Annotated in this window: 50 protein-coding genes, 1 tRNA gene and 2 pseudogenes (1 of these 53 running past the window's edge); 37 read left to right on the top strand and 16 right to left on the bottom strand. The window is 63.6% G+C overall.

From position 1 onward, the window contains the following. The 6 genes from PQR02_RS24525 to PQR02_RS24500 form a co-directional block, all read left to right on the top strand. Positions 1-587, top strand: partial view of a site-2 protease family protein gene (locus PQR02_RS24525; RefSeq protein ID WP_408237116.1) — the 3' portion only. Its footprint begins 76 nt before the window's first position; 587 of the gene's 663 nt are visible here — the last part of the coding sequence; its start codon lies beyond the left edge, outside the window; its stop codon occupies positions 585-587. Positions 588-593: 6 nt separating this feature from the next. Further along, positions 594-1,796, top strand: coding sequence for a tryptophan--tRNA ligase (locus tag PQR02_RS24520; RefSeq protein ID WP_408237113.1), 1,203 nt, complete (start codon positions 594-596; stop codon positions 1,794-1,796). 9 nt (positions 1,797-1,805) lie between these two features. Then, complete coding sequence (locus tag PQR02_RS24515) at positions 1,806-2,402, top strand: class I SAM-dependent methyltransferase (RefSeq protein ID WP_408237110.1); 597 nt, start codon at positions 1,806-1,808, stop codon at positions 2,400-2,402. Positions 2,403-2,445: 43 nt separating this feature from the next. Continuing rightward, positions 2,446-3,381 (top strand): 4-hydroxy-tetrahydrodipicolinate synthase, encoded by a 936-nt coding sequence (gene dapA / locus PQR02_RS24510; RefSeq protein ID WP_408237107.1) that lies wholly within the window; start codon positions 2,446-2,448, stop codon positions 3,379-3,381. A gap of 127 nt (positions 3,382-3,508) precedes the next feature. Next, complete coding sequence (bamC, locus tag PQR02_RS24505) at positions 3,509-4,648, top strand: NlpB/DapX family lipoprotein (RefSeq protein ID WP_408237104.1); 1,140 nt, start codon at positions 3,509-3,511, stop codon at positions 4,646-4,648. Between the two features lie 7 nt (positions 4,649-4,655). Beyond that, positions 4,656-5,429 (top strand): MBL fold metallo-hydrolase, encoded by a 774-nt coding sequence (locus PQR02_RS24500; RefSeq protein ID WP_408237101.1) that lies wholly within the window; start codon positions 4,656-4,658, stop codon positions 5,427-5,429. Between the two features lie 138 nt (positions 5,430-5,567). Here the strand turns inward: PQR02_RS24500 and PQR02_RS24495 are convergent, their stop codons facing one another. Continuing rightward, positions 5,568-6,266 (bottom strand): Bax inhibitor-1/YccA family protein, encoded by a 699-nt coding sequence (locus tag PQR02_RS24495; protein ID WP_149668197.1) that lies wholly within the window; start codon positions 6,264-6,266, stop codon positions 5,568-5,570. A 287-nt stretch (positions 6,267-6,553) separates the two neighbouring features. Here PQR02_RS24495 and ndk point away from each other — a divergent pair, with 287 nt between their 5' ends. The 17 genes from ndk (at position 6,554) to PQR02_RS24410 (ending at position 25,946) form a co-directional block, all read left to right on the top strand. Then, complete coding sequence (gene ndk / locus PQR02_RS24490) at positions 6,554-6,979, top strand: nucleoside-diphosphate kinase (protein WP_184048915.1); 426 nt, start codon at positions 6,554-6,556, stop codon at positions 6,977-6,979. A gap of 170 nt (positions 6,980-7,149) precedes the next feature. After that, entirely contained in the window at positions 7,150-8,301 is a 1,152-nt protein-coding gene (gene rlmN / locus PQR02_RS24485) for a dual-specificity RNA methyltransferase RlmN (protein ID WP_408237096.1), read from the top strand. A 215-nt stretch (positions 8,302-8,516) separates the two neighbouring features. Continuing rightward, positions 8,517-9,620 carry a helix-turn-helix domain-containing protein gene (locus tag PQR02_RS24480; protein WP_408237093.1) on the top strand — a complete coding sequence of 368 codons (1,104 nt, stop codon included), beginning with the start codon at positions 8,517-8,519 and terminating at the stop codon, positions 9,618-9,620. Positions 9,621-9,704: 84 nt separating this feature from the next. Then, entirely contained in the window at positions 9,705-11,021 is a 1,317-nt protein-coding gene (gene ispG, locus PQR02_RS24475; protein ID WP_408237090.1) for a flavodoxin-dependent (E)-4-hydroxy-3-methylbut-2-enyl-diphosphate synthase, read from the top strand. Positions 11,022-11,041: 20 nt separating this feature from the next. Continuing rightward, positions 11,042-12,382 carry a histidine--tRNA ligase gene (gene hisS / locus PQR02_RS24470; RefSeq protein WP_408237087.1) on the top strand — a complete coding sequence of 447 codons (1,341 nt, stop codon included), beginning with the start codon at positions 11,042-11,044 and terminating at the stop codon, positions 12,380-12,382. 66 nt (positions 12,383-12,448) lie between these two features. Then, the gene (locus PQR02_RS24465; protein ID WP_408237084.1) at positions 12,449-13,078 is read left to right on the top strand and encodes a YfgM family protein; all 630 of its coding nucleotides are present in this window, start codon (positions 12,449-12,451) and stop codon (positions 13,076-13,078) included. A gap of 75 nt (positions 13,079-13,153) precedes the next feature. Next, positions 13,154-14,299: an outer membrane protein assembly factor BamB gene (gene bamB / locus PQR02_RS24460; protein ID WP_408237081.1), complete on the top strand. Its 1,146-nt coding sequence runs from the start codon at positions 13,154-13,156 to the stop codon at positions 14,297-14,299. A gap of 434 nt (positions 14,300-14,733) precedes the next feature. Then, on the top strand, positions 14,734-16,071 hold the full coding sequence (gene der / locus PQR02_RS24455) for a ribosome biogenesis GTPase Der (RefSeq protein ID WP_408237078.1): 1,338 nt from the start codon (positions 14,734-14,736) through the stop codon (positions 16,069-16,071). Positions 16,072-16,213: 142 nt separating this feature from the next. Next, positions 16,214-16,450 (top strand): RNA chaperone Hfq, encoded by a 237-nt coding sequence (gene hfq, locus PQR02_RS24450; protein WP_006051315.1) that lies wholly within the window; start codon positions 16,214-16,216, stop codon positions 16,448-16,450. A 73-nt stretch (positions 16,451-16,523) separates the two neighbouring features. Further along, complete coding sequence (gene hflX / locus PQR02_RS24445) at positions 16,524-17,696, top strand: GTPase HflX (protein WP_408237075.1); 1,173 nt, start codon at positions 16,524-16,526, stop codon at positions 17,694-17,696. Positions 17,697-17,745: 49 nt separating this feature from the next. Continuing rightward, positions 17,746-19,125, top strand: a complete 1,380-nt coding sequence (hflK, locus tag PQR02_RS24440; RefSeq protein WP_408237072.1) for an FtsH protease activity modulator HflK — start codon at positions 17,746-17,748, stop codon at positions 19,123-19,125. Positions 19,126-19,137: 12 nt separating this feature from the next. Beyond that, positions 19,138-20,040, top strand: a complete 903-nt coding sequence (gene hflC, locus PQR02_RS24435) for a protease modulator HflC (protein ID WP_408237069.1) — start codon at positions 19,138-19,140, stop codon at positions 20,038-20,040. A 44-nt stretch (positions 20,041-20,084) separates the two neighbouring features. Continuing rightward, complete coding sequence (locus tag PQR02_RS24430; protein ID WP_408237066.1) at positions 20,085-20,276, top strand: DUF2065 domain-containing protein; 192 nt, start codon at positions 20,085-20,087, stop codon at positions 20,274-20,276. 180 nt (positions 20,277-20,456) lie between these two features. Then, the gene (locus PQR02_RS24425) at positions 20,457-21,608 is read left to right on the top strand and encodes an ATP phosphoribosyltransferase regulatory subunit (protein ID WP_408237063.1); all 1,152 of its coding nucleotides are present in this window, start codon (positions 20,457-20,459) and stop codon (positions 21,606-21,608) included. A gap of 203 nt (positions 21,609-21,811) precedes the next feature. Continuing rightward, positions 21,812-23,158, top strand: coding sequence for an adenylosuccinate synthase (locus PQR02_RS24420; protein ID WP_408237060.1), 1,347 nt, complete (start codon positions 21,812-21,814; stop codon positions 23,156-23,158). 3 nt (positions 23,159-23,161) lie between these two features. Further along, a complete protein-coding gene (locus PQR02_RS24415; RefSeq protein WP_149668212.1) occupies positions 23,162-23,752 on the top strand; it encodes a phosphoribosyltransferase in 591 nt (196 codons plus the stop codon). A 307-nt stretch (positions 23,753-24,059) separates the two neighbouring features. Beyond that, positions 24,060-25,946, top strand: a complete 1,887-nt coding sequence (locus tag PQR02_RS24410) for a potassium transporter Kup (RefSeq protein ID WP_408237055.1) — start codon at positions 24,060-24,062, stop codon at positions 25,944-25,946. Between the two features lie 192 nt (positions 25,947-26,138). Here PQR02_RS24410 and PQR02_RS24405 read toward each other — a convergent pair whose 3' ends face one another. Both PQR02_RS24405 and PQR02_RS24400 read right to left on the bottom strand, forming a co-directional pair. Beyond that, the gene (locus PQR02_RS24405) at positions 26,139-28,487 is read right to left on the bottom strand and encodes a Tex family protein (RefSeq protein ID WP_408237052.1); all 2,349 of its coding nucleotides are present in this window, start codon (positions 28,485-28,487) and stop codon (positions 26,139-26,141) included. 125 nt (positions 28,488-28,612) lie between these two features. Next, entirely contained in the window at positions 28,613-28,888 is a 276-nt protein-coding gene (locus PQR02_RS24400; protein ID WP_408237049.1) for a hypothetical protein, read from the bottom strand. On the opposite strand from PQR02_RS24400, the gene PQR02_RS24395 reads away from it, so the two are divergent. The 3 genes from PQR02_RS24395 (at position 28,887) to yoaA (ending at position 32,527) form a co-directional block, all read left to right on the top strand. Continuing rightward, positions 28,887-29,843, top strand: a complete 957-nt coding sequence (locus tag PQR02_RS24395; protein ID WP_408237046.1) for a hypothetical protein — start codon at positions 28,887-28,889, stop codon at positions 29,841-29,843. The genes PQR02_RS24400 and PQR02_RS24395 overlap by 2 nt on opposite strands. A gap of 131 nt (positions 29,844-29,974) precedes the next feature. Continuing rightward, complete coding sequence (locus tag PQR02_RS24390) at positions 29,975-30,193, top strand: DUF465 domain-containing protein (RefSeq protein ID WP_408237043.1); 219 nt, start codon at positions 29,975-29,977, stop codon at positions 30,191-30,193. 63 nt (positions 30,194-30,256) lie between these two features. Further along, positions 30,257-32,527: a DNA repair helicase YoaA gene (gene yoaA, locus PQR02_RS24385; RefSeq protein WP_408237040.1), complete on the top strand. Its 2,271-nt coding sequence runs from the start codon at positions 30,257-30,259 to the stop codon at positions 32,525-32,527. A 153-nt stretch (positions 32,528-32,680) separates the two neighbouring features. Here the strand turns inward: yoaA and PQR02_RS24380 are convergent, their stop codons facing one another. Beyond that, complete coding sequence (locus tag PQR02_RS24380) at positions 32,681-32,962, bottom strand: hypothetical protein (protein WP_408237037.1); 282 nt, start codon at positions 32,960-32,962, stop codon at positions 32,681-32,683. Between the two features lie 232 nt (positions 32,963-33,194). Further along, positions 33,195-34,445: a JmjC domain-containing protein gene (locus tag PQR02_RS24375; RefSeq protein ID WP_408237034.1), complete on the bottom strand. Its 1,251-nt coding sequence runs from the start codon at positions 34,443-34,445 to the stop codon at positions 33,195-33,197. Between the two features lie 32 nt (positions 34,446-34,477). On the opposite strand from PQR02_RS24375, the gene PQR02_RS24370 reads away from it, so the two are divergent. Then, positions 34,478-35,017, top strand: a complete 540-nt coding sequence (locus PQR02_RS24370) for an FKBP-type peptidyl-prolyl cis-trans isomerase (RefSeq protein WP_149668217.1) — start codon at positions 34,478-34,480, stop codon at positions 35,015-35,017. Here PQR02_RS24370 and PQR02_RS24365 read toward each other — a convergent pair. The 4 genes from PQR02_RS24365 to PQR02_RS24350 all read right to left on the bottom strand — a co-directional run bounded on the left by PQR02_RS24365 (position 34,997) and on the right by PQR02_RS24350 (position 41,551). Then, complete coding sequence (locus PQR02_RS24365; RefSeq protein WP_408237029.1) at positions 34,997-36,343, bottom strand: hypothetical protein; 1,347 nt, start codon at positions 36,341-36,343, stop codon at positions 34,997-34,999. The genes PQR02_RS24370 and PQR02_RS24365 overlap by 21 nt on opposite strands. Then, positions 36,330-39,014, bottom strand: a complete 2,685-nt coding sequence (mutS, locus tag PQR02_RS24360) for a DNA mismatch repair protein MutS (RefSeq protein WP_408237026.1) — start codon at positions 39,012-39,014, stop codon at positions 36,330-36,332. Before mutS ends, PQR02_RS24365 begins: the two co-directional genes overlap by 14 nt. A gap of 160 nt (positions 39,015-39,174) precedes the next feature. Further along, on the bottom strand, positions 39,175-40,473 hold the full coding sequence (gene lplT, locus PQR02_RS24355) for a lysophospholipid transporter LplT (RefSeq protein ID WP_408237023.1): 1,299 nt from the start codon (positions 40,471-40,473) through the stop codon (positions 39,175-39,177). Between the two features lie 274 nt (positions 40,474-40,747). Then, entirely contained in the window at positions 40,748-41,551 is an 804-nt protein-coding gene (locus tag PQR02_RS24350; protein ID WP_408237020.1) for an inositol monophosphatase family protein, read from the bottom strand. A 494-nt stretch (positions 41,552-42,045) separates the two neighbouring features. Here PQR02_RS24350 and PQR02_RS24345 point away from each other — a divergent pair, with 494 nt between their 5' ends. Continuing rightward, positions 42,046-42,891, top strand: a complete 846-nt coding sequence (locus PQR02_RS24345; RefSeq protein ID WP_408237017.1) for an RNA methyltransferase — start codon at positions 42,046-42,048, stop codon at positions 42,889-42,891. Between the two features lie 181 nt (positions 42,892-43,072). After that, complete coding sequence (gene cysE, locus PQR02_RS24340) at positions 43,073-43,924, top strand: serine O-acetyltransferase (protein ID WP_408237014.1); 852 nt, start codon at positions 43,073-43,075, stop codon at positions 43,922-43,924. A gap of 25 nt (positions 43,925-43,949) precedes the next feature. On the opposite strand, the gene PQR02_RS24335 is transcribed toward cysE, so the two are convergent. From PQR02_RS24335 to PQR02_RS24310, 6 genes are all read right to left on the bottom strand, one after another. Next, complete coding sequence (locus PQR02_RS24335; RefSeq protein WP_082094473.1) at positions 43,950-44,192, bottom strand: DUF6429 family protein; 243 nt, start codon at positions 44,190-44,192, stop codon at positions 43,950-43,952. Continuing rightward, positions 44,192-45,283 (bottom strand): IS630 family transposase, encoded by a 1,092-nt coding sequence (locus PQR02_RS24330; protein ID WP_408237010.1) that lies wholly within the window; start codon positions 45,281-45,283, stop codon positions 44,192-44,194. Before PQR02_RS24330 ends, PQR02_RS24335 begins: the two co-directional genes overlap by 1 nt. Positions 45,284-45,661: 378 nt before the next feature. Continuing rightward, complete coding sequence (locus PQR02_RS24325) at positions 45,662-46,459, bottom strand: UDP-2,3-diacylglucosamine diphosphatase (protein WP_408237007.1); 798 nt, start codon at positions 46,457-46,459, stop codon at positions 45,662-45,664. A gap of 36 nt (positions 46,460-46,495) precedes the next feature. Further along, positions 46,496-46,990, bottom strand: a complete 495-nt coding sequence (locus PQR02_RS24320) for a peptidylprolyl isomerase (protein WP_175152749.1) — start codon at positions 46,988-46,990, stop codon at positions 46,496-46,498. Between the two features lie 153 nt (positions 46,991-47,143). After that, positions 47,144-47,725, bottom strand: coding sequence for a peptidylprolyl isomerase (locus PQR02_RS24315; RefSeq protein WP_408237002.1), 582 nt, complete (start codon positions 47,723-47,725; stop codon positions 47,144-47,146). 75 nt (positions 47,726-47,800) lie between these two features. Further along, positions 47,801-48,601, bottom strand: coding sequence for a tetratricopeptide repeat protein (locus PQR02_RS24310; RefSeq protein ID WP_408236999.1), 801 nt, complete (start codon positions 48,599-48,601; stop codon positions 47,801-47,803). Between the two features lie 229 nt (positions 48,602-48,830). On the opposite strand from PQR02_RS24310, the gene cysS reads away from it, so the two are divergent. The 8 genes and pseudogenes from cysS to PQR02_RS24270 form a co-directional block, all read left to right on the top strand. Next, a complete protein-coding gene (gene cysS / locus PQR02_RS24305) occupies positions 48,831-50,225 on the top strand; it encodes a cysteine--tRNA ligase (RefSeq protein WP_408236996.1) in 1,395 nt (464 codons plus the stop codon). A gap of 47 nt (positions 50,226-50,272) precedes the next feature. Beyond that, positions 50,273-51,325 (top strand): DNA-3-methyladenine glycosylase family protein, encoded by a 1,053-nt coding sequence (locus PQR02_RS24300; protein WP_408236993.1) that lies wholly within the window; start codon positions 50,273-50,275, stop codon positions 51,323-51,325. Positions 51,326-51,450: 125 nt separating this feature from the next. Continuing rightward, positions 51,451-52,422, top strand: coding sequence for an acetyl-CoA carboxylase carboxyltransferase subunit alpha (locus tag PQR02_RS24295; RefSeq protein WP_408236990.1), 972 nt, complete (start codon positions 51,451-51,453; stop codon positions 52,420-52,422). A 48-nt stretch (positions 52,423-52,470) separates the two neighbouring features. After that, positions 52,471-53,949 carry a tRNA lysidine(34) synthetase TilS gene (gene tilS / locus PQR02_RS24290; protein WP_408236987.1) on the top strand — a complete coding sequence of 493 codons (1,479 nt, stop codon included), beginning with the start codon at positions 52,471-52,473 and terminating at the stop codon, positions 53,947-53,949. Between the two features lie 356 nt (positions 53,950-54,305). Beyond that, a complete protein-coding gene (locus PQR02_RS24285; RefSeq protein WP_408236984.1) occupies positions 54,306-55,556 on the top strand; it encodes an aspartate kinase in 1,251 nt (416 codons plus the stop codon). Between the two features lie 179 nt (positions 55,557-55,735). Further along, positions 55,736-55,829: transfer RNA gene (locus PQR02_RS24280), tRNA-Ser, on the top strand. A 147-nt stretch (positions 55,830-55,976) separates the two neighbouring features. After that, complete coding sequence (locus tag PQR02_RS24275; protein ID WP_408236981.1) at positions 55,977-56,234, top strand: Arm DNA-binding domain-containing protein; 258 nt, start codon at positions 55,977-55,979, stop codon at positions 56,232-56,234. A gap of 154 nt (positions 56,235-56,388) precedes the next feature. Beyond that, positions 56,389-56,466, top strand: a pseudogene (locus PQR02_RS24270) (hypothetical protein); the annotation flags it as partial. 150 nt (positions 56,467-56,616) lie between these two features. Here the strand turns inward: PQR02_RS24270 and PQR02_RS24265 are convergent. Further along, a pseudogene (locus tag PQR02_RS24265) lies at positions 56,617-57,436 on the bottom strand (hypothetical protein); the annotation flags it as partial. Positions 57,437-57,671: the final 235 nt, after the last annotated feature.

Below are 57,671 nucleotides of genomic sequence, written 5' to 3'. Positions count from 1 at the left end.
CGCACGGCTACGTCGCGCGCTGGCTCGGCGATAACACCGCCTACGTGCTCGGGCGCGTTTCGATCAATCCGATGCGCCACATCGATCCGCTCGGCACGATCGCGATTCCGTTGCTGTTGTACTTCGCGACGAGCGGCGCGTTCATGTTCGGGTACGCGAAGCCGGTGCCGGTGGCTTTCGGCAACCTGCGCAATCCGCGCTGGGGCAGCCTGTGGGTCGCGGCCGCGGGCCCTGCGTGCAATTTCATTCAGGCGCTGATCTGGGGCCTGTTCGGCATCGGTTTGGCGGTGCTGAACGTCGACGAACCGTTCTTCACGCGCATGGCTGGCGCGGGCGTCGGCGTGAATCTCGTGCTCGGCGTGCTGAACCTGTTTCCGCTGCCGCCGCTCGACGGCGGCCGCGTATTGATGGCGCTGCTGCCGCCGCGCCAGTCGATCGGGCTGGCGCGGCTCGAGCCGTATGGTTTTTTCATCGTCATGGCGCTGGTCATGACCGGCACGCTGACGCGCTACTGGCTGAACCCGCTCGTTACGCTCGGCTACAGTGCGATTACCGCAATCCTGACTCCACTTGTTTCGCTTTTCTAAACAACCATGTTCCCAGACCGTATCTTCTCCGGCATGCGGCCCACCGGGTCGCTGCACCTCGGCCACTATCACGGCGTGCTGAAAAACTGGGTGCGGCTGCAGTCCGAATACCCGTGTTTCTTCTGCGTGGTCGACTGGCATGCGCTGACGACGCACTACGAAACGCCCGAAGTGATCGAAAAGAACGTGTGGGACGTGCTGACCGACTGGCTCGCGTCCGGCATCGATCCGGCGCAGGCTACGCTGTTCATCCAGAGCAAGGTGCCCGAGCATGCGGAGCTGGCGCTGCTGCTCGGCATGAGCACGCCGCTCGGCTGGCTCGAACGCGTGCCGACCTACAAGGAGCAGCAGGAGAAGCTGAAGGACAAGGACCTGTCCACCTACGGCTTCCTCGGCTACCCGGTGCTGATGGCGGCCGACATCCTGCTGTATCGCGGCTCGCTCGTGCCGGTCGGCGAGGACCAGGTGCCGCACGTCGAAATGACGCGTGAGATCGCGCGCCGCTTCAACTACCTGTACGGCCGTGAGCCGGGCTTCGAACAGAAGGCCAACGAAGCCGCGAAGAAGCTCGGCGGCAAGCGTTCCAAGCTTTATCACGAGTTGCGCAACGCCTATCAGCAGGAAGGCGACGACGAAGCGCTCGAGCAGGCGCGCGCGATGTTGCAGGAGTCGCAGAGCCTGTCGATGAGCGATCGCGAGCGCCTGTTCGGCTACCTCGAAGGTTCACGCAAGATCATCCTGGTCGAGCCCCAGGCGATGCTGACCGAAGCGTCGCGGATGCCGGGTCTGGATGGCCAGAAGATGTCGAAGTCGTACGGCAACACGATCGGCCTGCGTGAAGATGCGGAAACCATCACGAAGAAAGTCCGCACCATGCCGACCGATCCGGCCCGTGTGCGCCGCACCGACCCGGGCGATCCGGACAAGTGCCCGGTCTGGCAACTGCACCAGGTCTATACGGACGAAGCGACGCACGAGTGGGTGCAGAAGGGTTGCCGCAGCGCGGGCATTGGTTGCCTCGACTGCAAGCAGCCGGTGATCGAAGGCATTCTGCGCGAGCAGCAGCCGATGCTCGAGCGCGCGCAGAAGTACATGGACGATCCGTCGCTGCTGCGCGCGATCGTCGCCGACGGCTGCGACAAGGCCCGCAAGTTCGCCACGGAAACGATGCGCGACGTCCGCGAGGCCATGGGCCTGTCGTACAGCTGAGCCGCAGCGATGAGCACGTCCGCCGCCGTCCACGGCTTGGGTGAACCGTCGCGCTGGGTGCGCGATTGGGAGCATCTGGTCGCCGCGGGCGGCGCGGTGCTCGACGTCGCGTCGGGAGCGGGGCGGCATGCGCGATTCTTCGCGGCGCTGGGGCACCCGGTGACCGCGATCGACCGCGATGCGGCCGCGCTCGCCACGCTGCGCGACGAGCCGCTCGTCACCCCGCTCGCGGCCGACCTCGAGGGCGGCGCGTGGCCGCTGTCCGCCGAGGCGAAATTCGCCGCCGTCGTGGTGACGAACTATTTGCACCGGCCGCTCTTTCCGCGTCTTTTGCGCTCGCTCGCACCGGGCGGCGTACTGGTTTACGAGACCTTCGCGCAAGGAAATGAAAGCGTCGGCAAGCCCTCGAATCCGGCGTTTCTGCTCGCACCCGGCGAGCTTCTCGACAGGGTGCGCGGCCAGCTCAGGGTGGTCGCGTTTCAGGACGGTTTTCTCGCGCAGCCGCGCCCGGCCTACGTCCAGCGCATCTGCGCGATTCTCGAGGCAAAGCGCCCAGACGACCTCAAGCAAGCGGCACCCCCGCCTTGTTACGAGTTGGCTGGCTAATCCGCTACAATCGCGGTTTACCTGATCAAATTCATGGCGTTTCATGACTAACGGCAACCAGAGCGGCAAGCAGAGCGGCAACCCCGGCACCAGCAGCGTTCAGATCCGCGGCAGCATTCCTGCCATCATCACCCCCATGCTGGAAGACGGCAGCCTCGATCTGCCGGCGTTTCGCAAACTGATCGACTGGCACATCGCGGAAGGCACGGACGGGCTCGTCGTGGTGGGCACGAGCGGCGAGTCGGCCACGCTGTCGGTCGAAGAGCACGTGCTGATGGTCAAGACCGCGGTCGAGCACACGGCGGGCCGGATTCCGGTGATCGCGGGCTCGGGCGGCAACTCCACCACTGAAGCGATCGAACTCACGCAGCAGGCGAAAGACGTCGGCGCGGACGCGACGCTGCAGGTCGTGCCGTACTACAACAAGCCGACTCAGGAAGGCATCTACCGCCATTTCGCGAAGATCGCCGAAACCGTCGATCTGCCGGTGATCCTGTACAACGTGCCGGGCCGCACCGTCGCCGACATGAGCAACGAGACCATCCTGCGCTGCGCGCAGGTGCCGGGCATCGTCGGCGTGAAGGAAGCCACCGGCAACATCGATCGCGCCGCACATCTGATCAAATCCGCGCCCGCGCACTTCGGCATCTACAGCGGCGACGATCCCACCGCGATCGCGCTGATGCTGCTCGGCGGCCACGGCAATATCTCGGTCACCGCCAACGTCGCGCCGCGCGCAATGAGCGAGCTGTGCAAGGCCGCGCTCGCGGCTGACGCGAAAACCGCGCGTGAAATTCATCTGAAACTCCTGTCGCTGCATAAGAACCTGTTCGTCGAATCGAATCCGATTCCGGCCAAATGGGCATTGCAGCAACTGGGTCGTGTGCAGGGCGGAATCCGCCTGCCGCTCACGCCACTCGACGCGCAGTACCACGAAGTGGTGCGCGGCGCACTGCGCGAGGCGGGCCTGCTGGGCTAAGCGAAGCGACCGCGGCACCCAGCGCCAACGAAAGACTGCCACCGGCATTCCCTTAACCGACGTCGATCCAGCCCACGTTCCCGGCACACAGAACCAGGCACCGCGTTCCAGCATCACGAAGGACCTCATGAAACGTTCCGCACTTTCCCTCCACGCAACCCGCATGGCGGCGCTGGCGCTTGCCCTGACGACGCTCGCCGGCTGTGACACGCTGAACGACTGGTTCGCTTCCGACCGCGTCAACTACAAGGTCGCGGCGAGCGCGCCGCCGCTGGCCGTCCCGAATGACCTGAGCACCTCGCCGACGGACCAGCGCTACGTCGCGCCGCCGGCCAATCTGGCGCTCGGCGGCGCGCCCACGCGCGCGGTCACGGCTGCCGGCAATGCGACCGAAGGCCAGCCGAATGCGCAAGACCCGCTCGGCATGCATATCGAGCGCGACGGCGATCGCCGCTGGCTGGTGGTCGACGGCCGTTCGCCGGAACAGCTGTGGCCGCAATTGCAGGAGTTCTGGCAGGAAAACGGTTTTGTCCTGAGAACGGACGCGCCGGCCACCGGCATCATGACGACCGACTGGGCTGAAAACCGCGCGAATATTCCGGACGACTGGTTCCGCCGCACGGTCGGCAAGGTGATCGACTTCGCGTACTCGTCGGGTACGCGCGACAGCTTCCGCACGCTGGTGTCGCGCGGAGCGTCCGACACCACCGACATTTCGATCACGCACAGCGCGATGGAAGAAATGATGACGGGCCAGGACAAGACATCGTCGCGCTGGGAAGAGCGCCCGCGCGATCCGGCGCTTGAAGCGCTGTTCCTGAGCAAGCTGATGGAGAAGTTCGGTCTGACCGAAGCGCAATCGAAGCAGCTGCTGACCGACGCGCGCCCGGCCACCGCGCCGACCACGATCGACCAGAGCGCGGGCGCCTCGACGCTCGATCTGCAGGAATCGTTCGATCGCGCGTGGCTGCGTGTGGGCCTCGCGCTCGACCGTACCAACTTCACGGTCGACAACCGTGATCGCGCGAAGGGCATCTACTACGTGCGCTACGCGGACTCGATGCAGGAGCTCAAGCGCGAAGGGCTGTTCGGCAAGCTGTTCTACGGCGGCAATTCGTCGAAGAAGCCGGGTCAGGAATTTCTCGTCAATGTGCGCTCGAAGGGCGACACGGTGACGCAGGTGGCGGTGCTCGACGCGAACGGGCAGATCGACACATCGTCTGACGCGCAGCGCATCGTGACGCTGCTGCACGCGCAACTGAATTAAACGGGCCGTGCGCTTCGCGAGTCTCGGCAGCGGCAGTGAAGGCAACGCGCTGCTAGTGGAAGCGCACAGCGGCGCGACTACCACGCGGGTGCTGCTCGACTGCGGCTTTTCGGGGCGGGAAGTCGAGCGGCGTCTGACACGGATCGGCGTGAGCGCCGAAGGTCTCGACGCTATTCTGATTACGCATGAGCATAGCGATCACATCGGTAGCGCGCTGACGCTGGCGCGCAAGTGGTCGATTCCGCTGTACATGAGCTGGGGCACCGCCCGCGCGGTGGGCGCCGACGAAGCCGATGTCGACCTGCAAGTGCTGTGGAGCGACGAAGCGGTAGCGATCGGCGACCTCAGCGTCCTCCCTTATACCGTTCCTCACGACGCGCGGGAGCCGCTGCAATACGTGTTCTCGAACGGCGCGAGCCGGCTCGGCGTACTGACCGATGTCGGCACGTCCACGCCGCATATCAGCGCGGTGCTGGGCGGCTGCGACGCGCTGGTGCTCGAATGCAATCACGACCTGCGGATGCTGGCGGGCAGCCGTTATCCGCACTCGTTGAAAGCGCGGATCGGCGGCGATCATGGGCATTTGAACAACGACGCGGCGGCGGAGATTCTCGCATCGCTCGACCGCTCGCGGCTGCGTCATCTGGTTGCAGCCCATCTGAGCCAGCAGAACAATCTGCCGGAACTGGCGCAGGCCGCGATGGCCGGCGTGCTGGGCGCGGCGCCTACCGAAGTGGTGGTCGCTTCGCAGGATGACGGGTTTGCGTGGTTGAGCGTGTGATGCCTGTTTGAGCGCGATTGCGGTATCCGACGGCAGCCGCCCGGCGACACCCATGAGAAAAGCCCATAACGATTGCTCGTTATGGGCTTTTCACTTTTGAGGGCGGGCGTTCGTAGAACGCGTCGCCCCGAGTCCGGCTTAGTTGCGGTTGCCGCCGAAGATGCCGAGCAACGCGAGCAGGTTGACGAACACGTTGTACAGATCCAGGTAGATCGCCAGCGTGGCCGTGATGTAGTTTGTCTCGCCCCCGTTCACGACACGCTGCACGTCGAACAGCATGTAGGCCGAGAAGATCACGATCGCCATCACCGAAACAGTCAGCATCAGCGCCGACAGTTGCAGGAACACGTTCGCGACCGAAGCCAGCAGCAGCACGATCACGCCCATAAACAGCCACTTGCCGAGACCGGAAAAGTCGCGCTTGCTGACCGTGGCGATGGTTGCCATTGCCGTGAAGATCACACCAGTGCCACCGAAGGCGAGCATGATCAGCGACGGGCCGTTCGAAAAACCGAGCACGAAGCTCAGGATGCGTGACAGCATCAGGCCCATGAAGAACGTGAAGCCGAGCAGCACGAACACGCCAACTGAGCTGTCTTTGGTTTTCTGAATCGCGAACATGAAACCGAAGGCGATCGCGAAGAAGGCCAGCATGCTCATCGCCGGGCTGGTGGCGGCGAACAGCGAGAACCCCGTGGCGAGCCCTACCCACGCGCCGAGCACGGTCGGAATCATGGACAGCGCCAGCAGCCAGTAGGTGTTCCGTAGCACGCGGTTGCGCGTTTCGGCCGTGCTGACGGCGCCGTTGCGGCCAAAGCTATACGGATGTTCGTTCATGGTCTCTCCTTACCTCGGAAGCGTGTTTGGTGATGGTGGTACCGCGGGTCGTGTAGCGCCGGCCGCCGTAGTTGCCGCCAGGCGCAAAGTGTTCACCCCTAAGATTAGCGCGGAAGCACGGAGTTTCAATACCTCGAAAACGGGCGTACGTCCTACGCTACCAGTATTTCGCAACTTCTGCCGGCATCCTTTCAATACTGTAAGGGTTCAATCGCAATCATACACGGGAACATGCTACAATAGCGGATTCATTTGAATCTGTAACCTCTTAATTTTTTGGAGTTTTTATGGCGATCGAACGCACCCTGTCCATTATCAAGCCGGACGCAGTGGCCAAGAACGTGATCGGCCAGATCTACACCCGTTTCGAAAACGCTGGTCTGAAGATCGTGGCATCGCGCATGGTTCACCTGTCGCGCGCTGACGCAGAGAAGTTCTACGCTGTGCACGCCGCACGTCCGTTCTTTAAGGACTTGGTGGAATTCATGATCTCCGGCCCGGTCGTAGTCCAGGCACTGGAAGGCGAAAACGCAATCCTGAAGCACCGCGATCTGATGGGCGCGACGGATCCGAAGAAGGCGGAAAAGGGCACGATCCGCGCCGACTTCGCCGACAGCATCGACGCTAACGCCGTGCACGGTTCGGACGCGGCAGAAACCGCGGCGATTGAAATTGCGTTCTTCTTCCCGCAAGTCAACGTCTACTCGCGCTAATCGCCCCCAGGCGGATTCGCCGCGCGCGATTCGGGCCGCCGATCTGATTTATCGCACGAATCGCCCGGCAAAGTAGTAAGGTAAAAGCAGCAGGAATGGGCGCGAACGGCATTGCGTTCATGCAGCTTGTTGCATGAACGTAATCTCGCACTGAAATGGCAGGATTCGATATGACGAGCAGTTCCACCGTCAACCTTCTCGACCTTGACGCCCACGGGCTTGTCGCCTATTGCGACAGCCTGGGCGAGAAGCCGTTTCGCGCCAAGCAATTGCAGCGTTGGATTCATCAGTGCAACGCTGCCGACTTCGACGGCATGACCGATCTCGCGAAGTCCTTGCGCGAAAAGCTCAAGGGGCGCGCCGCGATCACGATGCCCGGCATCGTCAGCGACCATATTTCCAGCGACGGCACACGCAAGTGGCTGATCGACGTCGGCAACGGCAATGCGGTTGAAACCGTATACATCCCCGAAGAAACGCGCGGCACGCTGTGCGTGTCGTCGCAGGCGGGGTGTGCGGTCAACTGCCGTTTCTGTTCGACCGGCAAACAGGGCTTCTCCCGCAATCTCACCACCGGCGAAATCATCGGCCAGTTGCGCATGGCCGAGTTCGCGCTGCGCGCGTCGCGTGGCGTGGCCGGCGGCCGTGCCACAGGGGGCGACGGCAAGGGCGAGCGGGTCGTCACGAACGTCGTGATGATGGGTATGGGCGAGCCGCTGCTCAATTACGACGCGGTGGTGCCGGCCATGCGCCTGATGCTCGACGACAACGCGTACGGCCTGTCGCGCCGGCGCGTCACGTTGTCCACCTCGGGTGTCGTGCCGATGATGGACCGGCTCGGCGCCGATCTGCCGGTGGCGCTCGCGGTCTCGTTGCATGCGCCCAGCGATCCGTTGCGCGACATGCTGGTGCCGCTGAACAAAAAGTATCCGTTGCGCGAACTGATGGCGGCTTGCCAACGCTATCTGAAAGTCGCGCCGCGCGATTTCATCACGTTCGAATATTGCATGCTCGACGGCGTGAACGACAGCGAAGCGCAAGCGCGCGAACTGCTCGCGCTCACGCGCGACGTGCCGTGCAAGTTCAATCTGATTCCGTTCAATCCGTTCCCCGAATCGGGCCTTGTGCGCTCGAAGCCGGAACAGATCAAGCGGTTTGCACAAGTGTTGATGGACGCGGGCGTCGTCACCACGGTGCGCAAAACACGCGGCGATGACATCGACGCTGCCTGCGGTCAGCTGGCCGGTGCGGTGCAGGACCGCACGCGGCTTGCTGAGCGCACCGGGAAGGCGGCCAAGGTTATCGAAGTTCGCGCCGTGTAATCGAGCGGCATGGCAGGCGTCGGCGTTCGCCAGGAATTCGGCGAGCGCGCGAAAGTCGTTCATGACGCGGTCGATTGAAAAGAAAGTTTGCAGAAGCGATCGGAAGCGGCACATGAGGCCGCGCATTTTGTTATAAACGGTCTGCGATTCAGGCGCGAGGCTTTTGCCCGTCCGGGTTGCACAAGTGAAAAAGAATCGACGCGAAAGGATTTGGGATGAGTGAGCCGCAGCACCCGCAGCCGCACGACACAGACACAAACGAAAGCCATCCGGCACCGGTCGCTCGGGCGGTGGTGCAACCTGTTGTGCAGCAGGGCCTGGATTCGTTGGCGGCGGTTGGCGCGCGCTTGACCCAATTGCGTGAATCGAAGGGTTGGTCGATCGAAGACGTATCGGCCCGTCTGAAAGTATCCGTCGTCAAGTTGCGCGCGCTCGAAGCGGGCGATATCAGCCATCTGCCGGACACGACTTTCGCGCTCGGCGTGGTGCGCAGCTACGCGAAGATGCTCGACGCCGATCCCGCGCCGTTCACGCAGGCGTTGCGCCGCGAGAAGGGTGTGCCGGCGCCGGATCTGTCGATGCCGGCGTCGTCTGGGAAGGACTTGCCGCGCGGTCGCGTGTCGTTGACGCTCGGTGGCAGCGGGCAGAAAAGCCGCTCGTGGCTGTGGGGCATTGCGGCGGTTGTCGTCGCGGTGATCGCACTCGCCATGTGGCATACCAACGGTGGCGATTCGAGCGCGTGGCTCGCGCGTCTGAAGGCAAGCGCGAACGGGGCCGCAGGTGGTGCAAACGGTGCATCGGGTGCGGTCGCGCAGGGTCCTTCGGCCGCTGCAACTGCGCAAGAGGACGCGTCGGCGCCGGAAGCGCCGGCCGTAGCGGAAAACGCAGCGTCGGCTACGCCGATGCCCGCACCGCTGGCTACGGGTACAGCGCCGTCGTCGGCACCTGCGGTCACGGCAATGGCGGCTGCGCCGAAGGCCGGCTCGCAGGTTCAGGCCGCTGCGCCACTCGCGAGCGCGCCGGCCGCTGTGGCGGCGGCAACCTCGGCGGCAGCGGCAGCGCCCGTCGCGGGTGAGGCGATCGTCGCACTGCGCGTGACGCAAGACAGCTGGTTCAGCGTGCGCGCCAAAGATGGCAAGGAGGTATTCTCCGGCCTCGTGCACGCAGGCGACACCAAGGAAGTGACAGGTGAAGCGCCGTTCAAAATTACGGTAGGCAACAAGGCCGGTCTCGAGTCGCTGACGCTCGACGGCCAGCCGGTCGATCCGGCGAAATATTCGGCAGCCAAGGGCAATGTGGCGCGCTTCGCGTTGCCTTGATAGATACGGTATGCGCCGCGGCCAACCGGTCCGCGGCGCTTTTTCAATTCAGGCGCGACGTTTTTTGCGGCGCGTGCGGCGTAAATGGGTTTTTCGATGCAATCCGAAGCTCAATCCCAATGCAGTAGCAAGATCGTTTCCACTGAGCCGGTGTTCGGCGGGCAGGCTGCGCGGCGCAGGTCGCACGCGGTCGATGTCCGTTGGGGCGGCCAGCTCGTCACCATCGGAGGCGATGCGCCCGTGCGCGTGCAGTCGATGACCAACACGGACACGGCGGACGCAATAGGCACCGCGATCCAGATCAAGGACCTGGCGCAAGCCGGTTCGGAATTGGTGCGCATCACGGTCAACACTCCTGAAGCGGCCGCGGCCGTGCCGGCCGTGCGCGAGCAGCTCGACCGCATGGGCGTGTCGGTGCCGCTGGTCGGCGATTTCCACTACAACGGCCATTTGCTGCTGCGCGATTATCCCGCGTGCGCCGAGTCGCTGTCCAAGTACCGGATCAATCCGGGCAACGTCGGTCACGGCGCGAAACGCGACACGCAGTTCGCGCAGATGATCGAAGCCGCGGTGAAGTACGACAAGCCGGTGCGTATCGGCGTCAACTGGGGCAGTCTCGATCAGGACCTGCTCGCGAAGATGATGGACGAGAACGCCGCGCGCTCCGCTCCGTGGGAAGCGCAAAGCGTGATGTACGAAGCGCTGATCCAGTCGGCGATCGGGTCGGCGGAACGGGCGGTCGAACTCGGCCTCGCGCGCAACAAGATCATTCTGTCGTGCAAGGTCAGCGGCGTGCAGGATCTGATCGCCGTGTACCGCGAACTCGCGCGCCGTTGCGAATTCGCGCTGCATCTCGGTTTGACCGAGGCGGGCATGGGCTCGAAAGGGATCGTCGCGTCGACCGCGGCGTTGTCGGTACTGCTGCAGGAGGGCATCGGCGACACGATCCGCATCTCGCTCACGCCGGAGCCGGGCGCGTCGCGCACCGGCGAGGTGATCGTCGGCCAGGAGATCCTGCAGACCATGGGGCTGCGCTCGTTTACGCCGATGGTGATCGCGTGCCCGGGTTGCGGCCGCACCACCAGCACGCTGTTCCAGGAGCTGGCGTCGCAAATCCAGACCTATCTGCGCACGCAGATGCCGGTGTGGCGCGACCAGTATCCCGGCGTCGAGAAGATGCACGTCGCGGTGATGGGCTGCATCGTCAACGGCCCGGGCGAGTCGAAGCAGGCCAACATCGGCATCAGCTTGCCGGGCTCGGGCGAGAACCCCGCTGCGCCGGTGTTCATCGACGGCGAGAAGGTCAAGACGCTGCGCGGCGAGAACATTGCGCAAGAATTCCAGCAAATCGTGAGTGACTACGTCGAGCGCCGCTATGGCCGCGCTGAAGCACTCAACTAAACATCGGCTATCGAAGACAGATGACTGAACAGAAGAAAAAGCTCGAAAAGCTCTCCGGCGTGAAGGGCATGAACGACGTCCTCCCGCAGGAAGCCGGGCTCTGGGAATTTTTCGAATCCACCGTCAAGTCGATGCTGCGTTCGTACGGATACCAGAATATCCGTACGCCGATCATCGAGCACACGCAGCTGTTCAAACGCGGCATCGGTGAAGTGACCGACATCGTCGAAAAAGAGATGTACAGCTTCACCGACGCGCTGAACGGTGAAAACCTCACCATGCGCCCCGAAAACACGGCGGCGGTGGTGCGTGCGGCGATCGAGCACAACATGCTGTACGACGGTCCGAAGCGCCTGTGGTACATCGGGCCGATGTTCCGCCACGAGCGTCCGCAGCGCGGCCGTTATCGCCAGTTCCATCAGGTCGGCGTGGAAGCGCTGGGCTTCACGGGCCCGGACGCCGACGCTGAAATCATCATGATGTGCCAGCGGCTCTGGGACGATCTCGGCCTGACCGGCATCAAGCTCGAGATCAATTCGCTGGGCCTCGCTGAAGAGCGCGCGGCGCATCGCGTCGAACTGATCGCGTACCTGGAAAAGCACATGGACGTGCTCGACGAAGACGCGAAGCGCCGTCTGTACACGAACCCACTGCGCGTGCTGGATACGAAGAATCCGGCGCTGCAGCAGGTCGCGCAGAACGCACCGAAGCTGATCGATTTTCTCGGCGAGGCATCGCGCGCGCACTTCGAAGGTTTGCAGCGCATTCTGAAAGCGAACAACATACCGTTCACGATCAACCCGCGTCTCGTGCGCGGTCTCGATTACTACAACCTGACCGTGTTCGAGTGGGTGACCGACAAGCTCGGTGCCCAGGGCACCGTCGCGGCGGGCGGCCGTTACGATCCGCTGATCGAGCAGCTCGGCGGCAAGGCGACGGCAGCATGCGGCTGGGCAATGGGCGTCGAGCGGATTCTCGAATTGCTGAAGGAAGAGGGGCTCGTCCCTGAAGCCGAAGGCTGCGACGTGTACGTGGTCCATCAGGGCGATGCGGCGCGCGAGCAGGCCTTCATCATCGCGGAGCGTCTGCGCGATACGGGGCTCGACGTGATCCTGCATTGCAGCGCCGACGGTCAGACGGCCAGCTTCAAATCGCAGATGAAGCGTGCCGACGCGAGCGGCGCAGCATTCGCGGTGGTGCTCGGCGAAGACGAGATCGCCAACGGCACGGTCGGCGTGAAGCCGCTGCGCGATACAAATGCTAACGGCGGTAAAAGCGAGCAACATAACGTGCCCGCTGAAGACTTGACCGAATTTCTAATCAATGCGATGGTTGCAACCGCCGAAGACGGCGACGACTGATCGCGACGTCGTCGAGCCGGTTGGCTCGACACGCACACGTATCAAGAAAGAGGAAATCGCCGGGCAATGAGTTACCACGACGAACAAGAATCGATTGAAAGTCTGAAGACATGGTGGACGCAGTGGGGTAATGCAACCACGTGGATCGTGCTGGTGGCATTGGTTGCAGCAGCTGGCTGGAACGGCTGGAATTTCTGGCAGCGGCGCCAGGCGGCGGAGGCCGCTGTGCTGTACGACCAGGTGCAGCAAGCCGTGGCATCGGGCGACAAGGCCAGGATCACGCGCGCCGCCACCGACATGGAAGACAAGTTCAGCCGCACCCCGTACGCGCAGATGAGCGCGCTGGGCGCCGCCAAGGCGCTCTATGCCGCGGGCGACGAAGCTGCCGCGAAGGCCCAGTTGCAATGGACCATCGATCACGCGAAGGACGACGAGTTCAAGCAGATCGCCAGACTGCGCATGGCTTCGCTGCTGCTCGACGACAAGGCATACGACCAGGGTCTGGCGTTGCTCGCCGAGCCGCAATCCGACGCGTTCAAGGGCATCGTGGCGGACCGCCGCGGCGACCTGCTCGCCGCGCAGGGCAAGCGCGACGATGCACGCACGGCTTACAAGCTCGCGCTCGACTCGCTGTCGAAAAATGACAGCTCGGCGCGCCAGTTGATTCAGTTCAAGCTGGACGCGCTGGGTGGCTGATCGCCGCCTGCCTAGCGCCGCATGCAACGACCAACCGGTTTCCTTTAATTAATTTCCTGAATGCTTCGTCCACCGATGAATCTGCTGAAACGTTACGCCGTGCCCGTTATCTGTGCGATGACCGTCCTTACCATGGCGGCTTGCTCATCCACGAAAGACGAGCGCCGTGTGCCGACGCCGCTCACCGAGTTCAAACCCGTGCTCGACGTGCAGCAGGTCTGGACGGCGAGCGTAGGCAAGGCGGGCCGCTACCTGTTCTCGCCGGTCGCTGTGGGCAATGCGGTGTTCGCGGCTGGCGCGAACGGCTCGGTTGCGAAGATCGACGCGCAAACCGGTAAGGACATCTGGCGCGTCAAGCTGAGCGACGACCTGTCGGCGGGAGTCGGCAGCGACGGCACGCTCACGGCGGTCGGCGGCCTGAAGGGCGATGTCTATGTGCTCGGCGCGGACGGCAAGCAGGTGTGGACCGCCAAGGCGCCGGGCGAAATCATTTCGCCGCCGCTGGTCGGCAACGGCCTCGTGGTGGTGCGCACCGTCGACGGGCAGATCGTCGCATTCAACGCGCAAACCGGCGAGCAGAAGTGGAATTACCGCAACCGCGCGGTGCCGCTCAATCTGCGCGTGTCGTCGGGCATGACGTTCGCCGGTGACGCTGCGGTGCTGGCCGGTTTCCCGGGTGGCTCGTTCGCCGCGATCAACCTGCAAACGGGCGACGCCTACTGGCAGACGCCGGTGTCGTATCCGAAGGGTGTGACGGAAGTGGAGCGCATCAACGACGTGACCGGTCCGCCCACGCTGGTCGGCTCGCAAACCTGCGCGGTGACGTTCCAGGGTCAGATTGGCTGTTTCGACGCGAACTCGGGCCGTGCGCTGTGGCAAACCGCGTTCTCGAGCACGAGCGGTCTCGCGCAGGATGACCGCGCCGTGGTGGCGGCGGATGACTGGTCGGTCGTGTCGGCGTTCGATGTGAACACCGGTTCGCGGCTGTGGAAAAACGACCAGCTGAAGAGCCGCGACCTCGGCGTGCCGTTCCTGCTCGGCCGGGCGGCCGTGCTCGGCGACTATCAGGGTTTCGTGCACTTCCTGTCGGCTTCCGACGGCTCGCTGGTCGCTCGCGTGAAGACCGACGGCAGCGCGATTGTCGCGGCGCCCGTGCTGGCCGGCGAAACGCTGGTGGTGCAAACGCGCGACGGCGACCTTTACGCCTATCGCCCGCGCTGATCGCGCACGCTGAGCTTCGTCAAGCGCGCAGGCCGGCATCGCCGGCCGCGCGCGTTTTTGTTGAACTTGTTTTGAATGTTTGTCGTATCGCAGCACAGTAGAAGCATTGCGCCGGACTGGCTGGTCCGGCAGTCGGATCAGAAACGGCCCACGTGGCCATCGGTGGCTGCTTGCGGCGCCACCTTCGGCGGCATCGCAGACCATCGCCCTCGAACGGGCGTGCGAGCCGCCGAGCAAGAAAGACTGAATCTGGCGGCCCGTTGGCGCCGCCCATCCAGCCAAATCCCCGTCCGCCCGGATGCGCATATCGACAGCACAGCCGGGGCCGGCCGAATTCGTGATAATTTTCGTCAAACGCTGCCGTGTAGCGGCCGCATGGCGTCGCTACGCGGGCGGTCGATTTCGATCCCGCGTTTCACCGTGAACAACATCTGATGAAACCCGTTATTGCCCTCGTCGGGCGCCCCAATGTGGGGAAATCCACGCTGTTCAACCGTCTCACGCGCTCGCGCGACGCGCTGGTTGCCGACCTGCCCGGTCTCACGCGCGACCGCCACTACGGCGAAGGCCGCACCGGCGAGCGGCCGTATCTGGTCGTCGATACCGGCGGTTTCGAGCCGGTCGCGAAAGACGGCATCCTGCACGAGATGGCGCGTCAAACTCGCCAGGCGGTCGAGGAGTCGGACATCGTCGTGTTCATCGTCGACGGCCGCAATGGTCTCGCGCCGCAGGACAAGTCGATCGCCGACTATCTGCGCAAGGTCGGCCGGCCGATCTTCCTCGTCGTCAACAAGGCGGAGGGCATGAAGTACAGCACCGTCGCCGCCGATTTCTACGAGCTGGGTCTCGGCGACCCGCGCGCGATTTCGGCCGCGCACGGTGACGGCGTCACCGAAATGATCAACGAGGCGCTCGAAGTCGCGTATGCCGGCCAGCCGGAAGAAAGCGACGACGAGAAAGCAGCGCGCGGCGTGAAGATTGCGATCGTAGGCCGCCCGAACGTCGGCAAGTCGACGTTGATCAACGCCCTGGTCGGCGAAGAGCGCGTGATCGCGTTCGATATGCCGGGCACCACGCGCGATTCGATCTACGTCGACTTCGAGCGTCAGGGCAAGCCGTACACGCTGATCGACACGGCCGGTTTGCGCCGCCGCGGCAAAGTATTCGAAGCGATCGAGAAATTCTCGGTGGTGAAGACGCTGCAATCCATCTCGGATGCGAACGTCGTGATCCTGCTGCTCGACGCGCGCCAGGATATTTCCGAACAGGACGCGCATATCGCCGGCTTTGTCGTGGAGCAGGGGCGCGCGCTGGTGGTGGGCGTGAACAAATGGGATGGTCTCGATCCGCATGTGCGCGAGCGCACCAAAGCCGACCTCGAGCGCAAACTAAAATTTCTCGACTTCGCCAAATTCCATTTCATTTCCGCTGCGGAAAAAACCGGAATTGGTCCGCTGATGCGGTCGGTCGACGACGCCTACGCCGCTGCAATGGCGAAGCTGCCGACGCCGAAGCTCACGCGCGCGCTGATCGATGCAGTTGAATTCCAGCAGCCGCGCCGGCGGGGTCCGGTGCGTCCGAAGTTGCGTTACGCGCACCAGGGTGGGCAGAATCCGCCAATTATCGTGATTCACGGCAACGCACTCGATGCGATCACCGAAACGTATAAACGCTACCTCGAAAACCGCTTCCGGGAAACTTTCAAGCTGACGGGGACTCCATTGCGAATAGAGTTCAGATCGTCGACGAACCCTTACGCGGACAAAGGCTGAAACCCGCGTGTGTGCTGGGTTTGGGCGTAGGGCCCGGGCCCTCGCGCAAAAACGAAAATCGGCTATAGTGTAGCGGTTGACGGCGGATCTCTTTTTCTTCATCGTCAATTCAGTCAACCTGCAAAAAAATACGGAGTTTGCTATGAGCAACAAAGGGCAATTGTTACAAGACCCGTTTTTGAACGCACTGCGTAAAGAGCATGTGCCGGTGTCGATCTACCTGGTCAACGGCATCAAGCTTCAAGGGAACATCGAATCGTTCGACCAGTACGTCGTGTTGCTCAGGAATACGGTCACCCAGATGGTCTACAAGCACGCAATCTCGACTGTCGTGCCAGCCCGTCCGGTGAATTTCCACCCGGATTCCGAACAGTCCTAACCCCCGTCGCGGCCGGCGTAGCGTCGCCCGTTGGCGATTCCCTCCCGGCCGCCTCATTTTGATACCCTCCAATTTGATCAATGCAGCGCTTGTCGGCATCGACTTCGGTAAGATCGATTTCGAAGCCAGTCTCGAAGAACTCAGCCTGCTCGCGCAAAGCGCGGGCGCGAATCCCTTAGTCACCCTCACCGGGCGCCGGTCCAGCCCCGACGCGAAGATGTTCGTCGGCAGCGGCAAGGCCGAAGAATTGCGTCTTGCGTGTGAGGCGAACGACATCGAGCTCGTCATTTTCAATCACGCTCTGGCGCCCGCGCAGCAGCGCAATCTGGAGCAAGCGCTTAATCGGCGCGTGGTCGACCGCACCAGCCTCATTCTCGACATCTTCGCGCAACGCGCCCGCAGCCATGAAGGCAAGCTGCAGGTGGAGCTCGCGCAATTGCAGTATCTGTCGACCCGGCTGATTCGCGCGTGGACCCACCTCGAACGCCAGAAAGGCGGTATCGGCTTGCGCGGTCCCGGCGAAACGCAGCTCGAAACCGACCGCCGTTTGATCGGCGAGCGCATCAAGGCGCTCAAGACGCGGCTCGAAAAATTGCGCCGCCAGCATGGCACGCAGCGCCGCGCTCGCAGCCGCAACCAGACGATGTCGGTGTCGCTGGTCGGCTATACGAATGCGGGCAAGTCCACGCTGTTCAATGCGCTCACCAAAGCCCAGGCGTATGCCGCCGATCAACTGTTCGCGACGCTCGACACCACCTCGCGGCGCGTCTATCTCGGTGACGAAGCGGGGCAGGTGGTGGTGTCCGACACGGTCGGCTTCATCCGCGAGTTGCCTCACCAGCTGGTGGCCGCGTTTCGCGCCACGCTCGAGGAAACCATTCACGCCGACCTGTTGTTGCATGTGGTCGATGCTTCGAGCGCGGTGCGCCTCGATCAGATCGATCAGGTGAACGAGGTATTGCGGGCGATCGGCGCAGACACGATCCGCCAGGTGCTGGTGTTCAACAAGATCGACGCGGTGCCGGAGCTGGCGGCCCGTGGGGACGCGGTCGAGCGGGACGAATATGGTAATATTTCGCGCGTCTTTTTGAGCGCGCGCACCGGTCAAGGGCTGGATACGTTGCGCGCTGCCATCGCTGAAATCGCTACTGCCGAACCTCTTGCCGACACGTTCATCGAGCAGTCGGAAGAAGGCCGGCCCGCAGCACCGCGCGACGACCGCAAGGTTCCAGAACTCGGGCACTGACCCGTTCCAATTGCACTGACCCGCTGTCTACTCTGGTGAACGAACACAGGTGAACGAATACAACGAGCGGAGTATCTGGCTGCGCATGCGCGCCTTGCTTTCACTGAACGATCCGCGCTGGGGCCGGGGCGACGGCAATGGCGACCGGCAACGGCCGAATGACCCGAAGCGTCCGTCCAAAGACGGTGAAGGTCCGCCTGATCTCGACGAGATGTGGAGAGACTTCAACCGCCGCCTGAGCCGGATCTTCGGACGCAAGGGCGGCGGTGCGGGCGGCGGGCGTCCGGACAACGGACGTGGCGCGCGCATCGGCGTGGGTATCGTGATCGGCGTGCTGATCGCGATCTATCTCGGCAGCGGCGTGTTCGTCGTGCAGGATGGCCAGGCCGCCGTTGTGATGCAGTTCGGCAAGTATCGCTACACCGCCGGTCAGGGTGTGCACTGGCGGTTGCCGTATCCGTTCGAAGCACATGAGTTCGTCAATGTCGGCCAGATCCGCCAGGTGGAGATCGGCCGTAACAACGTGGTGCGTCTGGCGAACGTGAAGGACGCGTCGATGCTCACGCACGACGGCGACATCGTCGACGTGCGCTTCGCGGTGCAGTACCAGGTGCGCAAGCCCACCGACTATCTGTTCCGCAGCATCGATCCCGACCAGAGTGTGATGCATGCCGCGCAGGCGGCGGTGCGTGGCATTGTCGGCGCGCGCAGCACGAGCGAGATCCTCGATCAGGATCGCGAAACAATGCGTCAGCAGTTGATTGCGGCGATCCAGCAATCCCTCGATCAATACGAGTCCGGCCTTGCCGTGACCGGCGTGACGATCCAGAGCGTGCAGGTACCCGATCAGGTGCAGGCCGCGTTCGACGACGCCGCCAAGGTGCGTCAGGAAAACCAACGCGCGAAGCGCGACGCGCAAGCCTATGTGGCGGACCTGCTGCCGCGCGCGCAGGCCGATGTGACGCGCCAGATCGAAGACGCGAAAACCTACAGCGAGAAAACCGTCGCCCAGGCGCAAGTCGAAGCCGACCGCTTCAAGCAGGTCTACGCGCAGTACTCGAAAGCGCCTGCGGTGATTCGCACGCGCATGTACATGGAAACCATGCAGCAGATCTACTCGAATACGACGAAGGTTTTCGTGGACAGCAAGAACGGCAACAACGTGCTGTATTTGCCGCTCGACAAGCTGGTCGAACAGAATCGCCAGCGGCTCGCCGACGGCGCTGCCGCTACGCCGGGTGCCGCTGGCGCAAGCGCGCCGCAAGCAGCGAGCGCGGCTGCGCCTGCGGGCGCGTCCGCCGCTGCAGCAGGCCCGGCAGCTTCCGCGTCCGCCGCGGCCGAGACGCCCGCCAGCCAGCCCGCGAGCGGCGCCTCGCTGCGTTCACGCGACGCCTTCCGCAATCGCATGCGCGAAGACGACGTTCAATAAGGAGCGCACAACATGAACAAGATCATTGCGCTCGTCGTGGCCATCGTCGTCGTGCTGTTCGCAGCTTCGTCGATGGTGTTCGTCGTCGATCAGCGGCACATGGGCGTGCTGTCGTCGCGTGGCGACACGCCGCCCGCCTTGCTCGGCCCCGGGCTGCATGTCAAACTGCCGCCGCCGTTGCAAACGCTTACGCTGGTCGATAACCGCATTCAGTCACTCGACGCACCGGACGAGGACCGCTACGCCACGTCGGATAAAACCGATCTGCTGGTCAACCCGGTCGTCAAGTTCCGCGTCACCGACCCGCTCAAGCTGCTCGCCGAAACGAAGGGCGATATCCAGAGCCTGCCGGACCGGCTCGCGCTGCTGTCGCGCAGCGCGCTCGGCGATGCGTTCGGTCAGTTCACGCTGTCCGATGCGCTTGCCAAGCAGCAAACCGTCGCGGAACAGGCGCGCGGCGCGATGGACAAGAGCGCGGCTTCGCTCGGCGTGTCGGTGGTGGACGTGCAACTGACGCGCGTCGACTTCCCGGCGGCGATGGCCGATTCAGTCTTCAAGCGGATGATCGCCGTCCGCGAGCAGATCGCAGCCGACGAGCGCGCCAAGGGCGCGGCCGAGGCCGCGCAGATCAAGGCGGACGCGGTGGCGCAGCAGCAGGCGGTGCTCGCGGACGGCAACGCGCAGGCGCAGACCATCCGCGGCGAGGGCGATGCAAAGGCCGCGGAAATCGCCGCCGAAGCATTCGGCAAAGACCCGCAGTTCTACCAGTTTTATCAAAGCATGCAGGCGTACCGGAAGACCTTCAAGCCGGGCGACCTGATCGTGGTCGACTCGAACAACGAGTTCTTCCGCTTCATGCGTAGCCCGACCGGCGGCGCTGCCCCGGACGCTTCCGCGGCCCCGCGCAATCACTGATAACCGGAACGCCGCGGCATCCGCATCGCGGCGCCTTCATTCGCATGGACATAGCCGGCTCGTTACTGCTCGCGATCGCACTGATGCTGATTATCGAGGGGATGTTCCCCTTCGTTTTTCCGACCGCCTGGCGCGACACGTTCCGTAAAATAGCGGAACGGCCGCCGCATCAGATTCGCGTCGGCGGATTGGTCGTGATGGTGCTCGGGCTGATCCTGCTGTTTATCGTGACCTGAAAGGGCCACGCCGGCGGCGCCGCAGCGCGCGTGACGCGCTCGCCCTGCCTTCGTGTCGGCGAGGGCGCGGCGCGCAGGCGGTGCCTGCGATAGCCGCCAGAATCGAGCCGCCGCCCGCCATTCAAACACTCACTTACCGGCGCCTTCACCCGCCGTGTTCAACGCCGTAGGACTGTACCGATGTCGACCTGGTTGCTCCCCGAGAATATTGCCGACGTGCTGCCGTCGGAAGCCCGCAAGATCGAAGAGTTGCGGCGCCATTTGCTGGACCGTTTCCGCTCGTACGGCTACGAGATGGTCATGCCGCCGCTGCTCGAGTACCTCGAATCGTTGCTGACCAGCGGCGGTCACGATCTGAATCTGCGCACCTTCAAGCTCGTCGATCAGATGTCCGGGCGCACGCTCGGTCTGCGCGCCGACATCACGCCGCAGGTCGCGCGGATCGACGCGCACCTGCTGAACCGTCAGGGCGTGACGCGTCTTTGCTACGCCGGCAACGTCGCGCATACGCGGCCGCGCGGTCTGCATGCAACGCGCGAGCAGATTCAGATCGGCGCGGAAATCTACGGTCACGCGGGCCTCGAAGCGGATCTGGAAATCCAGCAACTGATGCTCGACGCGCTGCGTCTGGCGGGCCTCGCCAAAGTGCGCCTCGATCTGTGTCACGCGGGCGTGCTCGCGGCGTTGATCGAAGCGGAGCCGGCCGCGGACGAACTCGGCCAGTCGCTGTACGACGCGCTGGCGGGCAAGGACGTGCCGCGCCTCGTCGAACTGACGGCGGGACTCACACCGGTCATCCGCGATGCGCTGCGCGCGCTGCCCACGCTGTACGGCGACGCGGCGGTGCTCGAAGAAGCCCGCGCGCGCCTGCCGAACGCGCCCGCCATCGCTCGCGCGCTCGACGACCTCGCGTTTCTCGCAAGCCAGGTGGACGGCGCCGAAGTGATGATCGACCTTGCCGACTTGCGTGGCTACGCGTACCACAGCGGCGTGATGTTCTCCGCGTATGTGGATGGCGTGCCGAATGCGGTGGCGCGCGGCGGCCGTTACGACCACGTCGGCCAGGCTTACGGGCGGGCTCGCGCGGCAACCGGCTTTTCGCTCGATCTGCGCGAAGTGGCGCGGATCTCGCCGATCGAAGCGCGCAGCAGCGCGATTCTCGCGCCGTGGCAGCACGACGACGCGCTGCGCGTGAGCGTCGCCGCATTGCGCGATGCCGGCGAAGTGGTGATTCAGGCGCTACCTGGCCACGAGCATGATCTGGATGAATTCGCGTTCGACCGCGTGTTGGTCGAGCGCAACGGCGCATGGGTCGTCGAGGCGCGCTCCTGAGCGCGTTCCGTTCGAGTCGCCCGAGGACTATCCTCAGCGCATGTTGAACGGCGCCGAACGCGCCGTCGAACCGGGCGCGGTCACTGGCCGCGCCATCTTTTTCCTCCCCACCATAACGTGCATACCGTTGAGCGGAAACGGAAAAATTCGGAAGGTTCCGCGAACATAGGTAGAATACGTTTTTAACCAGCTTACGAAACAACATGTCTGCCAGCGCAGTGAATGTGAACCCCGGACGCAACGTCGTCGTCGTGGGGACCCAGTGGGGTGATGAGGGCAAGGGCAAGATCGTCGACTGGCTGACGGACCACGCTCAAGGCGTCGTTCGCTTCCAGGGCGGTCACAATGCCGGTCACACGCTTATCATCGGCGGCAAGAAAACCATCTTGCGCCTGATTCCGTCGGGCATCATGCATCCCGGCGTCGCGTGCTATATCGGCAATGGCGTCGTGTTGTCGCCGGAAGCGCTGTTCAAGGAAATCGGCGAACTCGAAGCCGCAGGCGTCGATGTCCAGAATCGCCTGTTCATTTCCGAAGCCACCACGCTCATCCTGCCGTATCACATCGCCATCGACCAGGGCCGCGAAGCGCGCCGTGGCGCGGGCAAGATCGGCACCACCGGTCGCGGCATCGGTCCGGCCTACGAAGACAAGGTGGCGCGTCGCGGCCTGCGCGTGCAGGACCTGTTCGACCCGGTCACGTTCGCCGAACGTCTGCGCGAAAACCTCGACTATCACAACTTCGTGCTCACGCAATACCTGGGCGTCGCCGCTGTCGACTTCCAGCAAACGCTCGACACGATGCTGAGCTACGCCGACCGTCTGAAGCCGATGGTCACCGACGTGTCGCGCCGTCTGTACGACGCGAACGCGGCCGGCAGCAATCTGCTGTTCGAAGGCGCGCAAGGCACGCTGCTCGACATCGACCACGGCACCTATCCGTTCGTCACGTCGAGCAACTGCGTGGCGGGCGCGGCGACTTCGGGCGCGGGCGTCGGTCCGCAAAAGCTGAACTACATTCTCGGCATCACCAAGGCGTACTGCACGCGCGTCGGTTCGGGTCCGTTCCCGAGCGAACTGTATGACGCGGACAATGCCGCGCGTCAGGAAGCGATCGGCCTGGAACTGGCTACCGTCGGCAAGGAATTCGGCTCGGTCACCGGCCGTCCGCGCCGCACCGGCTGGCTCGACGTCGCCGCGCTGCGCCGCTCGATCCAGATCAACGGCGTGTCGGGTCTGTGCATGACCAAGCTCGACGTGCTCGACGGCCTCGACGATGTAAAGCTGTGCGTCGGCTACACGGTCGACGGCCAGAATATCGACCTGCTGCCGCGCGGCGCGTCGGAAGTCGCGCGCTGCGAGCCGGTGTACGAAACCTTCGCGGGCTGGAAGGAAAGCACCGTCGGCATCAAGGAGTGGGACAAGCTGCCGGCTAACGCGCGTGCTTATCTGTCGCGTGTGCAGGAAGTGGCGGGCATTCCGATCGACATGGTATCGACCGGTCCGGATCGCGACGAGACCATCTTGCTGCGTCATCCGTTCAAGGTTTAAGCCATGATTCAAGGTGTACCCATGATCGCGATGAAAGATCCGCGCAATGACGACAAGAACCTGTGGGTCGGCTGGGACGAGTATCACCGGCTGATCGAGTTGCTGGCGCTCGGCGTGCACGAATCCGGCTGGAAGTTCGACCAGATTCTGTGCCTCGCGCGCGGTGGCTTGCGCGTGGGCGACCAGCTCTCGCGCATCTACGATCTGCCGCTGGCGATTCTCGCCACCAGTTCGTATCGCGAAGCGGCCGGCACGGAGCAGGGCGAACTCGACATCGCGCAATACATCACGATGACGCGCGGCGAACTGCACGGCAACGTGCTGCTGGTCGACGACCTGGTCGATTCGGGCGTGACGCTGGCGCGGGTTCAGCAGCATCTGAAGGAACGCTATCCGGCGATCACCTCGGTGCGCTCGGCGGTGCTCTGGTACAAGGGCTGCTCGAAGGTGAAGCCTGATTATCACGTGCAGTATCTGCCGACCAATCCGTGGATTCATCAGCCGTTCGAGGAGTGGGACACGGTTCGTCCGCACAACCTCGGCGCGTGGATCAAGCGCGGCATTGCGCAGGCGCAGGAGTCGGCGGCGGAGTAAGGTGAATGCGCGGCGCCGTGTGCTTCGCGTGGTATGTATCGCAGTGTTTGCAAGACGGAGCCCGGTTGGGCTCCGTTTTTTTTGCGCGTCTTCAGCGGACCGGCCAGACCTTGCTGCGCGAAGCGCCTGATACGAATTCAGGCAAGGCCGCCGGCACGGCCCTCGACGCGGCAGACGCGCCCAAACCGCAGTGCTACACTGCGCGGACTATCTACGTGGTGTATCCACAACAAGCCGGGCGGCGCTAGACGGGCAGCTTAGAATAGCGGTCGTTTTTTCCGCTCAGGAAACGGATTTCCTCGCGTCTATGACAGATAACAATCACGTGCACAAGCAGCCACTGCCTTCCCTCGCGATTGCCGCGATCGGCGTGGTGTTCGGCGATATCGGCACGAGCCCGTTGTATTCGCTGAAAGAGGCCTTCAGTCCGTCGCACGGCATTCCGTTGACCGAGCAATCCATCCTCGGCGTGATCTCGCTGCTGTTCTGGGCGATCATGATCGTGGTCGGCGTCAAGTACGTGCTGTTCGTGATGCGTGCGGACAACAACGGCGAGGGTGGCGTGCTCGCGCTGATGGCGCTGGCGCTGCGCTCGCTCGAAGAGAAATCGAAAATGGCCGGCCTGCTGATGATGCTCGGCATCTTCGGCGCCTGCATGTTTTATGGCGACGCGGTGATCACGCCGGCCATCTCGGTGATCTCGGCAGTCGAGGGTCTGGAGATTGCCGCGCCTCATCTGACGCATCTGGTCCTGCCGCTGACGATCGCGATCCTGATTCTGCTGTTCTGGATTCAGCGGCACGGCACGGCGATGGTCGGCCGCCTGTTCGGTCCGATCATGGTGCTGTGGTTCGTGGTGCTCGCCGCGCTCGGCCTCTGGCACATCACGCAGTCGCCGAACGTGATCCGCGCATTGAACCCGTATTACGCGTACACCTTCATGGCCGCGCACGTGCTGCAGGCGTATGTGGTGCTCGGCTCGGTCGTGCTGGTGCTGACCGGCGCCGAAGCGCTGTACGCCGACATGGGCCACTTCGGCGCGAAGCCGATCCGCATGGGGTGGTATCTGCTGGTGATGCCGTCGCTGGTGCTGAACTACTTCGGCCAGGGCGCGCTGCTGATGCACGACCCGAAGGCCATCGAAAATCCGTTCTTCCTGCTCGCGCCCGAGTGGGCGTTGCTGCCGCTCGTCGTGCTGTCGACGGTCGCGACGGTGATCGCCTCGCAGGCCGTGATCTCCGGCGCGTATTCGCTGACGAGCCAGGCAATCCAGCTCGGCTACGTGCCGCGTATGAAGATCCTGCACACGTCGGAGCTGGCGATCGGGCAGATCTATGTGCCGGTGGTGAACTGGATGCTGCTCTTCATCATCCTGTGCATCGTGATCGCGTTCAAGAGTTCGGACAATCTCGCCGCCGCGTACGGTATCGCGGTGACGGCCACGATGGTGATCACCACGATCCTCGCTTGCGTCGTGATGGTGAATGTGTGGAACTGGAACAAGCTGCTGGTGGCGTTGATCATCGGCGTGTTCATGACGGTCGACCTGGGCTTTTTCGGCGCCAATCTGCTGAAGGTCGAAGAGGGCGGCTGGTTGCCGCTCGGCATCGGCGCATTGCTGTTCTTCCTGCTGATGACGTGGTTCAAGGGCAGGATGATCGTCAAGGAGCGCACGGCCGCCGACGGTATTCCGCTGATGCCGTTCCTGCAAGGGCTGCTCGCGCATCCGCCGCATCGCGTGTCGGGTACGGCGATCTATCTGACCGGCAGCGATTCGCTGGTGCCGGTGAGCCTGCTGCACAACCTGAAGCACAACAAGGTGCTGCATGAACGCACGATCTTCCTGACCTTCGTGACGCGCGACATCCCCTATGTGAACGACGCGGAGCGCGTGACCGTGAAGGATATCGAAGGCGGTCTGTATCTCGTCAAGGCGGCCTACGGTTTCAACGAAACGCCCGATGTGAAGGCGGTGTTGCTCGATGTCGGCCGCACCCACGACATGACCTTCGAACTGATGGACACGTCGTTCTTCCTCGCGCGCGAAACGGTGGTGCCGACGCAACTGCCTGGCATGTCGGTGTGGCGCGAACGTGTGTTCGCGTGGATGCACCAGAACGCCGCGAAGCCGACGGACTTCTTCAGCATCCCGGCCAACCGGGTGGTGGAGTTGGGGACCAAGATCGAGATCTGACGCTCAGCGCTGGTTCTCGTGCGCCTCGCCTGGCTGGGGCGCGAAACAACAAGCCCACGCGAAAGCGTGGGCTTGTTGTTTTTGTTTGGGCACATGGCCTCATGGTCGAGTTGCCGCGTGAAGAACGCTCAGGCAGTGAACCTGCGCATGCAAAGGCTCAGCGCGTGAGCGAGTCACGCGCTCATCCCACGCTTACTTCTGCCTGAGCTTTGCAAATGCTGCGGCCATTGCACCGCCTGCTTCCGGTTCGCGCGAGCGCTGCTGTGACGCGCCGCGTCCAGCGCCAGCCGAACGGCCAGCGCCGCCGCGATCCTGCTGAGCGCCGCCGCCGCTGCGCGCGGCAGCCGCGCCGAACTCGTCGTCGAGGCGCATCGTGAGCGCGATGCGCTGGCGCTTCACGTCGACTTCCAGCACCTTCACCTTGACGATCTGCCCGGCCTTCACGACTTCGTGCGGGTCCTTGATGAACTTCGTCGACATCGCCGACACGTGCACCAGACCATCCTGATGCACGCCGACGTCGACGAACGCGCCGAATGCCGCCACGTTCGTCACCACGCCTTCGAGCACCATGCCCGGCGTCAGATCGCTGACCTTCTCGACGCCTTCGCGGAACGTCGCGGTCTTGAACTCGGGGCGCGGGTCGCGGCCCGGCTTTTCGAGTTCGAGCAGAATGTCGCGCACCGTCGGCAGACCGAAACGGTCGTCGACAAATTCACTTGGCGACAACCCGCGCAGCGCGTCGCGATTGCCGAGCACTTCGCCGACCTGCTTGTTGATCTTCGCGAGCATCCGTTGCACGACCGGATACGCTTCGGGGTGAACCGACGAGCGGTCGAGCGGATTCTCGCCGTTGTTGATGCGCAGGAATCCGGCCGCCTGCTCGAAGGTCTTGTCGCCCAACCGCGGCACCTTGCGCAGATGCTCGCGCGACGGGAACGGGCCGTTCGAATCGCGATAGTCGACGATGTTGCGCGCGAGCGTGGCGTTCAGACCCGACACGCGAGCGAGCAGCGCGACCGAGGCCGTGTTCGCGTCCACACCGACCGCGTTCACGCAGTCTTCGACCACCGCGTCGAGCGAGCGCGCCAGTTCGCGCTGATTGACGTCGTGCTGATACTGGCCGACGCCAATTGCCTTCGGCTCGATCTTCACCAGTTCGGCGAGCGGATCCTGCAGGCGGCGCGCAATCGACACCGCACCGCGCAGCGACACGTCCATGTCGGGGAACTCTTTCGCCGCGAGTTCGGAGGCCGAGTAGACGGACGCGCCCGCTTCGGACACGACGATCTTCTGCAGCTTGAATTCCGGATGACGCGCGATCAGCTCGCTCGCGAGCTTGTCCGTTTCACGCGACGCCGTGCCGTTGCCGATACTGATCAGTTCGGCCTGCGTCTGCGCGCAGATGCGCGCGAGTTTGGCGATGGAGCCGTCCCAGTCGCGGCGCGGCTCGTGCGGATAAATCACGTCGGTGGCGAGCACCTTGCCGGTCCGGTCGACCACCGCTACTTTCACGCCGGTACGCATACCCGGATCGAGGCCGATCACCGCCTTCGGACCGGCCGGCGCGGCCAGCAGCAGATCCTTCAGATTGCGCGCGAAGACGCGGATCGCTTCGTGCTCGGCTTCGTCGCGCAGATTGGTCAGCAGTTCGTTTTCGATGTGCGGCTGCACCTTCACGCGCCAGCACCAGCGGCACACGTCGGAGAGCCATTTGTCGGCCGGGCGGTTCTGATTGGCGATGCCGAAGTGGCGCGCGATCAGCGCTTCGCCCGGATGCGGCATCTGCGCGTCGAGTTCCTCGCCGAGACCCAGCTTGACCATCAGCACGCCCGCATTGCGGCCGCGGAACAGTGCAAGCGCGCGATGCGACGGCACGGTGCGGATGGTCTCCGCGTAATCGTAGTAGTCGCGGAATTTCTCTTCTTCCGCGCTCTCCTTGCCTTCGACCACTTTCGACGACACCACGCCCTGGTTGAACAGATAGTCGCGCAGCTTGCCGAGCAGCTCGGCCGTTTCGCCGAACTGTTCGGAGAGGATGTCGCGCGCGCCGTCGAGCGCGGCCTTGAGGTCGGCGACACCTTTTTCGGCGTCCACGTACGTGGCGGCTTGCGTTTGCGGGTCGAGCAGCGGATTGCCGAGCAGCGCGTCGGCGAGCGGCTGCAGACCGGCTTCGCGCGCGATCTGCGCGCGCGTGCGGCGCTTCGGCTTATACGGGAGATACAGATCTTCCAGCACCTGTTTGCTGTCGGCGCCTTCGATCGCGCTGCGCAGCTCGTCGGTGAGCTTGCCCTGTTCGTCGATGCTGGCGATGATCGCCGCGCGCCGGTCTTCCAGCTCGCGCAGATACAGCAGGCGTTCCTCGAGATTACGCAGTTGCGTGTCGTCGAGATTGTCGGTCACTTCCTTACGGTAGCGGGCGATGAACGGAACAGTCGCTCCTTCGTCGAGAAGTTGCACCGCGGCCGCGACCTGGCGCGGCTGGACGGACAGTTCGGCGGCGATGCGCTGTACGATCTTGAGTGCTACGGTTTCCGTCATAAGGTCTTGGTGTTCCTGCGGACTCAGTCAGGGGCCGCGCGCTGACGGCACGTCGGGACACGCCCGGCGTGCGCGCTGCGACCAGGTTGCTAGAGCGGGGCATTTTGCCATAAATGCCAAAGGGCTCAACCGCAGGGTGATAGAATTTCGGGCATGTTCCGTTGACCCTCTACGACGTTGCCAATCTCCTTGTCCATCAACTGCCTGGGCTTTCGCCGGGTCTCTCGCCTGTCACCGGATTTGTCGCCGGAGTTGTCGTCGGGTTCGCCAACGGGTTTGCTGAACGCGCCGCTCATCTCGTTGGTATCGGCCGCGCGCGCCGTGCTCGGGCTTGCATTCGTCTCTTCGCGAGTTTTCGCAGCATCGTGCGCATCGTGCGTGATGGCCGCCGCGCTTGTCATGTCCGCACCGGCCGCCGCGCAAACGCCGTCGGCTGAGGGTAACAGCGCGAGTCTGCCCGTGTCGGCGCAGAGCGTCGCGCCGTCAGCGGCATCGGCCGTGCAGGGCGATCGGCCCGCTGGCAGCGCGGACAGCGCGAGCGACGCGGCCGCACTGGACAAATCGTTCGAGGCGCGTCAACAGGCACTGGACGAACGCAGCGAGGAGAACAACTACCGTTACGCGGTCGCCCAGCACAATTGCTACAGCAGGTTCTTCGTCAATCACTGTCTGGACCGCGCGCGCGACAGCATGCGCACGGTGCAGGCGGAGATTCGCAAGGAACAGCTCGCGCTCGACGGCGAGCAGCGCGCGCAACGCGCGCGCGCGCGTGACGAGCGGGCCGCGCTGAGGCGCGCGCGCGACGAAGCGAACGCGCCGCAGCGGGCCGCCGAAGATGCGCGCAACGAACAGGCTTATCAGGACAAGCAGCGTCAGCACGAACTCGATCAGGCACAGCGCAATGCCGAGGCGCCGCAGCGCGCCGCCAACGCGCAGGCCTACGAGGAAAAGCAGCGCCAGCACGAACTCGATCAGGCGCAGCGCAATGCCGAGGCGCCGCAACGCGCCGCCAACGCGCAGGCCTACGAGGAAAAGCAGCGTCAGCATGCGCTGGATCAGGCGCAGCGTGGCATCAGTCCGTCGCAGGCGGCGGCCAACCAGCAGGCGTACGACCAGAAGCAGGGCGACTTCCAGCGCAAGCTCGAGGAAGCGCGTCAGCAGGGTGCGCAGAAGGCGCAGGAGCGCGTCGAGAAGCAGCAGAGCTTCGAGAGGAAGCAGGCCGATGCCGCGCAACATAAGGCCGACGTGGAAGCGCGTCAGAAGCAGGCGGCCGGGAAGGCCGAGCAGAAGCGTCAGGACCAGTTGAAGCAGCAGCAACTCGAAGAGCAGCAGAAACAGCAACAGCAGGAACAGTAAATGTGCTGTAGTTGGCGCTGGCTGATTGTGGCCAGCGCCCGTCGTAGTCGTAAACGCCTTTTAAGCCGGACAGCAACCTCAGGCGTCGGTCTGCTGCGCGCAGCCCCTGCCGCAGACGAGAGGAGGCGAGCATGCGCGAGCATCACCACGTCATCAACGCGGACACACTTCGCGACCGTATTCTGCAACTGGAATCGGAGCACAGTGGGCTCGATCGTCTAATCGACCGAATGTCGGATGAGCCCGGCATCGACGACTTCGAGTTGCAGCGCCTGAAAAAGCGCAAACTCAAAGTCAAGGACACCATCATCTTGCTGCAATTGCAGCTCGAACCGGACGCACGCGCCTGAGTTCGCGGCCTGGCAGGCGCCGGGCGCGCGCCGCGCGAGCCGGACTTTGCAGGAACGCTTGCCTTGAATTCACCGCTTGAAACTTCAACCCGGACCACGCCGGGCGACGCAACAACAGGAACCGGCACGCCGGCGCCGCGCACTGGCGCGTCAGCGTTGAGCGCGTCGCTCAATCCGCGCCGCGCGGCCGAGCTCGATGAGATCTTCGCCGACAATGGGCTGCTGGCCCGGCAGATCGACGGCTATCGCTCGCGGGCCTCGCAGATCGAAATGTCGCGCGCGGTTGCCGCGGCAATGGAAGCGTCGGGCCGCGCGATGCCCGAGCCCGCGATGTTCGAGGCGCAAAAGCGTCCGGCGCGGCGTTTGCAATCGGCGGGCGCGGATGCCGCGGCCGAGGCCGAGGCCGCTGAGAACACGGAGTCGGGCGGACTCGACGGTAGCGAAAACACGCTGATCGTCGAGGCGGGCACGGGCACCGGCAAGACCTATGCGTATCTCGTGCCGGCCATGCTGTGGGGCGGCAAGGTGATCGTCTCCACCGGCACGAAGCATCTGCAGGATCAGCTCTTTCAGCGCGACATTCCCACCGTTCGCGATGCGCTTGCAGTACCGGTATCGGTGGCCATGCTCAAGGGGCGCGCGAACTACCTGTGCCACTACTATCTGCAGCGCGCCGCGGATAACGGCCGTCTGCCGTCGCGCCAGGAAACCTCGTATTTGCAGGACATCGTGCGCTTCGCGAAGATCACGCGCACCGGCGACAAGGCCGAACTCGCGAGCGTGCCGGAAACGGCGGCGGTGTGGTCGATGGTCACGTCGACGCGCGAGAACTGTCTCGGCCAGGAGTGCCCGCATTACAAGGACTGCTTCGTGATGCAGGCGCGCCGCGAGGCGCAGCAGGCCGATATCGTGGTGGTCAATCATCATCTGTTTTTCGCCGACATCATGTTGCGCGATACGGGCATGGCCGAGTTGCTGCCCACCGCCAACACCATCGTCTTCGACGAAGCCCATCAACTGCCCGAGACGGCCACGCTGTTTTTCGGCGAGACGTTGTCCACCACGCAGTTTCTCGAACTCGCGCGCGACTCGGTTGCCGAAGGTCTGGGTCATGCGCGCGAGTCGGTCGACTGGGTCAAGCTCGGCGCGACGCTCGAGCGCGCCGCGCGCGATGTGCGGCTCGCGTTCAAGGAAGATTCGGTGCGCCTGTCGATCGGCCAGTTGCCCGACGATCATCCGCTATTCCCCGCGCTCGAAACGCTCGAAACCGAACTCGACGCGCTCGCATCCGCGCTGGCGGGCCAGGCCGAGCGCGCCGAATCGCTCGGTGCATGTCTGCGCCGCGCGCGCGAGTTGCAAGGCGTGCTTGCCGGCTGGACCACGCCGCCCACCGAGACCGAGCGCAACGCCGCCGACGCTCAGCAAGCCAGCTCGAACGACGGCCACGCCGAACGCGCGGACCCGAACGAAAAGGTGCGCTGGATCGAGGTCTTCTCCCATACCGTGCAGTTGCACGAAACACCGCTGTCGGTCGCGCCGATCTTCGCGAAGCAGCGCGCCGGCGTGCCGCGCGCGTGGATCTTCACATCGGCCACATTGTCGGTGCGCGGCGACTTCACGCACTATGCCGCGCAAATGGGATTGAACGCCAAACGTTCGATGACGCTGCCCAGCCCCTTCGACTATCCGTCGCAAGGGTTGCTGTACGTGCCGCGCAACTTGCCGCAGCCGTCGTCGCCGATGTTCACCGACGCCGTGTTCGACGCCGCGTTGCCCGCGATCGAAGCATCGGGCGGCGGCGTGTTCATGTTGTGCACGACGCTGCGCGCGGTGGACCGTATCTCGGCCAAACTGCGCGACACGATCGAAGCGCGCGGCTGGAACTATCCACTGCTCGTGCAGGGCGACGCGAGCCGCACGGAGTTGCTCGAGCGCTTCCGGGCGTACGGCAATGCGATCCTCGTGGGCAGTCAGAGTTTCTGGGAAGGCGTGGACGTGCGCGGCGACGCGCTGTCGCTGGTGGTGATCGACAAGCTGCCGTTTGCGCCGCCGGATGACCCGGTGCTGTCGGCGCGGCTCGATGCGCTCACCAAGAAGGGCTTGAGCCCGTTCGCCGTGCACCAGTTGCCGCAGGCCGTGATTACGTTGAAGCAGGGCGCGGGCCGTCTGATTCGCGCGGAGACCGACCGCGGTGTGCTGATGATCTGCGACACGCGTCTCGTCGACAAACCGTATGGGCGTCGGATCTGGCAAAGCCTGCCGCCATTCAAACGAACGCGCGAGATCGAGGTGGTGCGCGAGTTCTTCGAAGAGAACGCCACGCCGGTCCGATGAACTATTACGTGTTGAAAATGCCGCCGTTGTAAAACGGCGCGCAAATGGCAAAACGCCACGAATGTGAGTCCGTGGCGTTTTGCTTTACTGCCCGGGAAATCGCGACGATTTCCCGATGCAGTTTTCGCCCAGAGGCGAGCCCTATGCGACAGCTTACTGGCTTGCGCCCGAAGCCGGAGCAGCTGCCGAAGCAGCAGCGCCTGCGTCCGAAGCAGCAGCGCCTGCGTCCGAAGCAGCAGCCGTAGCCGAAGCAGCAGCATCGCTCGCAGCAGCAGCGGCACCCGAAGCAGCCGTAGCCGAGTCCGAAGCTGCGGCAGCCGGTGCCGAAGCGGCAGCTGCGTCGCTAGCCGGGGCAGCGGCTTGGTCGTTGCTCTTGTTGCATGCAGCCAGTGCCACAGCTGCCAACAGGGATGCTACGAGGAGGGATTTCTTCATGATCACGTCCTTTTATGGTTTAAAGGTAAGCAACAGCGCAAAATAAAACCGGTAATGTGCTCCAACACCGACCTGGGCCGCTGGTGGAGACGCTCTTTCGACGAGCTGGAATCTTCCCTACGGCTTGGGCGGAAATTATATGCACTTTCGTACTGACAGTCGATAAATCCGGGGTCAATACGTTGTCTTTCTCATACAAAATTTCACTGTACGGTATAGCAGGCGGGCAGAGTTACGCAAGCTCGCCCACTTGTATCCAGCCCGCACAATACCACTCGTGTAGCCGTGCTGTCACCGACGAATCGTGTGAGAGTGTTACAAAGCGTTTCGCACTCATGCGCCGATGGTCGGCGAGATCAAATAACCACTTTTTCGCGCCATCCAACGGCATTTCTTCTCCATTTACGAAGAAAAAACGGCGGTTGTACAACAAACTGGTCTTGCGGTCCAGTCGCACGCCGGACTTCGATGCCTGACCGATAAAACGGGCTTCGTTGAGCGGCCTCGACGGCGGATCAAAGACCACGCTTGGCTTCGGCTCGCTCAGATACGTGCCGAGAAACGAAGCAATGTCCTGGTCGTTCCATTTGATGCCAGCAAGGATCGCGCCAACCTTCTTCATCAGAGCCGGGGGCAGCTCGGCCGGACGGTCGACGGCGGGCTGCTGCGGATCGCGGTACAGCGCGCCCGGCTTGCCTGCGGACTCGCCGCGTTCGGCCAGATGGTAGAGGAATTGAGCGGTCAGCTCGCTGGCCGAGGGGGCGCGAAAGCCGATCGAGCAGGTCATGCATTCGCCTTCCGCAATACCGTCATGGGCGATGTGCGGGGGCAGATACAGCATGTCGCCGGGTTCGAGCAGCCATTCCTGATCCGGCTCGAAGTTCTGTAAAACTTTCAAAGGCAAACCGGCGTGCAAGGTCAGATCTTTCTGCGCGCTAATGCGCCAGCGCCGTTTGCCTTTTACTTGCAAAAGAAACACATCGTAGGAATCGAAGTGGGGGCCTACGCCGCCGCCGTCGGTTGCATACGAGATCATCAGGTCGTCGAGGCGTGCGTCCGGCACGAAGCGGAAGCGGTCCAGCAACGCGCGCGCGCGGTCGTCGTGCAGGTCCATGCCCTGCACGAGCAGCGTCCACGCGCGCTGCTTCACCGATGGCAGCTCGTCGGGCGCGAACGGTCCGTGCTCGAGCTGCCATTTGTTGCGAAAGTGGGTGATCAGGCGTGCTTCGACCTCGTCCTGATCGGCCAGCTCGAAAAATTCTTCGCGCGAGACCGGCGACTCGATGCCCGGAACGGCCTGGCGAATCAGCAGCGGTTTTTTTTGCCAGTACCGGCGCATGAATTGCGACGGGGTCAAGTTGCCGAGCAATGCGGTCGGCACATCAGGCAAGGGCGGGAGAACGGGCAGCGCCGGCTCCGAGGCCGGCGACGATTTCCGTGCCGAAGCTGCATCGGCCGGGTGGTCAGTGGGCCGCTTGGGCATCGTATAATGTGAGTTGTATTCTGGAGAGTCGAATGAAAATCGCAAAGAACACCGTCGTGTCGGTCGCTTACAAGCTGTCGGATGCGCAGGGCAATCTGATTGAAGAAAGCGACGAGCCGATGGTCTATCTGCACGGCGGCTATGATGGCACGTTCCCCAAGATCGAGGAAGAGCTCGACGGTCACGAGGCCGGCTTCGAGACTCAGATTCAGCTTGAACCGCAAGACGCGTTCGGCGAGTACGACCCCGATCTCGTGAAGATCGAGCCGCGCGATCGTTTCCCGGAACCGCTCGAAGTCGGTATGCAATTCGAAGGCACGCCGGAAGAAGGCGACGAGGACCTCGATTCGCTGGTCTACGTGGTCACCGACGTCGCGGAAGACAAAGTCGTGCTCGACGGCAATCATCCGCTCGCGGGCATGGCGTTGCGTTTCGCGCTGACCGTGAAAGACGTGCGCCCGGCTACGGAAGACGAAATCCAGCACGAGCACGCGCACGGCGCCGACGGCCTTGAGATCCTCGACGAAGACGACGAGGAAGACGACGACAAGTCAGGACCCACTCTGCACTGAACTTGCCGGCACGCCGCCCGGTGCATTCAGGCCTGAAGCGGCGCCCGGCGCGGGCGGTGCCGACAACGGCGGCCCATATGCGCCGCCACCCTGGTCCGCCGGTATGCGCGGTTGCTGATCCGGTGGCGGCTCTCCGGGTGTTTGCAACAGAGGCGGCAATTCCGACGCGGGCCCGAGTACCGGCACAGCCGGCATCGATGCAGCCGGCACCTCGCGCGGTGGCACGGGTTGCGCGGTAGGCATCGGCATCTGCTTCGGCACGTCGCGCACGCTCACACGGAACGGCGGTTTCCTGCCGAGTTCCGCATCAACCTGAATCCACTGGTTAAGACGATCATGCGGCGCAATCGCGACACGCGTGAGATTCGTCACCAGCATCCCTTTGTCATTGCGTAGCGGCTGATCGATCACGAAGCCGCCGCTCGCGGCTTCGTCGTCGCAATGAATCACCAGCACGGGCCCGTGGAAAATCTGCGCGAGCTTGACGAGGCTTCGCTTGAACTCCAGAAAACCGTCGCGGCGTGGGCTGTGCGCGAAGCGCAGCCACGCGAAGCGGTCGGGTCGTTCATAACGTTCCGGGTCGGGGTCGCCCTGAATGAACACGACGACCGCGCGCGCGTCGCGGCGTTTGGCGTATTCGCCGGCGTGTTCAAGCCAGAAAGCGTTGGCGATGACCCGATCTTCGAATTCGCCGTTGCGGCCGCCCGCGGTCAGGTAATGATTGTTCGGGCCGGGTGCATTGAGCCCGACGAATACGATGTCACCCGCTTGCCAGCGCACGTTTTCGCGAAATGGGCGAAAGCGCGAGACTTCGCTTTCCCGCGTCAGCGCGCCAGGGTTCTGGCCCATCGACGTGGAGTCTGCGAACAGCGTTTGGCGCAGCAGGTCGAGCCGTTCCACCGGGTCGAAGCCGCCAGCCTCGGCCGTGCCGCAGTCGACCCAGTCGTGCTGCCCCGGAATGAAAAAGAGCGGCGGCCGCGACGCTTCGAGCAGCGCCTCGCGGCGCTCGTAGAGCGCATCGCGGCAGGCTTCCTTCGGTCCCTTCAGGTTGCCGTCGTAGACGATGAACGAGACGTCGCGCTCACGGCCGATCGCCTCGATCAGCCGTTGCGTGGCGGCTTCGTCGGCGGCGCTGTGCATCGTGTTGGCGATCACCGCAAAGGTGAAGCGCGGCGTGGCCGCGTTGGCGGCCGTTGCGAACGTAAAAAATGCAGCGGACAGTGCCGCGAACCACCCCGCGGCGCCGCTGGGCGAGAAGGCGAAAGTCAGCGCCGCGCGAAGTGGGCGCGGACGCTGGAGAGGCTTGTGGGCGTCAATGATCCGCATCCGGCGCGGCGGCCAGTTCGTGCAGTTCGTACAACAGGTCGAGTGCTTCGCGCGGCCGCAAATCGTTTGGATCGATGCCGCGCAAACGCTCGACGAGCGCCTGCATCGCGGGTGATGCCGCTGGCGCATCGGACCCGGCATCGCGCTCGTCGTCCGCGTCCTCGGCCATCGGCACGGGGGCGGAGAACAGGTCGAGTTGCGGCGCGGGTTGCGCGGCCGATTGCTGTTCGAGATGCGCGAGATGCTTGCGCGCGGCACGAATCACCGCGTTCGGCACGCCGGCCAGTTGCGCGACCTGCAGGCCGTAGCTCTGATTGGCCGGCCCTTCGTTGACTGCATGCAGGAACACGATGCCGTGCCCATGCTCGACCGCCGACAGGTGCACGTTGGCCGCGTGCGGAAACTCCGTGGGCAATTGCGTCAGTTCGAAGTAGTGCGTGGCGAACAGCGTATGGCAGCCGTTATGTGCGAGCAGATGCCGCGCGATTGCCCACGCCAGCGCGAGCCCGTCGAAGGTCGACGTGCCGCGGCCGATTTCATCCATCAGCACGAGACTTTGCGGCGTCGCGTCGTTCAGGATCGCGGCGGCTTCCGTCATTTCGACCATGAAGGTGGAACGCCCGCCGGCCAGGTCGTCGGCCGCGCCGATTCGCGTGAAGATGCGGTCGATCGGCCCGAACGCCGCGCGCCGCGCCGGCACGTAGCTGCCCACATACGCGAGCAGGGCGATCAGCGCGGTCTGCCGCATGAAGGTCGATTTGCCGCCCATGTTCGGGCCGGTGATCAGCAGCAGCTTGCGCTCGGGCGTGAGCGTGCAGTCGTTGGCGATGAACTGCTCGACCTGCGCCTCGACCACCGGGTGCCGTCCCTGTTCGATCTCGATGCCGGTGTCGGGCGAGAACGTGGGCGCAACCCAGTCGAGTGCGCGGGCGCGTTCGGCGAACGCGGCGAGCAGATCGAGCTCGGCGAGCGCCGACGCAACCCGCTGGCACTCCGGAATAAACGGCAGCAACGACTGCAGCAACGCGTCGTAGAGCGAACGTTCGCGCGCGAGCGCGCGTTCCTGCGCGGACAGCGCCTTGTCCTCGAAGGTTTTCAACTCCGGTGTGATGTAGCGCTCGGCGTTCTTCAACGTCTGACGGCGGCGATAGTCGTCGGGCACCTTGTCGGTCTGGCCGCGCGTGACTTCGATATAGAAGCCGTGCACTTTGTTGTACTCGACGCGCAGATTGCCGATGCCCGTGCGCGCACGCTCGCGCGTTTCGAGGTCGATCAGGAACTGTCCGCAGTTCTCCGAAATATCGCGGAGTTCGTCGAGTTCCGCGTCGTAGCCTCGCGCAATCACGCCACCGTCGCGCACCATTGCGGCGGGCTCCTGCGCGACCGCGCGGCTGAGCAGCTCGACGCAGGCTTGCGGCGGCTCCAGCGACGCGTCGATCCGCGCCAGCGAATCCGCGTTGGACGACACGGCTGCAAGCTGCGTGCGCAATTCGGGCAGCGCGATGAACGTGTCGCGCAGGCTCGACAGATCGCGCGGCCGCGCCGACAGTAGCGCAAGACGCCCGGTGATCCGTTCGATGTCCGAAATCTGCCGCAACGCGCCGCGCAGCGTATCGACGTCGGCGCCCGGCGGCGCGTCGAGCAATGCGCCGATGGCCTGCTGACGCGCCTGCGCCACCGCATGGTCGCGCGGCGGATGATGCAGCCAGTGACGCAGCAAGCGGCTGCCCATGGTCGTGCAGCAGGTATCGAGCAACGAGCACAGCGTGGGCGATTCGGTGCCGCGCAGTGTTTCAGTGAGTTCGAGGTTGCGGCGCGTGGCGGGGTCGAGGCCGATATATTCGGATTCGTACTCGACCTTCAGGCTGCGCACGTGGCGCAATTGCTGGCCTTGCGTGGCTGCCGCATACAGCAGCAACGCGCCGGCCGCGCCGCACGCGCAAGTCAGCGAATGCGCGCCGAAGCCGTCGAGCCCCGCCACTTCCAGTTGATCGCACAGGCGTTGCGTGCCCGACGCGATATCGAAGTGCCAGACCGGCACGCGCGTGAGCGCGCCCGCGTTGACGGGCGGCGTCCAGCTTGCCGAATCGGCGGTGGTGTCGGCGACCAGAATTTCCGCGGGGCGAATGCGTTCGAGCGCCGCCGCCACCTGGTCGGGGGCGACTTCCGCGAGGCGCAGCGCGCCGCTCGCCAGATTCAACCACGCGAGGCCGACGCTGGTCGCGACGCCGCGCCGGTTGTGCGCGACGCACATGGCCAGCAGATAAACGTCGTTCTTGTCTGACAGCAGCGCGGCGTCCGTCAGCGTACCCGGCGTGACGACCCGCACCACCTTGCGCTCGACCGGGCCTTTCGACGTGGCCGGGTCGCCGATCTGCTCGCAAATCGCGACGGATTCGCCAAGCTTCACCAGCTTGGCCAGATATTGTTCGACCGCGTGATGCGGCACACCCGCCATCCTGATCGGATTGCCGCCCGATGCGCCGCGTTGCGTGAGCGTCAGATCGAGCAGGCGCGCGGCTTTTTCCGCGTCTTCGAAAAAGAGTTCGTAGAAGTCGCCCATCCGGTAGAACACCAGCGTGCCCGGATGCTCCGCCTTGATGCGAAGGTATTGCTGCATCATCGGCGTGTGTTGTGCGACGTCGTTGGCCGCTGCGGTTTGAATGCCCATCCTCGGTGTCTTCTTGCGTTTGCTGTTCAGGGCGTGAGTTTAACCCGCCAGCGCGACGAGCGGACCCTGGCCGGACGGCCAATCCGCGCAGCGGGCCTCATCGCCGCCGCGTCGACGATTGGGCTCGCTTGAACGCGCCGCATCCGTTCGCGGCGAGCCATCATTCCTCGATCATCGTCCGCATGTTCACCGTGCGCTCGTTCAACGCGCTGCGCCGTTTGGCGAGCCACATCATGAACGTGATGAAACTGCCGAACACGACGATGATCCACTGCGCCGGCATCCTCGCGGTGAGCAGCAGCGCGTACGCGCCGAGCATCAGCAGCACCGCGAGGTTCTGGTTGAAATTCTGCACGGCGATCGAATGGCCGGCCGACAGCAGCGTCGCGCCGCGATGCTGGAGAATCGCGTTCATCGGCACGATGAAAAAGCCCGACAGCGCGCCGAGCAGAATCATCAGCGGATACGCGAGCAGGATGTAGATCGGCGCGACGTACGAGCCGATGCGAAGACCCGCGCCCGCCGGAAACAGATCCTTGTTGTAGAAGGCCATCGCGATCGCCACCGCGCCCGTCAGAATGCCGACCGGCAGCACCCGCAGCGATTTGCGCAATGGAATCAGCGCGGCTGCCGCGGCCGCGCCGACCGCGATGCCGAGTCCCGTCACGCCCTGCATCACCGCCGCCTTCGACAGCGACAGCCCGAGGTTGACGTTGGCCCATTTGAGTACCAGCAATTGCAGCGTCACCGCGCCGCCCCACATCAGCGTCGTCACCCACAGCGCGATCTGCGCGAGCTTGTCGGCCCATAGCACGTTGAAGCAGTGGTAGAAGTCGCCGACCAGTTTCTTCGGTTCTGACAGAAGATTCGGATAGCGCGCGCCGGTGTCGGGGATGAAGACGTTGATCGCGGCGGCGATCGCGTAAGTGATCATCACCGCGAACATCGCCAGATCGGCTGAGGAACGGATCAACGGCAGATGCGCGCGCGCGACGAATTTGTCGGCGAAGCTGCTGATCAGCGCGCCGCCCACCATCGTGCCGACGATGGTCGACAGCACCGTCGCCGATTCGAGCCACGCGTTCGCCTTGACGAGTTTTTCGGCAGGCAGCAGCTCGGTGAGGATGCCGTACTTGGCGGGCGAATAGGCGGCCGCGCCGAAGCCGACCACCCCGTAGGCGATCATCGGGTGGACGCCGGCGATCATCATCAGGCAGCCGCTCGCCTTCAGCGCGTTGGAGATGAACATCACGTGGCGCTTTTGCATCGAGTCGGCGAACGCGCCGACGAACGGTGCGAGCAGCACGTACGAGACGGTAAAGAAAATCTGCAGCAGCGGCGTGACCCAGGCGGCCGAGCGAATCACGGTGAGCAATGCGATGGCGGCGATCAACAGTGCATTGTCCGCGAGCGAGGAAATGAACTGCGCCGCGATGATCGTGTAGAAGCCTTTTTTCATGAAGCGGATGGGAAGCTGCGCGCGAGTCGGGAGCGGGGTGGTCGCGGGCCGGGCCCGAAAACGCGCGCATGGCAAGGCGCAGCGAGAACCGCGCGAAACGCAGCCGGGCGAAGCAGCGCGCCGGCGCGGCATCCCGCTTTGTAGCACGAACGTCCGCGCGATGCAGAGCCGCCAACAAAAAAGCGGCCGAAGCCGCTTTTTTGTTGGCATACCGGTGCATGGCCGATTCAGGCCGAGCCGATACCGGCTCAGGCTGACCCGACCGCAGCCGGCCTCAAGCCGATTGTTCGCGCGTGCGGCTATAGCGCGACAGGACCGGGATCATCTGCGCGTAAATCTTCGGGTTGCCCGCGACGATTTCGCCGACGTGCAGGAAGTCCGAGTCGCCCGTGTAGTTGCCGACCAGGCCGCCGGCTTCGGTGATCAGCAGGCTGCCCGCGGCGACGTCCCACGGACTCAGGCCCTGCTCGAAGAAGCCGTCCATGCGGCCGGCCGCGACGTTCGCCAGATCGAGCGCGGCTGCGCCCGGGCGGCGCAGGCCCGCGCAGACGACGGTCATTTCGGCGAACTGGCGGCCATAGGCTTCGAGGCCGTCCGTTTCGCGGAACGGGAAGCCGGTGCCGATCAGGCCGTCTGCCAGACGGTCGCGCTTGGCCACGCGGATACGGCGATCGTTCAGGAACGCACCGCGGCCGCGCGATGCGGTGTACAGGTCGTTGCGGGTCGGGTCGTAGACCACCGCCTGCGTCACGGTGCCCTTGTGCGCGAGCGCGATGGACACGCAGTAGTACGGGAAGCCGTGGATGAAGTTGGTGGTGCCGTCGAGCGGATCGATGATCCACTGGTATTCCGAGTCGTGGTCCGACTTGCCGGATTCTTCGGCGAGGATCGCGTGATCGGGGTAGGCGGTCTTCAGCGTGTCGATGATCGCCGCTTCGGACGCTTTGTCGACCTCCGTGACGAAATCGTTGTGCTGCTTCTTGCTGACCTGGATCAGATCGAGATCGAGCGATGCGCGGTTGATGATCTGGGCTGCGCGGCGCGCGGCCTTCACAGCGATATTGAGCATGGGATGCATGAGACTGGATCCTTTGTGCCGGGGCAGCACGGCTGCTGGCCGGTAAATAAGCGCTAATGCGCCGACTGGCGCCCGAAGAGGCGCGGAAACAACACGGAACGACCGCCCGGCACAGGACCGGTGCGCATTCCGCCGACGGAGACGAATTGAATAAGAACAAGGCGCCCGGCTGAGCAGGGGCTGAAGCCGGGCGCGAATATTCGTATTTTACCTGAGTCCGGGGGGCGCGGCAGCGTTCGCGGCGCGCTGGGGCGGTTATGGGGCTTCTGCCGGGTCACCATGGGGCAATGGCGCGGCGTCGGCATTGTGGCCGTCAGATGACGCCAAAAGGGCAACTGCATGGCTTCTAACAAGGCACCCCTATGAATCCGCCGCGATTGTCCGCCGCAAATTGTCCCGACGCAGCGGCAAGCAGCACGAGAAGCACCGGCAATTCGGACTCCGCCCGCGGTTGGCGCTACCATACGCGTCTCGTTAGCTTGCAGAATTCCATCGTGGACCACCCGCACCATTCTTCCGATCCCGCCGTAGCCGACCTGCGCGGCGGTTTCACTTCGACACGCTTCGTGCTCGTCGAGCCCAGTCATCCGGGCAACGTCGGCGCGGCGGCGCGCGCGCTGAAAACCATGGGGTTCTCGCGGCTCGTGCTGGTGTCGCCGCGCGTGCCGCGCGTGCAGAGCGATCCGGAAGCGATCGCGATGGCGAGCGGCGCCGACGATGTACTCGCGTCCGCGCACGTCGTCCCCACGCTCGCCGACGCGTTAAAAGGCGTGCATTGGTCCGTCGCGCTGACCGCGCGGCTGCGCGAATACGGTCCGCCGCAGTGGACGCCGCGCGCCGCGGCCGCGCTCGCGCATGAGCAGGCGGTGCACGGCGAGATCGCGCTGGTGTTCGGCAACGAGCGCACGGGCCTGTCGAACGAGGACGTGGAGCGTTGCAGCGCGCTCGCGCATATTCCGGCCAATCCGGCCTATAGCTCGCTCAATCTCGCGCAGGCCGTGCAGGTGTTGGCCTACGAGTTGCGCACCATGTATCTGTCGGCGGACGACTCGGTGGCATCGGCGCTTGCCGCGTCCGCCGTGCCTGGTCCGAACGCGGCGCAAGGCGAGCCGTTCGGGGCGCGCGCGGCAAGCGACGAGATCGAAAGCATGTTCACGCATCTGGAGCGCGCGCTCGTAGCGATCGACTTTCTCGATCCGGCCAATCCCAAGAAACTGATGTCGCGCCTGCGGCGACTGTTCGCGCGTTCGGGGCTCGAGCGCGAGGAAGTGAACATCGTGCGTGGCATCGCCAAGCACATCCTGCTGAAGGCGAAGCGAACCGACGACGACGCCTCCTGAACCACGCCTTCGTCCGATCACGACGACCTTGCCCTCAGCGTGGGCTTCCAACAGGTTTCGCGCAATCGACCTACAATCCTCGAAACGTTCTAACCAAATGCGCCGCCGTGCTATGCGGCAGTCGCGCCGTCATGCGCGACTGTGCGCAAGCGGTCTTTTCTCCCACAACACAGCCCCTGTCATGTTCACGAGACTTCGCGAAGACATCGCCACGATCCGCGAGCGCGATCCCGCCGCCCGCAGCGCATGGGAAGTGCTGACGTGTTATCCGGGCTTGCACGCGCTCGTGCTGCACCGGCTCGCGCACGCGTGCTGGCAGGCGCGGCGCCGCTGGCTCGCGCGCTTCATTTCGCAGATGGCGCGCTTCATGACCGGTATCGAAATCCATCCGGGCGCGACGGTGGGACGGCGCGTGTTCATCGACCACGGTATGGGTGTGGTGGTCGGCGAAACCGCGCAGATCGGCGACGACTGCACGATCTATCAGGGCGTGACACTGGGTGGCACGTCGCTGACGCGCGGCGCGAAGCGGCACCCCACACTCGAACGCGGGGTGATCGTGGGCGCGGGCGCGAAGGTGCTCGGCGGCTTCACGATCGGTGCGGACGCGAAGATCGGTTCGAATGCCGTGGTGACCAAGCCGGTGCCCGCACGCGGCACGGCGGTGGGCAATCCGGCGCGGATCATCGTGCCGGCGGCGGTAGCGGCGGTAGCGTCGGTTATGGCGACGGCGGCCACCGACGCCGGCTCGAGCCGTGACGCGTCGCGCGATGCGAAACGTGCGACCCCACGCAGTGAATTCTGCGCATACGGCATTACGCCGAATGCGGACGACCCCGTGTCGCTGGCGATACATGGGCTGATCGATCATGCCGCCAACCAAGCGAAGCGTATCGATGAAATCGTCGACGCACTGGAGCGGTTGGGCACGAGCCTCGAAGGTCTGCAAGGTGCGGATGCGGCGCTGCTCGACTTGCGACGCCTGTCGGCCGCGATTGCGGGGAAAGTGGAAGGGGCGGTGGCGGAGCGCTAGTGTCGTGAGTTAGAAGTTCGTTGAATTAATTCCCTGTTCTTTCCGGAATGACAAAGTGCTGATTAAAAAGTCGCTCGGACTCGCGCAGTCCTTCTTCCGTAAAGATCACGGACTTCGTTTTGTTGACAGGGTCTTCGATGAAGCCTCGTTCATGGAGTCGGTTCAGCACGTCCCAGTCGAAGCCCTTCCATGCACGGTATCGGTCATGCAGGGTCAGGTAGAGAAGCGCCAGGGAAACTTCATCAATAGCGTCGGTATTGATGTTCATCATGCTCCTGCCGTAGCCTTGCGGACCCGCACACAAAACCGTTCGAGGCTGGCCAAGATCTCATCCGCTGACTTGCTCCAGACAAACGGTTTGGGGTTCGCGTTATAGACATCCAGGTAATGACGGATCGCGTCTTCGAGTTGACGTGTCGACCGATGCGTTCCGCGTCGAAGGTATTTTTCAGTGAGCGCGGCAAACCATCGTTCGACCTGGTTAAGCCACGACGCCGAGGTGGGTGTGAAGTGAACATGGAAGCGAGGATGACGAGCGAACCAGGCTTTGATCGAGCGCGTTTTGTGCGTGCCATAGTTGTCCATCACCAGATGCACCTCCAGGTAAGACGGCACGCTGGCTTCGATGGTGCGTAGAAAGCGCACAAGTTCGCTGCTGCGATGGCGCCGATGTACCTCGCCGATTACTTCACCAGTAGCGATGTCCAGCGCCGCGAACAGGGTGGTCGTACCGTGGCGCATGTAATCGTGGGTACGTCGCTCGGGGATGCCGGGTGCCAATGGCAACATGGGCTGCGTGCGATCGAGCGCCTGAATCTGGCTCTTCTCGTCCACGCATAGCACCATGGCCTTGAGCGGCGGGTCCAGGTAAAGCCCGACGATATCTCGCACGTTGTCGACGAACATCGGATCGCTGGAGAGTTTGAACGTTTCCTGCCGATGCGGTTGCAAGCCAAAAGCACGCCAGATTCGTGTGACCGCCGTCTGCGACAATTTCATTTCGCGAGCCATCGTGCGCGTGCTCCAGTGAGTCGCTCCGACAGGCACGGACTCGAGCGTCTTCGCGATGACCGCATCGACGCGCGCGTCATCAATCGTCCTCGGGGCGCCGGGCCGTGGTGCATCGAGCAGGCCGTCCACACGATGGATCACGAACCGCGCCCGCCACTTCGAAACCGTTTGCTGTGTGACCCGCTGTTTCGCCGCAACTGTCTTGTTGTCCATGCCATCGGCACACGCCAGCACGATGCGCGCCCGCAATGCCAAGGCCTGCCCGGTCTTGCGTCGCATCGTCAGCGCTTGCAGGTCTTCGCGCTCCGAATCGCTCAGCACGAGTTCCCCTTTGGACCGTCCACTCATCGTCGCCTCCGCGTATCAAGTGCTACACAGAACACTTTAGTACGTGATCGGCATCATTCAATGAATTTTTAACTCAGGACACTAGTTGATCGCTGTGGGTTGGCGCTTTGAGCGCTGGCCCGTTCGAGGGACTCCGTCAATCCGAAGGGCTTTAGCCATGCAGCTATCGCGCAACTTCGACAGGACGGTTTTACGCAAGCCTGTGTCGGGCGGGCGCGAGTCGACCAAGCGAGTTTGACGAGATCGAGCTTCACGCGCGGCAGGTCTCACGCACATCGGCTTCAGACGACAAGCCAGCTTCGCCACAGCACAGTCGCGAGCAAGCGAGGCTGGAGGCAACCGACGCCTGAAGCAACTGCAGCCGCGCCAAAACCAGTCTCAATCCAGCGGCAACGCCCGAATCCCATCCGCATCAATCCGCAGATACCCGCCGCGGCGCGTGCCGTGATCGAGATCCCAATCCGGCAACACCCAGCGCGTGCCGCCCGGCTCGCGGTGCCGCGCGGGCAGATGCGTATGTCCGTGAATGATCGTCGCGGTCTTCGACGCCTTGAACAACGCGGCTACGGCTTTCGGCGTCACGTCGTACTTCATCGACACCGGCCGCGCGCGGCCCTCTTCGCTTTTCGAGCGCATGTTCTCGGCGAGCTTCTGACGCCAGCGAAACGGCCACGCGAGAAACAGCATCTGCGCGAAACGATTGCGCGCAAAACGCCGGAAGAACTGATAACCACGATCCGCGCTGCACAGCCCGTCGCCGTGCGCAAGCGCGACTCGTGTGCCGAATGCGGTGATCACGAACGGGTCGGGCAGCCAGATCGCGCCGGCCGCTTTCATGAAGCGCTTGCCGAGCAGAAAGTCGCGGTTGCCGTGCATCAGGTAGAGCGCGATGCCGCGTTCGGACAGCGTATGCAGCAGCGCCGCCACGCGCGCGACAAATGGCTCGGCCAGCATGTCGTCGCCGACCCAGTACTCGAACAGATCGCCGAGAATGAACACCGAATCCGCCTGCTCGGCGGTGACGCGAATGAAATGTTCGAACGCGGCGACCGTGTGCGGAATCGCCTCGCTCAAATGGATGTCGGAGAGGAAAAAAAACGGGCGTGCGGCGTGCGGGCGTTTGCCCTCGCCAGGCACGCCCGCGGCGACGCTTCGCAGCGGCGTTTCTTGCAGCATTGAAGGTGCCTGATTCCAGTTCGAACGAATCGACGCTTAGTCGACGATCACAGCCTTTTCGATCACGACGTCGTCGGCCGGCACGTCCTGATGGAAGCCCTTCGAACCCGTCTTGACCTTCTTGATCTTCTCGACCACGTCCATGCCTTCGACCACCTTGCCGAACACCGCGTAGCCCCAGCCCTGCGGCGTCGGCGACGAGTGGTTCAGGAAGTCGTTGTCGTTCACGTTGATGAAGAATTGCGCGGTCGCCGAATGCGGGTCGTTGGTGCGCGCCATCGCGATCGAGCCGTTGACGTTCTTCAGGCCGTTGTTCGCTTCGTTGTTGATCGGCTCGGCCGTCGGCTTCTGCTTCATGCCGGGTTCGAAGCCGCCGCCCTGGATCATGAAGCCGTCGATCACGCGGTGGAACACCGTGTTGTCGTAGTGACCGGCCTTCACGTAGTTGAGGAAGTTCTCAACCGACTTCGGCGCCTTTTCGGCGTCCAGTTCGAGTTTGATGACGCCGTGGTTCGTATGCAGTTCAACCATGATGGAATCCTTTGATGAACGGGGTGGGTAAGAGGACGCGGCGAGTCGTGATGGGTTGACGACGGACCGCGCCGGGGCGTGGATTGTGCACTCGTGCGCAGTCAGGCGCGTGCGGGTGCGTTCAGTTTCGTATTCGGTTGTGCTCGCGTTCGCTTACTTGCCGACCACCGTGGCCGACTGGATCACGATCGGCGTTTTCGGCACGTCGCCCATCGGGCCGCGCGTGGTGGTGGGCGTGGCTTCGATCTTCTTCACGACGTCCATGCCGCTCGTGACCTTGCCGAACACCGCATAGCCGTTGCCGTCCGGATTCGGATAGTCGAGATTGGCGTTGTCCACCGTGTTGATGAAGAACTGCGCGGTGGCCGAATTCGGGTCGCTGGTGCGCGCCATCGCGAGCGTGCCGGCCTGGTTCTTCAGACCGTTGCGGCTCTCGAGCGGAATCGGCGCGCGCGTGGGCTTCTCAGCGAAGCTCTGCGTGTAGCCGCCGCCCTGGATCATGAAGCCCGGAATCACGCGATGGAAGATCGTGCCGCTGTACTGGCCGGACTTCACGTAATCGAGAAAATTAGCGACCGTCTTCGGCGCTTTCTCGGGATACAACTCGACGCGGATGTCGCCTTCCGATGTCTTGAGCAGGACGGACGGATGCGCGGCTTGAGAACCGGACTGGGCAAACGCGGGTGCATTTGCGATCAGGGCGGCGCTGCCGAGCGCCAACATCAACCATTTCATGAAGATCCTCGGGGTTGGAAAAACTTGTGCCTCAATATGCTGCCGAAAGCGCGGGGTGCCGATGACGTACCGGCGCTATCGCGACGGCGCCATGTACGGCGGCATCGCTAGCGAGCCGTTCGCGCCGCCGAACTGGAAGCTCGGTGTTTGCGTCATGTTCGAGGGGGCGCCATTCGTGGGGTTTTCGAGCGGCACCACGGCCTGCTTCGGCGGCGCCGGGGTCTTGGGCGGTGAGACGATCTTCTGGATGTCCGCGAGACGCTGCGTGGTCGCGGCGCTGGCCTTGCCGAGATTTTGCGCGCGACGGTAGGCTTCGTTGGCCATGCGCAAATACAGGTCGCCAAGATTTTCGTACGCGAGGCCGTAGCCCGGGTTCACCTTGGTCGCCGTCTCGAGCGCGGCGCGCGCTTCGGCGAAATTGCCCTGCTTCGCATAAAGCGCAGCCAGGTTGTTGTACGGCTCGGGCAATTCGGGGTAGGTCTGCGTGAGTTCGGTGAAGGCGGCGATCGCTTCGTCGTCGCGGTTCAGGTGGGCGAGCACCGTGGCGCGCTTGAACTTCGCCTGGGCGTCGCGCGGATTCGACGCGATGCGCGCGTCGAGTTGCGCGAGCGACGCCTGCCAGTTTTTCTGCGCGATCGATGCGTCGGCCTCCGGCGTGTTGTCGCGTACCGCGGGGCCTTGCGGCATGACGGCGGCCTTCTGCGCGTAGACCGCCGCAGCCGGCAGCACCGCAAGGGCGGCAGCGACGGTGAAGCGCAAGGTGAGGGCACGCGTCGCATCATGGGCAACACCGCGGGCAAGGCCGCGCGTGAGCCCACTGAACGCCGTCGCGGCGAGGGTCGCAACGCTGCGCGCGCGGCCGCTGGAAGGTTTCATAGGCTTGGGTCTGGATGTTATACTCCGACCCATTCTAACAAAAGGTCTGCGCGTTCCGTCGAACCGCCGACTGTCTTTTCGCCACTCGTGGTCGTCTCCGCCTTGATCGCAGCCTGACCGCCGCACCAGCTGCACCGGTTTTGCTGCATGCGACGCACCGCCGTCCTGTTCGCGGGGCGCGGCGCGCTTCAAACAATGCGGATTTCTTTCGGCCCACGCACCGTTCTCTATGGAATCACTGCGCATCTACAACACGCTCGCGCGTGACAAGCAAACTTTCGTCCCGATGCGAGAAGGCGTCGTGCGGATGTACGTCTGCGGGATGACCGTGTACGACTATTGCCATGTCGGTCATGCGCGGGTGATGGTCGTGTTCGACATCGTGCAGCGCTGGCTGCGCAAGCTCGGCTACGACGTGACCTACGTGCGCAACATCACGGATATCGACGACAAGATCATCCGCCGCGCGGTCGAGAACGGGGAGACGATCAAGTCGCTGACCGACCGCTTCATCGCCGCATTGCATGAAGACGCGGACGCGCTCGGCATCCAGCGTCCGGACATCGAGCCGCGCGCCACCGACTTCATTCCTCAGATGCTCGGCATGATCGAGACGCTCGAGGCGAACGGCTACGCATACCAGGCGAGCGACGGTGACGTCAACTACGCAGTGCGCAAGTTCGCGGGCTACGGCAAGCTGTCGGGCAAGTCGCTCGAAGATCTGCGCGCGGGCGAACGCGTCGCGGCCAACGACGCGAAGCAGGACCCGCTCGACTTCGTGCTCTGGAAGCAGGCGAAGCCGGACGAGCCCGCGGATACAGGTTGGGATTCGAAGTACGGGCGCGGCCGTCCCGGCTGGCATATCGAATGCTCGGCGATGGGTTGCACGCTGCTCGGCGACCAGTTCGACATTCATGGCGGCGGCCAGGACTTGCAGTTTCCGCACCACGAAAACGAAATTGCCCAAAGTGAAGCTGCTACCGGTCAAACATTCGTCAATTACTGGATGCACAACGGCTACGTACAGATCGACAATGAGAAGATGTCGAAGTCGTTGAACAATTTTTTTACGATTCGCGAAGTGCTGGCGCAGTACGATGCGGAGGTCGTGCGTTTTTTCATTGCGCGCGCCCACTACCGCTCGCCGTTGAACTACAGCGACGTGCATATCGACGACGCTCGCAACGCACTTGCGCGTTTGTACACCGCGCTGAAGGACGTCGCGCCGGACGACGCGGAACTCGACTGGAACGAAGCGCATGCGCAGCGTTTCCAGGCGGCTATGAACGACGACTTCAACACGCCGGTTACAGTGTCGGTGTTGTTCGAGTTGGCAACTGAAGTGAACCGCACGCGCGACCCCGCGCTGGCCCGTCAATTGCGCTCGCTCGGCGCGGTGATCGGACTGCTCGGCCGCGAGCCGCGTGCCTATCTGCAGCAGGTCGCGGGTCGCGCGGAAGGCGCGCTCGAGCCCGCCGCGATCGAAGCGAAGATCGCCGCGCGCGTGGCCGCCAAGCAGGCGAAGGACTATGCGGCAGCAGACCGGATCCGGGCCGAATTGCTCGAGGCCGGCGTTGCACTTGAAGACAAACCCGGCGGGTTGACCGAGTGGCGGCGCGTGTGAGCGCACCTCGTACTTCCCTTTGATCGACTCGCCAGGCAGGAGGCAGGATGGCAACGGCCACGAAGACGCCGGCTAAACGAGCCACGTCTCAAACAAACGCGGCTGCCGCGGCAAAGCCGACACGCACGTCGGCGCGCACGGGCAGCGGCACGGTAAAGAAAGCATCGTCGAAGGCAGCAGGGGTGATCGCGAAGACCGGGATGGGCGCTGCGGCGGGACCAGCGAAAAGGGCCGTAGTCAAGCGCGCGCTCAACGGTGCGTCCGCGCATGCGTCTGCTGCGAAGCGCGCGAAGGCCTCGCGTGCGAGAGGCAATGGCGCGTTGCCGGCCCAACTGGAAGACGACGTGCAGGAACTCGCGCGCGATGCCAATGCGGGCGAAGTGGTGCGCAAGACCCGCGCGTCGGCGAGCGCCGGCGGCGAAGCGGCGAGCGCGAGCGAAGTCGCGGTGCCGGTGCAGATCGCCGGTCTCGCGCCTGAAGTCACGCGTCCCGCGTATTGGGACAAGGCCTGTGCGGACCTCGTCAAGCGCGACCGCATTCTGAAGAAACTGATTCCGAAATTCGGCCCGGTGCATCTGTTAAGCCGTGGCGATCCGTTCGTCACGCTCGCGCGCTCGGTGGTCGGGCAACAGATTTCGGTCGCGTCCGCGCAGGCGGTGTGGGCGAAGGTCGAGGCCGCATGTCCGAAGCTGGTGCCGCAGCAGTTCATCAAGCTCGGTCAGGAGAAGCTGACCGGGTGCGGCCTGTCCAAACGCAAGGCCGAGTACGTGCTCGATCTCGCACAGCACTTTGTGTCGGGTGCGCTGCACGTCGGCAAGTGGACGTCGATGGAAGACGAGGCGGTGATCGCCGAGCTCACGCAGATTCGCGGCATCGGCCGCTGGACCGCGGAGATGTTCCTGATCTTCAATCTGTCGCGGCCCGATGTGCTGCCGCTCGACGACCTCGGGCTGATCCGCGCGATCAGCGTGAACTATTTCAGCGGCGAACCGGTGACGCGCAGCGAAGCGCGCGAGGTCGCCGCGAACTGGGAGCCGTGGCGCACCGTCGCGACCTGGTACATGTGGCGTAGTCTCGATCCGTTGCCGGTCGACTACTGAAAAAGAAGAAGCGAGGCCGTTTCGAAAAACTATGGATTATCGATGTCCGATAGTTGAGAAATGGCTTTGACATTGGCGCGCGCGGTTAGAATACGCGCTGCCGGTAAGTCCAAGGATTACAACCAATGAAGACCACCTTTCTGGATTTCGAACAGCCGATCGCTGAACTCGAAGCGAAGATCGAAGAATTGCGCTTCGTACAGGACGATTCGGCCGTCGATATTTCGGAAGAAATCGAACGGCTGTCCAAGAAGAGTCAACAGCTCACCAAAGATCTGTACGCGAACCTGACGCCGTGGCAGGTTTCGCAAATCGCCCGTCATCCGCAGCGCCCGTACACGTTCGACTACGTGAACGAGCTGTTCACCGATTTCCACGAACTGCACGGCGACCGCAGCTATGCGGACGACCTGTCGATCGTCGGTGGCCTCGCGCGTTTCAATGGCCAGGCCTGCATGGTGATCGGTCATCAGAAGGGCCGCGACACCAAGGAGCGCGCGCTGCGCAACTTCGGCATGCCGCGTCCGGAAGGCTATCGCAAGGCCGAGCGTCTGATGCGTCTCGCCGAAAAATTCAGTCTGCCGATCTTCACGTTCATCGACACGCCGGGCGCGTATCCAGGCATCGGCGCGGAAGAGCGTGGCCAGTCCGAAGCTATCGGCCGCAACCTGTACGTGATGGCCGAGCTGAAGACGCCGCTGATCGCAACGATCATCGGTGAGGGCGGTTCGGGCGGCGCGCTCGCGATCGCTGTCGGCGACAGCGTGCTGATGCTGCAGTTCTCGACCTACTCGGTGATTTCCCCCGAAGGTTGCGCGTCGATTCTGTGGAAAAGCGCCGCGAAAGCGCCGGAAGCCGCGGAAGCGCTCGGGCTGACCGCGCATCGTCTGAAGGCGCTCGGGCTGATCGACAAGATCGTCAACGAGCCGCTCGGCGGCGCGCATCGCGATCCGAAGGGCATGGCCGCGATGCTGCGCCGTGCGCTCGCCGATTCGCTGCGCCAGTTCCAGGGCATGAGCATCAACGACCTGCGCCAACGCCGTTTCGAACGGTTGATGTCGTACGGCAAGTTCAAGGAAACGACGCCGGGTGCGTAAGCCCGCGCGCGTTCTCTTTCGTCCTTCGGCGCTTCACGCGCTAGCGACGTGACCACCACCGCCGAAACGCCTGCCGACCGCCTCGTGATCGAGGCGGTCGGTCTGGCGTTGTCCGCGCTTCCCGCGAACGCGCGCATTGCGGTGGCATTCAGCGGCGGGGTCGATTCGACGGTCCTGCTCGATGCCGCTGTGCGTGTCGCCGGCGCGTCGCGTTGTGTCGCGCTGCATGTGCATCACGGATTGAGTCCTCATGCCGATGCGTGGCTCGCGCATTGTCAAGTGTTTGCGCGCGAGCGCGGGGTTGAATTCGACACGCGGCGCGTCGAGGTGTCGCGTGCCACCGGCGTGAGTGTCGAGGCGGCGGCGCGCGATGCGCGTTATCGCGCGTTGGACACGATGTGCGCGGCGCGCGGCGTGCAGACGCTATGGCTCGCGCAACACGCGGACGACCAGGCGGAAACGGTGCTGCTGCAATTGCTGCGTGGCGCCGGTCTCGCGGGTCTTGCGGCGATGGCGCCCGAGTTTCTCGCGGCAGGGGCGTGCGCAACGCGCGTGCGGCCCTTGCTTCACGTGCTGCGCGCGCAACTCGAGCAATACGCGAGCGAGCACGCTTTGCATTGGATCGACGACGAGTCGAACGCGGACACTCGCTACGCTCGCAATGCATTGCGTCACGAGGTGACGCCAGCGCTTGCCGTCCACTTTCCCGGTTTTCGCGACGCGCTCGCGCGTACGGCCGCGCATGCGGGATCGGCGCAGCGATTGCTCGATGTGCTCGCGCGCATCGACCTGAATGCGGCAGCCGAGGACGAAGGGCGTGCGCTCTCGCAGCGTGCGCTGCTCGCACTCGACGACGATCGCGCACTCAACCTGCTGCGCTACTGGATGCGCACATTGGGGCTCGTGGCGGCGTCCAGTGCGCGCTTGACCGATGCGCTGCGCCAACTGCGTGAAGTGGGCGCGGCGGGCGAGGGTCATCGTTTGCGTGTCGATCATGCGGGGCATGCGTTGCGCAGCTATCGCGGCCTCGTCTACTGGGAAGCAGGGGAGAGCAGCGAGCCCGCCGACGAAATCGCGCTCGCCGCTCGCGAGATCAGCGAACTCGCATGGCAGGGAGAGTCCGTGTGGCATTTGCCGCAATGGCGGGGCACGTTTGTGTTTGCACCGCTAGATGCTGCAACAGGCAATGCACGCGCGGCCGCCGCGGATGCGAGCGCCGACCTGTCCAATCTCGACTCGATCCCCATCGGGGTGCTGCAACGCGCATTGCTGAGCGCACGGTCACGCAGCGGCGGCGAACGGATGCGCACGGCCGAATCGCCCAGCGCACCGAACCGGACCTTGAAGAACCTCTTCCAGGAGCGCGGCATTCCCGCGTGGAAGCGCGACGTGCCGCTGCTTCACATCGGCGACGAACTGCTGTTCGTGCCTCTGCTCGGCGTGAACCGCGCGGCGTTGACCGACCCGGCCGACCCCGCCGCCCCGCGCATCAGAATCGTCTGGCGCGAAGATCTGCTGATCGCCTGAGCGCGAAACCTCGAAATAGGGCGCAAAGCCGCAGGAAACAGGCCTTTGCAGCACCGATTGCGCGCCTTTCGATAGCCGGCGCGGCTTGTCTTTTTGCCCCCGATCGGGTAGGTTTACGTGTTTGCCCGACCCGATTTCGCCGTCGCTTTTGTCGCTATCGCCGGTTTGCGAGCGTGATCCGTCGTTTCCGTTAAGCCATTAGCGATCATTTCCGGGCAAATCCGCGCGTGTAGCACGCGCGCTGCATTTACGCCGCCACACACTCTGCCGTCGTTCACAAGACGTTGCGCGCCCTGTGCTTTTGTGCGGTTGTCTCCAGCGCGCCAGCGCGGTTTCTCTTCCAGTTCAGAACGACAATGGCACTCATCGTACATAAATACGGCGGCACCTCGATGGGCTCGGTCGAGCGCATCAAGAACGTCGCCAAGCGCGTCGCGAAATGGCACAAGGCTGGCCACAAGATGGTCGTCGTGCCGTCGGCGATGTCCGGCGAAACCAACCGCTTGCTCGGTCTCGCGAAAGAAATCACGACTCAACCGAGCGCGCGCGAACTCGACATGATCGCCGCCACGGGCGAGCAGGTCAGCTCGGGACTGCTCGCCATCGCGCTGCAGGAAGCCGGCGTCGACGCGGTCAGCTATGCCGGCTGGCAAGTGCCGGTCAGGACAGACAGCGCGTTCACCAAAGCGCGCATCAGCGAAATCGACGGCGAGCGCGTGCTGCGTGATCTCGGCGCGGGCAGGGTGGTGGTGATCACCGGCTTCCAGGGCATCGATCCTGACGGCAACATCACCACGCTCGGCCGAGGCGGTTCGGATACTTCGGCGGTCGCGGTCGCGGCCGCGCTGGAAGCCGATGAGTGCCTGATTTACACGGACGTCGATGGCGTATACACGACCGACCCGCGCGTGGTCGAGGAAGCGCGCCGGCTCGATCGCGTGACGTTCGAAGAAATGCTGGAAATGGCCAGCCTGGGTTCGAAGGTGCTGCAGATCCGCTCGGTGGAATTCGCCGGCAAATATCAGGTGAAGACGCGCGTGCTGTCGAGCCTGACCGATCCGCTGATGCCCCTCGACGTAGAAATGAAGTCGGGCACCCTGATTACTTTTGAAGAAGACGAGACCATGGAAAAAGCAGTCATCTCGGGCATCGCGTTTCAGCGCGACGAAGCTCGTATCGCCGTGATGGGTGTGCCCGACAAGCCGGGCATCGCGTATCAGATTCTCGGCCCGGTGGCGGACGCGAATATCGACGTCGACATGATCATCCAGAACCAGAGCGTCGAAGGCAAGACGGCGTTCACATTCACGGTCGGCCGCGGCGATTATCAGCGCGCGATGGACATCCTCACCGGCCAGGTGAAGGGCCACGTGCAGGCGGAGCAGGTGCTGGGCGATCCGAAGGTATCGAAGGTGTCGGTGGTCGGCGTCGGCATGCGTTCGCACGTCGGCATCGCGAGCACGATGTTCCGCACGCTGTCGGAAGAGGGTATCAACATCCAGATGATCTCGACTTCCGAAATCAAGATTTCGGTGTTGATCGACGAGAAGTACATGGAGCTCGCGGTGCGCGCGCTGCATAAGGCGTTTGATCTGGATCAGGTGTAAATGGCATGAACAACGGGGCGCTTCGAAGCGCCCCGTTTGTTTTGCGCGGCCAATGTGAACGAATTGTTCGGCAATGACAAGGCTGGCACAAAAAGTGTTCTTTAGACATTGACCTTCGCAGTTCGGCCCGCTATTATCTTGGCTTCGTCGCACTGACTCCCTGTGCGACAGAAAGTTTGGGAGACGTGGCCGAGAGGTCGAAGGCACTCCCCTGCTAAGGGAGCATCTGGGCCAAAACCTGGATCGAGGGTTCGAATCCCTCCGTCTCCGCCAGTAGGCGGTCCGGGCAAATCCGCCCGGTTCCATTAGACACCCCCAAGGCCTTAGAAGAGCAAGGTTTTGGGGGTGTTTCTTCTTGCTGCTTCCACTTCGTACCGACACAACCGACCCATCCAGTAGGGGTGAGAGTGGGGGGGAGAAATGGCGGCATCCAAATCCAGACAACTTCATCGGCTATCGGCGCTACGTATCGCGAAGCTCGTCGATCCGGGCTATTACGCTGATCGCGGCGGTCTCTACTTTCAGATTTCCGGTTCGGGCTCACGCTCCTGGATCTACCAGTTCAAACTGTTTGGGCGCTCACGTGAGATGGGCCTTGGCGCCGCTTCGATAATTTCGTTGGCGGAGGCGCGAGCCGAGCCGGCCCGATGCCAGAGCACCCGTAAAGGACATGATTGACCCGATAGAGGCGCGCAAAGAGGCGCAACGCACAGTTGCCGCTGAAGGGGTAACGCTGTTCCGCGATGCCGTAGCGATATACATAGAAAAGATGTCGCCGAGCTGAAAAAACAACAAGCATGCTCAGCAGTGGACGAATACGCTTACAACCTATGCCTATCCGGTGATCGGGGATGTCAATGTACGCCATATTGACACGGCGATGGTGCAGCTCACATCGTTGACCTTGTAGCCTCGGGCGTCGCTCATTCATGAAGCAGCGAATGTCGAAGAAACGTCGTGCGCCCACCTGGCGAGTTGCCCCCTGCCGGCCAGCGTCATGGTCATAACAGGCGACCTGCCGGTCCCGTGTCGAAGCTGTCGAAACGGCGCCGCAGTACCGTCATTGTCCGATCTGCCAGCGCAAAACAGGATGCGTCGCTCCCGCGGGCATCGCCCAGACGCCATTCGCACTGAAGTCGTAGGTCGCGCCAAAGCTCGACGGCGTGCTCATCTGTGCGGTAGTGAGCCCGTTCGGGGCAGGCACGGCAGTACCGTAGTCGACACCAGTCGCGGCTCCTGTTGTTTGCGTATCCCAGAAGACGTCGTTAGCGACCGTGCCGGTATTGGTCAGCGCAATGCCGAGCGGCGGAGGCCCCCACCCCGGGGACGACGACCTGGGTCACCTTACCGGTGGCACTGCGCATTCAGATTCGACAGCGTCTGGCCTATCCCCTCGAACTGCCCAGCGAACGGCGCGGCGCCTGTTCCTATCGGGACATAGACATCGGCGCTGCAGCATGACGGCGCGTTGATGTCGATGTCTTAGCCGAGCGCATAGTTGCCGGCGAGATCGAGCGATATGTTCTCCAGGTCAGTCAGCGAATTGACGAGCTTGTAGCCGGTCGCTTGCGTCACCAGACCGCTATACGGCGCGGCTGTCCACGCGCTATTGGCAAGGATCGTCCCTGGGCTGTAGCTGCCATTCATGTCATAGAACGAACTCACTGCACCCGTACTGCCCGACCAGTCGATCGTGCCGTGGTTGGCCACGCTGCCAGAGTTGTGGATGCTCGCCGCGTCTGCCGCAAGCTCAGGTTGCCGCTGCCGGTGTTCCTGAGCGTTGTCGCTGGCGCAATCGTCACATTGCGAAAAGCCACGAGCGCTAACGACGCCGGACCTTGCCATTCAAGATTCGAACCAACGGCCATGTCGCCGCTTGCGCATCGCCTTTTACGCATCGGTCCCAAGTCTGGCGCTCACGTTAGTCGATTGTGATTTCGTTTGCTCCAGATCAATTTGGGTTCACCGACCTTGCCTTATTTATTGTTCATTCGAGACATTCCGGTCGGAGTCGAGAGATGGGCTTATTCCATGGATTATTTGCGCGTCAGCGGGCGCACACGGTTCCAGATGCGAGGACCAGCGAAGCGGTTGCTCGTGTTCTTGCAATGAACC

The sequence above is a fragment of the Paraburkholderia sediminicola genome, from assembly GCF_046026895.1.
GTDB lineage: Bacteria > Pseudomonadota > Gammaproteobacteria > Burkholderiales > Burkholderiaceae > Paraburkholderia > Paraburkholderia sediminicola_C.
Note: the sequence above shows the minus strand (reverse complement) of the source record. Positions and strands in the feature narration are given on the sequence as shown.

Coding starts and splice junctions, on each gene's coding strand:
- PQR02_RS24380 (WP_408237037.1), bottom strand. CDS start 32,962: ATGAAGAAATCCCTCCTCGTAGCATCCCTGTTGGCAGCTGTGGCACTG.
- ispG (WP_408237090.1), top strand. CDS start 9,705: ATGGGTTTTTCGATGCAATCCGAAGCTCAATCCCAATGCAGTAGCAAG.
- PQR02_RS24515 (WP_408237110.1), top strand. CDS start 1,806: ATGAGCACGTCCGCCGCCGTCCACGGCTTGGGTGAACCGTCGCGCTGG.
- PQR02_RS24295 (WP_408236990.1), top strand. CDS start 51,451: ATGAAGACCACCTTTCTGGATTTCGAACAGCCGATCGCTGAACTCGAA.
- cysE (WP_408237014.1), top strand. CDS start 43,073: ATGTTCACGAGACTTCGCGAAGACATCGCCACGATCCGCGAGCGCGAT.
- PQR02_RS24415 (WP_149668212.1), top strand. CDS start 23,162: ATGATTCAAGGTGTACCCATGATCGCGATGAAAGATCCGCGCAATGAC.
- bamB (WP_408237081.1), top strand. CDS start 13,154: ATGAATCTGCTGAAACGTTACGCCGTGCCCGTTATCTGTGCGATGACC.
- PQR02_RS24425 (WP_408237063.1), top strand. CDS start 20,457: ATGTCGACCTGGTTGCTCCCCGAGAATATTGCCGACGTGCTGCCGTCG.
- dapA (WP_408237107.1), top strand. CDS start 2,446: ATGACTAACGGCAACCAGAGCGGCAAGCAGAGCGGCAACCCCGGCACC.
- PQR02_RS24390 (WP_408237043.1), top strand. CDS start 29,975: ATGCGCGAGCATCACCACGTCATCAACGCGGACACACTTCGCGACCGT.
- PQR02_RS24495 (WP_149668197.1), bottom strand. CDS start 6,266: ATGAACGAACATCCGTATAGCTTTGGCCGCAACGGCGCCGTCAGCACG.
- PQR02_RS24480 (WP_408237093.1), top strand. CDS start 8,517: ATGAGTGAGCCGCAGCACCCGCAGCCGCACGACACAGACACAAACGAA.
- PQR02_RS24395 (WP_408237046.1), top strand. CDS start 28,887: ATGTCCGCACCGGCCGCCGCGCAAACGCCGTCGGCTGAGGGTAACAGC.
- PQR02_RS24365 (WP_408237029.1), bottom strand. CDS start 36,343: ATGCGGATCATTGACGCCCACAAGCCTCTCCAGCGTCCGCGCCCACTT.
- lplT (WP_408237023.1), bottom strand. CDS start 40,473: ATGAAAAAAGGCTTCTACACGATCATCGCGGCGCAGTTCATTTCCTCG.
- PQR02_RS24275 (WP_408236981.1), top strand. CDS start 55,977: ATGGCGGCATCCAAATCCAGACAACTTCATCGGCTATCGGCGCTACGT.
- PQR02_RS24520 (WP_408237113.1), top strand. CDS start 594: ATGTTCCCAGACCGTATCTTCTCCGGCATGCGGCCCACCGGGTCGCTG.
- PQR02_RS24350 (WP_408237020.1), bottom strand. CDS start 41,551: ATGCATCCCATGCTCAATATCGCTGTGAAGGCCGCGCGCCGCGCAGCC.
- hflC (WP_408237069.1), top strand. CDS start 19,138: ATGAACAAGATCATTGCGCTCGTCGTGGCCATCGTCGTCGTGCTGTTC.
- PQR02_RS24370 (WP_149668217.1), top strand. CDS start 34,478: ATGAAAATCGCAAAGAACACCGTCGTGTCGGTCGCTTACAAGCTGTCG.
- PQR02_RS24330 (WP_408237010.1), bottom strand. CDS start 45,283: ATGAGTGGACGGTCCAAAGGGGAACTCGTGCTGAGCGATTCGGAGCGC.
- PQR02_RS24320 (WP_175152749.1), bottom strand. CDS start 46,990: ATGGTTGAACTGCATACGAACCACGGCGTCATCAAACTCGAACTGGAC.
- der (WP_408237078.1), top strand. CDS start 14,734: ATGAAACCCGTTATTGCCCTCGTCGGGCGCCCCAATGTGGGGAAATCC.
- PQR02_RS24465 (WP_408237084.1), top strand. CDS start 12,449: ATGAGTTACCACGACGAACAAGAATCGATTGAAAGTCTGAAGACATGG.
- PQR02_RS24400 (WP_408237049.1), bottom strand. CDS start 28,888: ATGACAAGCGCGGCGGCCATCACGCACGATGCGCACGATGCTGCGAAA.
- ndk (WP_184048915.1), top strand. CDS start 6,554: ATGGCGATCGAACGCACCCTGTCCATTATCAAGCCGGACGCAGTGGCC.
- rlmN (WP_408237096.1), top strand. CDS start 7,150: ATGACGAGCAGTTCCACCGTCAACCTTCTCGACCTTGACGCCCACGGG.
- hisS (WP_408237087.1), top strand. CDS start 11,042: ATGACTGAACAGAAGAAAAAGCTCGAAAAGCTCTCCGGCGTGAAGGGC.
- PQR02_RS24335 (WP_082094473.1), bottom strand. CDS start 44,192: ATGAACATCAATACCGACGCTATTGATGAAGTTTCCCTGGCGCTTCTC.
- PQR02_RS24430 (WP_408237066.1), top strand. CDS start 20,085: ATGGACATAGCCGGCTCGTTACTGCTCGCGATCGCACTGATGCTGATT.
- cysS (WP_408236996.1), top strand. CDS start 48,831: ATGGAATCACTGCGCATCTACAACACGCTCGCGCGTGACAAGCAAACT.
- bamC (WP_408237104.1), top strand. CDS start 3,509: ATGAAACGTTCCGCACTTTCCCTCCACGCAACCCGCATGGCGGCGCTG.
- PQR02_RS24310 (WP_408236999.1), bottom strand. CDS start 48,601: ATGAAACCTTCCAGCGGCCGCGCGCGCAGCGTTGCGACCCTCGCCGCG.
- PQR02_RS24420 (WP_408237060.1), top strand. CDS start 21,812: ATGTCTGCCAGCGCAGTGAATGTGAACCCCGGACGCAACGTCGTCGTC.
- PQR02_RS24410 (WP_408237055.1), top strand. CDS start 24,060: ATGACAGATAACAATCACGTGCACAAGCAGCCACTGCCTTCCCTCGCG.
- mutS (WP_408237026.1), bottom strand. CDS start 39,014: ATGGGCATTCAAACCGCAGCGGCCAACGACGTCGCACAACACACGCCG.
- PQR02_RS24325 (WP_408237007.1), bottom strand. CDS start 46,459: ATGCTGCAAGAAACGCCGCTGCGAAGCGTCGCCGCGGGCGTGCCTGGC.
- PQR02_RS24375 (WP_408237034.1), bottom strand. CDS start 34,445: ATGCCCAAGCGGCCCACTGACCACCCGGCCGATGCAGCTTCGGCACGG.
- PQR02_RS24285 (WP_408236984.1), top strand. CDS start 54,306: ATGGCACTCATCGTACATAAATACGGCGGCACCTCGATGGGCTCGGTC.
- PQR02_RS24405 (WP_408237052.1), bottom strand. CDS start 28,487: ATGACGGAAACCGTAGCACTCAAGATCGTACAGCGCATCGCCGCCGAA.
- PQR02_RS24300 (WP_408236993.1), top strand. CDS start 50,273: ATGGCAACGGCCACGAAGACGCCGGCTAAACGAGCCACGTCTCAAACA.
- PQR02_RS24315 (WP_408237002.1), bottom strand. CDS start 47,725: ATGAAATGGTTGATGTTGGCGCTCGGCAGCGCCGCCCTGATCGCAAAT.
- hfq (WP_006051315.1), top strand. CDS start 16,214: ATGAGCAACAAAGGGCAATTGTTACAAGACCCGTTTTTGAACGCACTG.